This is a genomic window from Agrobacterium tumefaciens, assembly GCF_013318015.2.
GTDB classification, from domain to species: domain Bacteria; phylum Pseudomonadota; class Alphaproteobacteria; order Rhizobiales; family Rhizobiaceae; genus Agrobacterium; species Agrobacterium tumefaciens.
In genome coordinates this window covers 1,927,992-1,983,865 of sequence record NZ_CP115841.1, presented here as the reverse complement: position 1 = coordinate 1,983,865, position 55,874 = coordinate 1,927,992, and the positions used below count along the sequence as shown (strand labels likewise).

The 55,874-nt window shown below is 58.7% G+C and carries 56 protein-coding genes, 1 tRNA gene and 1 pseudogene (2 of these 58 cut by a window edge); 30 read left to right on the top strand and 28 right to left on the bottom strand.

All coding sequences use genetic code 11. The annotated features are described in order from the left end of the window. The 5 genes from G6L97_RS09850 to aidB all read left to right on the top strand — a co-directional run. Nucleotides 1–403 carry the 3' portion of a peroxiredoxin gene (locus tag G6L97_RS09850; RefSeq protein ID WP_013636710.1) on the top strand. It extends 134 nt beyond the left edge of the window, so the window shows 403 of its 537 coding nt (coding positions 135–537); its start codon lies beyond the left edge, outside the window; the stop codon is at nt 401–403. 150 nt (nt 404–553) lie between these two features. Then, nucleotides 554–1,042, top strand: coding sequence for an urease accessory protein UreE (ureE, locus tag G6L97_RS09845; RefSeq protein ID WP_162633806.1), 489 nt, complete (start codon nt 554–556; stop codon nt 1,040–1,042). Nucleotides 1,043–1,045: 3 nt separating this feature from the next. Further along, on the top strand, nt 1,046–1,717 hold the full coding sequence (locus tag G6L97_RS09840; protein WP_162686685.1) for an urease accessory protein UreF: 672 nt from the start codon (nt 1,046–1,048) through the stop codon (nt 1,715–1,717). Nucleotides 1,718–1,823: 106 nt separating this feature from the next. Continuing rightward, nucleotides 1,824–2,435: an urease accessory protein UreG gene (ureG, locus tag G6L97_RS09835; protein WP_013636707.1), complete on the top strand. Its 612-nt coding sequence runs from the start codon at nt 1,824–1,826 to the stop codon at nt 2,433–2,435. Nucleotides 2,436–2,438: 3 nt separating this feature from the next. After that, the gene (gene aidB / locus G6L97_RS09830) at nt 2,439–3,263 is read left to right on the top strand and encodes an AidB family quorum-quenching N-acyl homoserine lactonase (RefSeq protein WP_019565121.1); all 825 of its coding nucleotides are present in this window, start codon (nt 2,439–2,441) and stop codon (nt 3,261–3,263) included. A gap of 74 nt (nt 3,264–3,337) precedes the next feature. On the opposite strand, the gene G6L97_RS09825 is transcribed toward aidB, so the two are convergent. The 10 genes from G6L97_RS09825 to G6L97_RS09780 form a co-directional block, all read right to left on the bottom strand. After that, nucleotides 3,338–4,027 (bottom strand): Crp/Fnr family transcriptional regulator, encoded by a 690-nt coding sequence (locus G6L97_RS09825; protein ID WP_019565122.1) that lies wholly within the window; start codon nt 4,025–4,027, stop codon nt 3,338–3,340. Nucleotides 4,028–4,361: 334 nt separating this feature from the next. After that, nucleotides 4,362–7,682, bottom strand: a complete 3,321-nt coding sequence (locus tag G6L97_RS09820; protein WP_111784097.1) for an efflux RND transporter permease subunit — start codon at nt 7,680–7,682, stop codon at nt 4,362–4,364. A gap of 13 nt (nt 7,683–7,695) precedes the next feature. After that, entirely contained in the window at nt 7,696–8,889 is a 1,194-nt protein-coding gene (locus tag G6L97_RS09815) for an efflux RND transporter periplasmic adaptor subunit (RefSeq protein WP_111784096.1), read from the bottom strand. A 365-nt stretch (nt 8,890–9,254) separates the two neighbouring features. Further along, nucleotides 9,255–10,247: an ABC transporter substrate-binding protein gene (locus tag G6L97_RS09810; protein ID WP_003513879.1), complete on the bottom strand. Its 993-nt coding sequence runs from the start codon at nt 10,245–10,247 to the stop codon at nt 9,255–9,257. A gap of 21 nt (nt 10,248–10,268) precedes the next feature. Beyond that, entirely contained in the window at nt 10,269–11,141 is an 873-nt protein-coding gene (locus tag G6L97_RS09805) for an ABC transporter permease (RefSeq protein ID WP_065702623.1), read from the bottom strand. Then, nucleotides 11,138–12,013, bottom strand: coding sequence for an ABC transporter permease (locus G6L97_RS09800; protein ID WP_111784095.1), 876 nt, complete (start codon nt 12,011–12,013; stop codon nt 11,138–11,140). The genes G6L97_RS09805 and G6L97_RS09800 overlap by 4 nt, the downstream gene beginning before the upstream one ends. 42 nt (nt 12,014–12,055) lie before the next feature. Next, nucleotides 12,056–12,850: an ABC transporter ATP-binding protein gene (locus G6L97_RS09795; protein WP_003513873.1), complete on the bottom strand. Its 795-nt coding sequence runs from the start codon at nt 12,848–12,850 to the stop codon at nt 12,056–12,058. Further along, nucleotides 12,847–13,290, bottom strand: coding sequence for an NUDIX hydrolase (locus G6L97_RS09790; RefSeq protein ID WP_162632995.1), 444 nt, complete (start codon nt 13,288–13,290; stop codon nt 12,847–12,849). Before G6L97_RS09790 ends, G6L97_RS09795 begins: the two co-directional genes overlap by 4 nt. Continuing rightward, entirely contained in the window at nt 13,287–14,744 is a 1,458-nt protein-coding gene (hydA, locus tag G6L97_RS09785) for a dihydropyrimidinase (protein ID WP_111784094.1), read from the bottom strand. Before hydA ends, G6L97_RS09790 begins: the two co-directional genes overlap by 4 nt. Then, complete coding sequence (locus G6L97_RS09780; RefSeq protein ID WP_111784093.1) at nt 14,741–15,988, bottom strand: Zn-dependent hydrolase; 1,248 nt, start codon at nt 15,986–15,988, stop codon at nt 14,741–14,743. The genes hydA and G6L97_RS09780 overlap by 4 nt, the downstream gene beginning before the upstream one ends. 262 nt (nt 15,989–16,250) lie before the next feature. Here G6L97_RS09780 and G6L97_RS09775 point away from each other — a divergent pair, with 262 nt between their 5' ends. The 3 genes and pseudogenes from G6L97_RS09775 to G6L97_RS09765 all read left to right on the top strand — a co-directional run bounded on the left by G6L97_RS09775 (nt 16,251) and on the right by G6L97_RS09765 (nt 17,738). Beyond that, entirely contained in the window at nt 16,251–16,892 is a 642-nt protein-coding gene (locus tag G6L97_RS09775; RefSeq protein WP_003513869.1) for a TetR family transcriptional regulator C-terminal domain-containing protein, read from the top strand. Nucleotides 16,893–17,146: 254 nt separating this feature from the next. Next, nucleotides 17,147–17,470, top strand: a pseudogene (locus tag G6L97_RS09770) (DUF2325 domain-containing protein); the annotation flags it as partial. Then, on the top strand, nt 17,451–17,738 hold the full coding sequence (locus G6L97_RS09765; protein WP_003513867.1) for a hypothetical protein: 288 nt from the start codon (nt 17,451–17,453) through the stop codon (nt 17,736–17,738). The pseudogene G6L97_RS09770 and the gene G6L97_RS09765, both read left to right, overlap by 20 nt. Nucleotides 17,739–17,745: 7 nt before the next feature. On the opposite strand, the gene G6L97_RS09760 is transcribed toward G6L97_RS09765, so the two are convergent. From G6L97_RS09760 to uppO, 3 genes are all read right to left on the bottom strand, one after another. Next, a complete protein-coding gene (locus tag G6L97_RS09760) occupies nt 17,746–18,111 on the bottom strand; it encodes a DUF423 domain-containing protein (RefSeq protein WP_065658679.1) in 366 nt (121 codons plus the stop codon). Then, nucleotides 18,108–18,509: a group II truncated hemoglobin gene (locus tag G6L97_RS09755; RefSeq protein ID WP_013636696.1), complete on the bottom strand. Its 402-nt coding sequence runs from the start codon at nt 18,507–18,509 to the stop codon at nt 18,108–18,110. Before G6L97_RS09755 ends, G6L97_RS09760 begins: the two co-directional genes overlap by 4 nt. A 135-nt stretch (nt 18,510–18,644) precedes the next feature. Then, the gene (uppO, locus tag G6L97_RS09750) at nt 18,645–20,060 is read right to left on the bottom strand and encodes a polysaccharide biosynthesis phosphomannomutase UppO (protein WP_111784107.1); all 1,416 of its coding nucleotides are present in this window, start codon (nt 20,058–20,060) and stop codon (nt 18,645–18,647) included. A gap of 258 nt (nt 20,061–20,318) precedes the next feature. On the opposite strand from uppO, the gene uppM reads away from it, so the two are divergent. Then, on the top strand, nt 20,319–21,938 hold the full coding sequence (gene uppM, locus G6L97_RS09745; RefSeq protein ID WP_162686686.1) for a polysaccharide biosynthesis protein UppM: 1,620 nt from the start codon (nt 20,319–20,321) through the stop codon (nt 21,936–21,938). A gap of 16 nt (nt 21,939–21,954) precedes the next feature. Here the strand turns inward: uppM and G6L97_RS09740 are convergent, their stop codons facing one another. Beyond that, nucleotides 21,955–22,164 carry a hypothetical protein gene (locus G6L97_RS09740; protein WP_003513853.1) on the bottom strand — a complete coding sequence of 70 codons (210 nt, stop codon included), beginning with the start codon at nt 22,162–22,164 and terminating at the stop codon, nt 21,955–21,957. A 240-nt stretch (nt 22,165–22,404) separates the two neighbouring features. On the opposite strand from G6L97_RS09740, the gene uppL reads away from it, so the two are divergent. Together uppL and G6L97_RS09730 are read left to right on the top strand one after the other, a co-directional pair. Further along, complete coding sequence (gene uppL / locus G6L97_RS09735) at nt 22,405–23,220, top strand: polysaccharide biosynthesis UDP-hexose transferase UppL (RefSeq protein ID WP_034502051.1); 816 nt, start codon at nt 22,405–22,407, stop codon at nt 23,218–23,220. Between the two features lie 248 nt (nt 23,221–23,468). Next, the gene (locus G6L97_RS09730; RefSeq protein WP_003513848.1) at nt 23,469–23,717 is read left to right on the top strand and encodes a hypothetical protein; all 249 of its coding nucleotides are present in this window, start codon (nt 23,469–23,471) and stop codon (nt 23,715–23,717) included. Nucleotides 23,718–23,751: 34 nt separating this feature from the next. Here G6L97_RS09730 and uppJ read toward each other — a convergent pair whose 3' ends face one another. Continuing rightward, nucleotides 23,752–24,696, bottom strand: a complete 945-nt coding sequence (gene uppJ / locus G6L97_RS09725) for a polysaccharide biosynthesis UDP-hexose transferase UppJ (RefSeq protein ID WP_080797864.1) — start codon at nt 24,694–24,696, stop codon at nt 23,752–23,754. Between the two features lie 8 nt (nt 24,697–24,704). Continuing rightward, nucleotides 24,705–25,616 (bottom strand): polysaccharide biosynthesis endo-1,4-beta-xylanase UppH, encoded by a 912-nt coding sequence (uppH, locus tag G6L97_RS09720; RefSeq protein WP_174002877.1) that lies wholly within the window; start codon nt 25,614–25,616, stop codon nt 24,705–24,707. 280 nt (nt 25,617–25,896) lie between these two features. Here uppH and uppI point away from each other — a divergent pair, with 280 nt between their 5' ends. Then, the gene (uppI, locus tag G6L97_RS09715) at nt 25,897–26,967 is read left to right on the top strand and encodes a polysaccharide biosynthesis UDP-hexose transferase UppI (protein ID WP_065702627.1); all 1,071 of its coding nucleotides are present in this window, start codon (nt 25,897–25,899) and stop codon (nt 26,965–26,967) included. A 2-nt stretch (nt 26,968–26,969) separates the two neighbouring features. Beyond that, nucleotides 26,970–28,049: a polysaccharide biosynthesis glycosyltransferase UppG gene (gene uppG / locus G6L97_RS09710; protein ID WP_111784092.1), complete on the top strand. Its 1,080-nt coding sequence runs from the start codon at nt 26,970–26,972 to the stop codon at nt 28,047–28,049. Between the two features lie 37 nt (nt 28,050–28,086). Here uppG and G6L97_RS09705 read toward each other — a convergent pair whose 3' ends face one another. After that, the gene (locus G6L97_RS09705) at nt 28,087–29,157 is read right to left on the bottom strand and encodes a hypothetical protein (protein ID WP_026330759.1); all 1,071 of its coding nucleotides are present in this window, start codon (nt 29,155–29,157) and stop codon (nt 28,087–28,089) included. Nucleotides 29,158–29,657: 500 nt separating this feature from the next. Here G6L97_RS09705 and uppW point away from each other — a divergent pair, with 500 nt between their 5' ends. The 7 genes from uppW (at nt 29,658) to G6L97_RS09670 (ending at nt 37,585) form a co-directional block, all read left to right on the top strand. Then, nucleotides 29,658–31,073 carry a Wzy-type polysaccharide biosynthesis protein UppW gene (gene uppW / locus G6L97_RS09700; RefSeq protein WP_019565136.1) on the top strand — a complete coding sequence of 472 codons (1,416 nt, stop codon included), beginning with the start codon at nt 29,658–29,660 and terminating at the stop codon, nt 31,071–31,073. A 161-nt stretch (nt 31,074–31,234) separates the two neighbouring features. After that, nucleotides 31,235–32,011, top strand: a complete 777-nt coding sequence (locus G6L97_RS09695) for an ABC transporter ATP-binding protein (protein WP_111784090.1) — start codon at nt 31,235–31,237, stop codon at nt 32,009–32,011. Nucleotides 32,012–32,055: 44 nt separating this feature from the next. Beyond that, nucleotides 32,056–32,826, top strand: a complete 771-nt coding sequence (locus G6L97_RS09690; protein WP_003513835.1) for a transporter substrate-binding domain-containing protein — start codon at nt 32,056–32,058, stop codon at nt 32,824–32,826. A gap of 22 nt (nt 32,827–32,848) precedes the next feature. After that, nucleotides 32,849–33,571, top strand: coding sequence for an ABC transporter permease (locus G6L97_RS09685; protein ID WP_013636682.1), 723 nt, complete (start codon nt 32,849–32,851; stop codon nt 33,569–33,571). A gap of 12 nt (nt 33,572–33,583) precedes the next feature. Next, nucleotides 33,584–34,273: an ABC transporter permease gene (locus G6L97_RS09680; protein ID WP_013636681.1), complete on the top strand. Its 690-nt coding sequence runs from the start codon at nt 33,584–33,586 to the stop codon at nt 34,271–34,273. Nucleotides 34,274–34,293: 20 nt separating this feature from the next. After that, complete coding sequence (locus G6L97_RS09675; RefSeq protein WP_065662173.1) at nt 34,294–35,208, top strand: homocysteine S-methyltransferase family protein; 915 nt, start codon at nt 34,294–34,296, stop codon at nt 35,206–35,208. A 427-nt stretch (nt 35,209–35,635) separates the two neighbouring features. Then, nucleotides 35,636–37,585, top strand: a complete 1,950-nt coding sequence (locus tag G6L97_RS09670; protein ID WP_174068927.1) for a methyl-accepting chemotaxis protein — start codon at nt 35,636–35,638, stop codon at nt 37,583–37,585. A 153-nt stretch (nt 37,586–37,738) separates the two neighbouring features. Here G6L97_RS09670 and G6L97_RS09665 read toward each other — a convergent pair whose 3' ends face one another. Beyond that, nucleotides 37,739–37,978, bottom strand: coding sequence for a hypothetical protein (locus G6L97_RS09665; protein ID WP_025594288.1), 240 nt, complete (start codon nt 37,976–37,978; stop codon nt 37,739–37,741). A 287-nt stretch (nt 37,979–38,265) separates the two neighbouring features. Then, nucleotides 38,266–38,342 (bottom strand) — tRNA-Arg (locus G6L97_RS09660). Nucleotides 38,343–38,864: 522 nt separating this feature from the next. On the opposite strand from G6L97_RS09660, the gene G6L97_RS09655 reads away from it, so the two are divergent. Together G6L97_RS09655 and G6L97_RS09650 are read left to right on the top strand one after the other, a co-directional pair. Next, the gene (locus G6L97_RS09655) at nt 38,865–39,371 is read left to right on the top strand and encodes a MarR family winged helix-turn-helix transcriptional regulator (protein WP_003513721.1); all 507 of its coding nucleotides are present in this window, start codon (nt 38,865–38,867) and stop codon (nt 39,369–39,371) included. 194 nt (nt 39,372–39,565) lie between these two features. Continuing rightward, nucleotides 39,566–39,844 (top strand): hypothetical protein, encoded by a 279-nt coding sequence (locus G6L97_RS09650; protein WP_111783630.1) that lies wholly within the window; start codon nt 39,566–39,568, stop codon nt 39,842–39,844. 35 nt (nt 39,845–39,879) lie between these two features. Here G6L97_RS09650 and G6L97_RS09645 read toward each other — a convergent pair whose 3' ends face one another. Together G6L97_RS09645 and G6L97_RS09640 are read right to left on the bottom strand one after the other, a co-directional pair. Continuing rightward, nucleotides 39,880–40,356: a hypothetical protein gene (locus tag G6L97_RS09645; protein WP_065702267.1), complete on the bottom strand. Its 477-nt coding sequence runs from the start codon at nt 40,354–40,356 to the stop codon at nt 39,880–39,882. A 74-nt stretch (nt 40,357–40,430) separates the two neighbouring features. Continuing rightward, on the bottom strand, nt 40,431–41,435 hold the full coding sequence (locus tag G6L97_RS09640) for a LysR family transcriptional regulator (RefSeq protein WP_111783629.1): 1,005 nt from the start codon (nt 41,433–41,435) through the stop codon (nt 40,431–40,433). 254 nt (nt 41,436–41,689) lie between these two features. Between G6L97_RS09640 and chvE the strand changes: the two genes are divergently transcribed. From chvE to araD1, 4 genes are all read left to right on the top strand, one after another. Next, nucleotides 41,690–42,754 carry a sugar ABC transporter substrate-binding protein ChvE gene (chvE, locus tag G6L97_RS09635; protein ID WP_003513717.1) on the top strand — a complete coding sequence of 355 codons (1,065 nt, stop codon included), beginning with the start codon at nt 41,690–41,692 and terminating at the stop codon, nt 42,752–42,754. Nucleotides 42,755–42,844: 90 nt separating this feature from the next. Next, the gene (gguA, locus tag G6L97_RS09630; protein WP_003513716.1) at nt 42,845–44,383 is read left to right on the top strand and encodes a sugar ABC transporter ATP-binding protein GguA; all 1,539 of its coding nucleotides are present in this window, start codon (nt 42,845–42,847) and stop codon (nt 44,381–44,383) included. Beyond that, a complete protein-coding gene (gguB, locus tag G6L97_RS09625) occupies nt 44,380–45,576 on the top strand; it encodes a sugar ABC transporter permease GguB (RefSeq protein ID WP_003513714.1) in 1,197 nt (398 codons plus the stop codon). Before gguA ends, gguB begins: the two co-directional genes overlap by 4 nt. A 115-nt stretch (nt 45,577–45,691) precedes the next feature. Beyond that, complete coding sequence (gene araD1 / locus G6L97_RS09620) at nt 45,692–46,687, top strand: 2-keto-3-deoxy-L-arabinonate dehydratase AraD1 (RefSeq protein ID WP_111783628.1); 996 nt, start codon at nt 45,692–45,694, stop codon at nt 46,685–46,687. Between the two features lie 42 nt (nt 46,688–46,729). Here the strand turns inward: araD1 and G6L97_RS09615 are convergent, their stop codons facing one another. The 7 genes from G6L97_RS09615 to G6L97_RS09585 form a co-directional block, all read right to left on the bottom strand. Further along, a complete protein-coding gene (locus tag G6L97_RS09615; RefSeq protein WP_111783627.1) occupies nt 46,730–47,383 on the bottom strand; it encodes a histidine phosphatase family protein in 654 nt (217 codons plus the stop codon). A gap of 24 nt (nt 47,384–47,407) precedes the next feature. Continuing rightward, the gene (locus tag G6L97_RS09610) at nt 47,408–47,818 is read right to left on the bottom strand and encodes a VOC family protein (RefSeq protein ID WP_097100731.1); all 411 of its coding nucleotides are present in this window, start codon (nt 47,816–47,818) and stop codon (nt 47,408–47,410) included. A gap of 40 nt (nt 47,819–47,858) precedes the next feature. Next, a complete protein-coding gene (locus G6L97_RS09605; RefSeq protein ID WP_025594245.1) occupies nt 47,859–48,323 on the bottom strand; it encodes a GNAT family N-acetyltransferase in 465 nt (154 codons plus the stop codon). Between the two features lie 82 nt (nt 48,324–48,405). Further along, on the bottom strand, nt 48,406–49,002 hold the full coding sequence (locus G6L97_RS09600; protein WP_111783626.1) for a class I SAM-dependent methyltransferase: 597 nt from the start codon (nt 49,000–49,002) through the stop codon (nt 48,406–48,408). A gap of 4 nt (nt 49,003–49,006) precedes the next feature. Further along, nucleotides 49,007–49,822 (bottom strand): transglutaminase family protein, encoded by an 816-nt coding sequence (locus G6L97_RS09595; protein ID WP_003513702.1) that lies wholly within the window; start codon nt 49,820–49,822, stop codon nt 49,007–49,009. A gap of 21 nt (nt 49,823–49,843) precedes the next feature. Further along, nucleotides 49,844–50,785 (bottom strand): alpha-E domain-containing protein, encoded by a 942-nt coding sequence (locus tag G6L97_RS09590; RefSeq protein ID WP_003513700.1) that lies wholly within the window; start codon nt 50,783–50,785, stop codon nt 49,844–49,846. A 3-nt stretch (nt 50,786–50,788) separates the two neighbouring features. After that, nucleotides 50,789–52,198, bottom strand: a complete 1,410-nt coding sequence (locus tag G6L97_RS09585) for a circularly permuted type 2 ATP-grasp protein (RefSeq protein ID WP_003513699.1) — start codon at nt 52,196–52,198, stop codon at nt 50,789–50,791. 482 nt (nt 52,199–52,680) lie between these two features. Here G6L97_RS09585 and G6L97_RS09580 point away from each other — a divergent pair, with 482 nt between their 5' ends. The 4 genes from G6L97_RS09580 to G6L97_RS09565 form a co-directional block, all read left to right on the top strand. Beyond that, the gene (locus G6L97_RS09580) at nt 52,681–53,577 is read left to right on the top strand and encodes a DMT family transporter (protein WP_003513697.1); all 897 of its coding nucleotides are present in this window, start codon (nt 52,681–52,683) and stop codon (nt 53,575–53,577) included. Nucleotides 53,578–53,655: 78 nt separating this feature from the next. Further along, nucleotides 53,656–54,273 (top strand): L,D-transpeptidase, encoded by a 618-nt coding sequence (locus G6L97_RS09575; protein ID WP_003513696.1) that lies wholly within the window; start codon nt 53,656–53,658, stop codon nt 54,271–54,273. Between the two features lie 235 nt (nt 54,274–54,508). Further along, the gene (locus G6L97_RS09570; RefSeq protein WP_019565150.1) at nt 54,509–54,904 is read left to right on the top strand and encodes a DoxX family protein; all 396 of its coding nucleotides are present in this window, start codon (nt 54,509–54,511) and stop codon (nt 54,902–54,904) included. A 163-nt stretch (nt 54,905–55,067) separates the two neighbouring features. Further along, nucleotides 55,068–55,874 carry the 5' portion of a DMT family transporter gene (locus tag G6L97_RS09565; RefSeq protein WP_013636669.1) on the top strand. 102 nt of this gene lie beyond the right edge of the window, so 807 of the gene's 909 nt are visible here — the first part of the coding sequence; it begins with the start codon at nt 55,068–55,070; the stop codon falls past the right edge of the window.

Genomic DNA, 55,874 nt, shown 5'->3' with positions numbered 1-55,874 from the left:
CTCGTTGCCCGGCGCTTTCACGCCGACTTGCTCGACCTACCAGCTTCCCGATTTCGAAAAGCTCGCGGGCGAATTCCGCGCGCTCGGCGTCGATGAAATCTATTGCCTGTCGGTCAACGATGCCTTCGTGATGAACGCCTGGGCAAAAGGCCAGAACCTCGAAAACGTCAAGGTCATTCCTGACGGTTCGGGCGAGTTCACCCGCAAGATGGGCATGCTGGTCGCCAAGGACAATCTCGGTTTCGGCATGCGCTCCTGGCGTTACGCCGCCGTCATCAACGACGGTCTGGTGGAGCAGTGGTTCGAGGAAGAGGGCTATTGCGACAATAGCGATACCGACCCTTACGGCGTTTCCTCGCCGCAGAACATTCTGGAAAACCTGAAGAGCCGCGCTGCGGCCTGATTGCGGTTTGCTTTTTTTGACAAGGCCCGGCAGCGATGCCGGGCTTTTTCGTTTTCCGAGACGCGTTCCACCTGAAAACACGCCTTGAAATCGGCCGGGCTATCCGTCAACAATCGGAACCCCAAGACTGTTTCTGAAATGGATCATCCCATGCTGCGCGTCACGTCCTATCACCCCGCCGGAACTCCAGCCGACGAACCTTCCGGTTATGTCACTCTCGCGCATGACCAGCGGCATCTGCGCCGAAAACTTCTGCATTTGCAGAATGACGAGATGGTGATGTTGGATTTGAAGGAAGCTGTGCTGTTTGCCCATGGCGACCTGCTGGTGGTGGAGAACGGTGATCTGGTGGAGGTTCGCGCTGCGGACGAAAAGCTGTTCGAAATCAAGGCGAAGGATCGTCTTCACCTGATCGAGCTTGCCTGGCATCTGGGCAACCGGCACCTTTCGGCGCAGATCGAGGAGGAGCGTATTCTCATCCTGCGTGACCACGTGATCCGCGCGATGCTGGAAGGCCTTGGCGCAACAGTGCGTGATGTGGAAGAACCTTTCCAGCCGGCGCGCGGTGCTTACCACGCCCATGGCGGCCATTCCCACGGTCACGGGCATGACCATGGTCACCATCACGACCATGGCTGAGGCATGAGCGAAGATCGCGGCGTTGCCGCGCTGCTGCGGCTCATGGCCTGGATGTCGCCGGCCTTTCCTGTCGGCGGCTTTTCCTATTCTGGCGGACTTGAAAAGGCGGTGGAGGACCGGCGCGTCAGTGATGCCGCCGGCCTTTACGGCTGGGTGGAGGTGCTTCTGCGTTCCGGCAGTCTGTGGAACGATGCGGTATTTCTGGCTGATGCCTGGCGCAATGGAACGGACGCCGTCGCCCTGAGTGAAGCGGCGGATCTGGCTCGCGCGCTCGCCGGTTCTGCGGAGCGCTACCGCGAGACGGTGCTCCTCGGCGATGCCTTCGTTGCCGCCGCCGGCGCCTGGCCGAACGCGGTTCTTGAGCTGTTGCCGAAAGAGGTTCCTTATCCTGTTGCCATAGGTGCGGTGGCGGCAGGGCATGGCGTGCCGCTTCTGGAAACGGTTGCCGCATTCCTGCATGCCGGTGTCTCGCAGATCGTCTCCGCCGGTATCCGCCTCGGCGTCGCGGGGCAGAAGGACGGCGTTGCCATTCTCGCCGAAAGCGAGGCGTCGATCGGCGAAATGGCGGCACGGGCCGTGCAATCCACGCTCGACGATCTCGGCAGCGCCACTGTTATCGCCGACACCGCGACCATGCGGCACGAGATGCAGGGAACGCGGCTTTTCCGCTCCTGAATATCTCGCCGCGATGCAGCATTGCCGCCCTTGAAGCGGTCGTGCGAAGCGTTATGGTGGGACAACATCAAAGCATATTGAAGGGAACATGGTTGTGACATCGGGCATGAAATCGGGCAACGGTCCGCTGCGCGTCGGCATTGGCGGGCCGGTCGGTTCCGGCAAGACTGCGCTGACGGAAAAGCTTTGCAAGGCGATGAGCGCCGATTACTCCGTCGCCGTCGTTACCAACGATATCTACACCAAGGAGGATGCGGAAGCGCTGGTGCGCATGCAGGCGCTGCCGTCCGAGCGTATCGTTGGAGTGGAGACGGGCGGATGTCCGCATACTGCCATCCGTGAGGATGCGACGATCAATCTGCAGGCGATTGCCGGTCTCAATGCGCGCTTTCCCGATCTCGATGTTGTCTTCATCGAATCCGGTGGCGACAATCTTGCGGCGACTTTCTCGCCTGATCTTGCCGATATCACCATCTATGTGATCTCCGTCTGTCAGGGCGAGGAAATTCCGCGCAAGGGCGGGCCGGGCATCACCCGCTCGGACCTGCTGGTCATCAACAAGAAAGACCTTGCCCCTTACGTCGGCGCTGATCTGACGGTGATGGACAGTGATGCCACCCGCATGCGCAATGCCATGCCTTTCGTCTTTACCGACATGAAGCGCGGCGAGGGTGTCGATCGCATCGTCGGTTTCCTGAAAGAGCAGGGCGGTCTCTGAGACATGACCACGCCCCTCCGTTTTGGTCCCTATGACGTTTCCCGTTTTGTCGATGGTGTCTACAAGGCGCCTGTTGGCCACCTCATCCACCGACAGGGCGCGGATGCGCTGGCGGCGGCGCTTGCCGGGCATGAGGGCGAAACGGTGGATATGGACGTCAACTGTTTTGTGCTGTCAGGGCCTGATGGTATTTCGCTGATAGACACCGGTTGCGGCACGGCCTGGGGGCCGACCTACGGCCATGCCCGTGCGGGGATGATTGCCGCTGGGATCCAGCCTGATGATGTCAGCCGAGTTATCCTCACCCATATTCACGGCGACCATGCGCTGGGACTTATCGAAGGCGACCGGCCTTATTTTCCCAATGCGGACATATGGGTGCCCGAGGCCGATCTTGCCTTTTTCACCAGCGAGGATGCGCGCAAGACATTGCCGGCAGCGAGGCAGGGCGCCTTCGATATTGCCGCCCGGCTGCTCGACATTTGTGGGGCCATGCTGCGGCCAATCCCAACTGGCAGGATTGCCGAGGGTATGGAAGCCATCGCCATGCCCGGCCATACGCCTGGCCATACCGGCTATCTCATCGGTAATGGCGATGACCGGCTGTTATTGTGGGGCGATGTGCTGCATGTTAGCGCGTTGCAGGCGGACGATCCGGGTATCGGTTTCGTCTATGATATCGATTCCGAAACTGCATACTCGACACGTCTCGATGCGCTGGCCCAGGTTGCCGATCACGGCTGGCTGGTTTCCGGCGGCCATCTTGGTGGGTTTTTCCGCGTCGAGCGAAAGGGCGATCGCTTCCGCTTCGTGCCGCAGCCGGTCTGATATCCTGCTCGACAAAAAATTAGAGGACGGCATACCCGTAGGCGTCCCGTCCTCTTCCTCTCCCCGGTACTTCTTCAAATCTGCTTCAGCGCCGCGACATCATTGACCTGCACGATGCGGCCGCGAACGGTGACGCCCGCCTTTTTCAGTGCGGAGAAAGCGCGCGACAGCGCTTCCGGCGCAAGGCCGAGCTTGCCGGCGAGCAGGCTTTTCTGGAACGGCAGACGCAGCGAAAAGGACGTAGCGTCGCGCGGTCCCTGATTGATCAGGTAATGGGCAACGCGTTGCGGCGCGGTTTGCAGCCGGTCGTTGGCAATGCAATCCATGGTGCCGAGCAGGCTGTTGGAGAGGCAGCGCATCACGGCCTTGGCGATTGCCGGTTCCTGATCCACAAGGCTGCGGATTCTTGCCAGCTCGAAACGCGCCACGGTGCAGCTTTCCGCCGCCTGCGCGCTGTAACGATAGCTGTCGCTGCCGAAGATCAGGCATTCGTTGAAGGTATCGCCCGGACCGCTGACACGCACATCCGCCTCGCGCCCGTGCCTGTCCAGCCGGTAAAGGCGGACATAGCCCGACAGCACGCAGTAGAAATATTGCGCTGCCTCGCCCTCCTTGAAGAGCACATGGCGGGCATTGAGATTGGTGACGGTCGCCGCCTCCATCAGTTTCAACGCCGCCGCTTCATCCGCAATCCCTATCAGGGGCACGCGCAGCAGAATGTTCCTGTCCCTGTTGCTCAGCTTTACGGTCTTGTTCACGTCCATCCGGCTCCCGCTCAAACCTTTTGCCGGGTTGTCCGAAGCGATACGAAACCGGGGATGTTCCTTTTCCCTCACGCCTATCTGAAAAGAGCTCATCGCATTATCCTTCGACCGGCAATTCCCGATGCGAGGGAGATTAGCAGTTCACCTGAAAAGCGAATTGATTTCGATCAAATGGGTTTGGCGTTGGTGTGCGGGGAGCAGGGAAATGTGGAGCGAGCGGGTGCGGCCTATCTCTTCTCCCCGGCGTGGAGAAGAAGCCAGCCGCAACGCAGTCGCGACCAAGCAAACTCACCACAAAAGGAAACGCCGGGCACTGGACCCGGCGTTTTAACTTTCACTCGGCAGCGAGCGGCGGCAACCGCAATATGTTGCTGCCTTTGTCACCGGATTTTTCACCGGAGCCTTTTTCCATGCCGGCAACGCGCGCTTCCAGCGAGGAGAGCGCCAGGCTGTTTTCGCGGGCGATCTCCGAGAGTTTTTCGTTGGAGAGCGACTCTTCCTCCTCTTCCTTCTTGCCGACAAAGCGGCCGAAGAGGTGGGCGAGCAGGCGCGACAGGTCATCCATGATCAGGAAGAAGGCGGGGACCACGATCAGGGACAGCACCGTGGAGACGATGATACCACCGATCACCGCAATCGCCATCGGCGCGCGGAAGGAGCCGCCTTCGCCGACGCCAAGTGCCGAGGGCAACATGCCCGCCGACATGGCGATGGAGGTCATGATGATCGGGCGGGCGCGCTTGCGGCCGGCCTCGACCATGGCATGCACCCGTTCCATGCCGTGCCGGCGCATTTCAATGGCGAAGTCCACCAGAAGGATGGCGTTTTTCGTCACGATACCCATCAGCATCAGAATGCCGATGAGAACGGGCATGGAAAGCGCGTTCTGCGTGATGATGAGCGCCACAGCCACGCCGCCAATGGCGAGCGGCAGTGAGAACAGGATGGTGAAGGGCTGGATGATATCCTTGAACAGAAGGATAAGCACCACCAGCACCAGAAGCAGGCCGAGCAGCATGGCGTTGACGAAGCCCTGTTGCATTTCGCCCTGCACCTTGGCATCGCCGCTTTCGGCAAGGCGAACGCTTACCGGCAGTTCGGTTTCCGAAACGATCCGCTTGAACTCCGCCGTAGACGTATCGAGCGCTGTGCCGAACGGTACATCGGAGCCGATGGAGACGACGCGGTTGCGGTCGTTGCGCTTGATCGAGCTTGGACCTTCCGAATAGTCGATATCGGCAACACTGTAGAGCGGCACCAGCGAACCGGATGCGGTCTTGACCTTCAGCGCGCGGATGGTGGCGAGGTCACGGCGGGTATCGATGGATGCCTGCACGCGGATCGGGATCTGCCGGTCGTCCAGCGAGATTTTCGTCAACTGTGCGTCGATGTCACCGATGGTGGCGACACGCACCGTCTGCGAAATCTGCTGCGGCGTGATTCCAAGGCGGGCGATCTCGTCCTTGCGCGGGCGGATTTGCAGTTCAGGACGGGGAAGCGCTCCCTCCGAGCTGACATTGGCAAGGATGGGCGAGGCGCGCAGGCGGCTTTCGAGAATGCCGACGGCGTCGTTCAGATCCTTCTCGTTGGACGAGAGGAAGTTGAAGCTCAGTTCGCGTTCCGCGCGGTCGTTCAGCTTGATGATGCGTACATCCGGAATGCTGTGGACCTTGGCGAAGATATCCCGCTCAACATCCCACTGCGGACGGACACGGCCCTTTTCCTCGATCTTCGGAAGATATTGGCCGACAAGCGGAAGCGAGCCGAGACCCTTGTTGACAAGGGTTTTCAGCAGCGAATGGTCGATATGCTGGAGAATGACGTTGACGGTGGCGCGGCGAAGCTCCAGATCGCCCTTGGGCGAGGCGCCGCCGAGGATGAAGACGCTTTCCACACCGTTGATATCGCGGATGGCGTGGAAGATTTCGGTCGTCGTCCGGTCTGTCTCGTCCAGCGTTGCATTCGGCGGCAGTTCCACCGAAAGCGTTACGCGCGAGGCGTCGTCCGGCGGCAGGAAGCTGCCCGGCACCTGGCTAAGAAGCATGACGGAAGCAATGAGGAAGCCGATGGCGCCGACCAGCGTCAGGTAACGCGCCCACCATTTGGAGGTGGTGGCGGAAACCATGCGCGTATAGGCTTTCATCAGCCAGCCGTCATTGTCGGCATGGTCGTCCATCGCGTCTTCGGCGCGCATCAGATAGGCGGCCATCAAGGGCGTGATGAGACGGGCGACCGCCAGCGAGAAGAACACCGAGAAGGCGACCGTCAGACCGAACTGGATGAAGTACTGGCCGGGAATGCCTGGCATGAACGACACGGGTACGAAGACGGCGATGATGGTGAAGCTGGTGGCGATGACGGCAAGGCCGATTTCGTCTGCGGCTTCCAGCGAGGCGCGATACGGCGTCTTGCCCATCTTGATGTGGCGGGCGATGTTCTCGATTTCCACGATGGCGTCGTCCACGAGAATACCCGTGGCGAGCGTCAATGCGAGGAAGCTGACGAGGTTGAGCGAGAAGCCCATGATGTCCATGATCCAGAATGTCGGGATCGCGGAGAGCGGCAGGGCCACGGCGGCAATCAGGGTAGCGCGCCAGTTCCTGAGGAACAGCAGAACCACGATGACGGCGAGGACCGCGCCTTCGATCAGCGTATCGAGCGCTGCCGTATAGTTGCCATAGGTGAAGTAGACGGCGTCATCGACCATCTGGATCGCGACGTCGGGATGGTCCTTGCGGACCTGATCGAGGCTTTCGGCCACGGTTTTGGCGACCGAAACCTCGCTGGCGCCCTTGGAGCGGAACACCGCAAAGGTGACGGCGGGGTTGCCGTTGAAGCGCGAGAAGGACTTCTGCTCCTCATAGGTGTCCGTGACGGTGCCGAGTTCGGCGAGCTTTACGAAACGGCCATTGGAGAGCGCGATGGTGGTGTTGGCAAGCTGGGTAACGTCGCGGGTGTCGCCGAGCGTGCGGATCGTCTGTTCGTTGCCGCCAACCTGGCCGCGGCCGGAGCCGAGGTCGATATTGGTGCCGCGCAGCTGGCCGTTCACTTCGCTTGCGGTGATGCCGTAGGCGTCGAGCTTTTCGGGGCTGAGCGAAACGCGCACTTCGCGGTCGGCGCCGCCATAACGGTCGACCTTGCCGATGCCGGACTTGCCCTGCAGCGAACGCTTGATGGTGTCATCCACGAACCAGGACAGTTCTTCCAGCGTCATGTTCGGCGAGGAGACGGCAAAGGTCTGGATTGCCTGGCCTTCCACGTCGATCTTGCTGACAACAGGCACTTCGATATCAGATGGCAGATCGCTGCGGATCTTGTCGATAGCGTCCTTGACGTCCTGAACCGCCTCTTCCGTCGGCTTTTCGATGCGGAAGACAACGGTTGTCAGGGATTGTCCGTCGGTGACGGTCGACTGGATTTCGTCGACGCCGCTAATGGCGGCGACAGCGTCTTCGATCTCCTTCGTCACCTGCATTTCCAGCTCGGACGGCGAAGCGCCGCTCTGGGTCACGGTGACGGCAACGACGGGAACGTCGATATTCGGAAAACGGGTGATCGGCAGGGCGTTGAAGGCCTGGATGCCGAGGAACATCAAAAGCGCGAAGCCGAGAAGCGGCGCAATCGGGTTGCGGATTGACCATGCGGAGAAGTTCATTTCATTCCCTCAGTCAGTTGGACGCAGCCGTCTGGGCTTCCACCGGTCTTATCCGGTCACCATCACGCACGAATGCTCCAGCTTTCTCGACAACCTTGTCACCAGCGGCAAGTCCGCTGACAATCTCGATGAAACCGCTGTCTTCAATGCCGGTCTCGATCTTCACCTGCTTGACGATGTCGCCTTCCACCTTGCGGGTGGTCGAGCCTTCACGCCCGGAGGTGACGGCCGAAAGCGGCAGGGCAAGCGCGTTCGTCTCTTTTACGATGATCTCAGCGCTGGCATACATGCCCGACCGTGCCGGGCTGTCCGTCGGCAGCACCACATGCACGGAACCAAGGCGCGTTGCCGGATCGACGGTCGGCGAAACGAGACGCACCTTGCCCTCAATTTTTTTGGCTCCGCCGGCAACCGTCAAGAAAGCTTTCTGGCCGGCCTTCACCCGCTGGATGTCGGTCTCGGAAAGATCGGCGACGAGCTCGATCGCGCCGTCCTTGATGATCGTGAAAAGCGGGTTTCCCGCACCGCTGGCGATGGCGCCGACCTTGGCATTCTTGGCGGAAACGATGCCGGTGACGGGGGTCTTCACACCCGTGCGCGTCAGTTTCAGATTGATGTCGTCAATCTGCGCGTCCACGACCTTGATGTCTGCCTCTCCGGCGGAAACGGTCTGTTTGGCGGCATCAAGGCGTGCCTGCGCAACCTGGGCAGCGGCCTCGGTTTTTTCCGTCTCGGAGACGGAACCGGAACCGCTCTGGCCGAGCTTGGCGGCGCGGTCGCGCTGGCGAAGGGCATCCGCCTTGTTGGCCTCAGCCTCCAGAACCTGCGCCTTGGATTGCGCAACGGCGGCCTGCGCCTTGGCCCTGTTGGCCTCAAGCTGGCTTTTTTGCAGGAGAAGACTGTCCGAGGAAAGCACGGCCAGAACCGCATTGGCCTCAACCCTGTCGCCGATATCGACGTTCAGTTCGTCGATCGACAGGCCGTCGACCAGCGGCTGTACATAAATTTCGTCCACGGGCCTGATGGTACCGGTGGCGATGATGCGGTCCACGAGATCGCGTGTTGCGGCGTGTGCGACGATGATGGAAGGCAGGTTCTGCTGTTTGACCGGTTCCGGCACTTCTCCCTCGGCCACGGCCGAAAATGGCAGGGCCGTTGCGGAAAGAAGAAGGAAAACAAAGCGGTTAAACTTGACTTTATGCTGCATGTGTCTTGGCTCGCGCAATATTCGATCGCATGTCCTTCAGCCTGAAGGCGTGTTTTAAAAGGTCATGCGGCAACGAATGTGAAACAAGGGATCACAATACTTCCTTCTCGATCCTCCCGATTCAAACGCCCCTCAACGCGAATCTTAAGCACCTTTGCCTCGTGCTTTTTTACAAGATCAAATTCGGCAGTCTTGTTGGCGGGGACTCTAATTGCTGTTGCTATACAAATCAATCCGCATAGCCCCGAGGGTTGATATACATTTTTGTATATGGCCGAGTGTTGTAATTCATCAAACGGGTCACCAGCGCGCAAAAAAACGCGCGGCGATGGCCGCGCGTTTCCATGTTTTCGGCTTCGACGTGGCTATTTCAGCGCCGCATCGGTGATTTCAGTGGTGTAGGCGCCTGTCGGCTCCTTGGTGATGACGGGATCGGAACCGCCGCCGAGCAGCGTCTTGACGGTGCGCTCGTAATCCGCCTTGTCCAGCGCGCCCTTCGAGCCTGCGGTCAGCTTGGCGACTTCGCCCATCATGCGCTTCTGGTGCTTTTCGGTCTGGGCGCCGGAGGCGTCATTTTCAAGAACGATACCTGCTGCATCGTCAGGGTGTTCTTCCGCCCACTTCCAGCCTTTCATGGAAGCGCGGACGAATTTGACCATGTCTTGTTTGAACTTGGCGTCCTTCAGCTTGTCTTCGAGAACGTAGAGCCCGTCCTCCAGCGTTGCCACGCCCTCGTCCTCATATTTGAAGGTGACGAGTTCCTCCGGCTTGATGCCGGCATCAATGACCTGCCAGTATTCATTATAGGTCATGGTGGAAATGCAGGCGGCCTGCTTTTGCAGCAGCGGATCGACGTTGAAACCCTGCTTGAGGACGGTGACGCCATCCGCGCCGCCGGTGGTCGGGATTTTCAGGTGCGCCATCCACGAGAGGAACGGATATTCATTGCCGAAGAACCAGACGCCGAGCGTCTTGCCCTTGAAATCTTCCGGCTTGGTAATGCCGGTTTCCTTGAGGCAGGTCAGCATCATGCCTGACGTTTTGAACGGCTGGGCGATGTTGACGAGCGGCACGCCCTTTTCGCGGGTGGCGAGTGCCGATGGCATCCAGTCGACGATCACATCCGCGCCACCGCCGGCCAGAACCTGCGCAGGCGCAATATCCGGTCCGCCCGGCTTGATATCGACATCGAGGCCTTCGGCTTCATAAAAGCCCTTGTCCTTGGCGACGTAATAACCGGCGAACTGCGCCTGGGTGACCCATTTCAGCTGCAGGGTGATCTTGTCGGCCGCCTGAGCCTCAAATGCGCTCAGAAGTGACGCGCCGGCAAGAAGCATAGAGGCAAGTTTCATTTTCATCGCTGTTCCCTTTTTCGTTATTTACGTTCGTCCCCCACGGACGGACGGATGCCAGAAGGTGACGGCGCGCTCGATGAGCGCCACCAGACCATAAAATCCTGAGCCTGCGAGCGCCGCCACGGCAATTTCTGCCCAGACCATATCGACATTGCTGCGGCCCATTTCCGCCGAGATGCGAAAACCCATGCCGACGATGGGCGTGCCGAAGAATTCCGCGACAATGGCGCCGATCAGCGCCAATGTGGAATTGATCTTCAGGGCGTTGAAGATGAAGGGCCAGGCGGCGGGCAGGCGCAGCTTCAGCAATGTCTGCCCCCAGCCTGCAGCATAGGTGCGCATCAGGTCGCGTTCCATGTGGCTGGAGGCGGCAAGCCCTTGAACCGTATTCACCAGCATCGGGAAAAACGTCATGATGACGACGACAGCCACTTTCGACTGCCAGTCGAAACCGAACCACATGACCATGATGGGAGCAATGCCGACGACAGGCAGGGCGGAGACGAAATTGCCGATGGGCAGAAGCCCGCGTTGCAGGAAAGGCGAGCGGTCGATGAGGATGGCGACGATGAAACCTAGGCCGCAGCCGAGCACATAACCCGTCAGCACCGATTTGAGGAAGGTCTGGCGGAAATCCGCCCAGAGGATCGGTAGCGATCCGAGAAGGCGGGCGAGGATGGCGCTCGGGGCAGGCAACAGGATGGGTGGGACGGAGAAGCCGCGCACCACACCTTCCCAAAGCGCGAGAATGGCCAGCCCGAAGAGAAGCGGTACGGCCATGCGGCTCATTCGCTTTGCCGACTGTGATGCGAAGGTGTGGCGCACCAGCCATTCGTTGCAGGCCCAGGCGGCAAGCCAGAACAGGATTGCGCCAATAAACCAGACGGGATTTGTCATGGCCGCGCTCCCATTCTCTTGAGGACGGCTGCGTGGGCGATGCCGATGATCGAGACCAGAATGGCGGCCACACCGGCGGCCATGAACAGCGCTGCCCATATCTGCACCGTCTGGCCGTAATAGGAGCCGGAGAGCAGACGCGCACCGAGGCCTGCGACGGCGCCCGTCGGCAATTCGCCGACGATGGCCCCGACCAGCGCAATCGCGATGGCGATCTTCAGCGAGGTGAAGAGATAGGGCAGGGCAGACGGCCAGCGCAGCTTCCAGAAGATTTGTGCGGGCGAGGCATTATAGGTGTGCATCAGGTCCAGCTGGATGGTTTCGGGGCTTCTGAGGCCCTTCACCATGCCGACGACAATCGGGAAGAACGAGAGATAGGTGGAAATCAGCGCCTTTGGCAAAAGCCCGGAAATGCCGATGGAATTCAGGACGACGATGATCATCGGCGCGACAGCAAGGATGGGGATGGTCTGGCTGGCGATGATCCACGGCATGACCGAGCGGTCCATGGCGCGATTGTGGATGATGGCGACGGCAAGCAGGATGCCGAGCACCGCGCCAATGGCGAAACCGAGGAGCGTGGCCGAAAGCGTGACGCCCGCGTGATAAACGAGGCTGCGCTTGGAGGTGATCGCCTTGTTGACGGTGGTGTCCCACAGTTCCGCGATGATCTGGTGCGGGGCGGGGAGAACCGGGCGCTCCTGCGTGAAGGTTTGCGGCAGAAGCTCGATGAAGCTCGGCGTCTGGCCGGCGCGGTTTGCCTGATCGCGGACGAAGGGCATGTTGAGGTAGATGACGCAAAGGTGCCAGACGATGAGGATGGCGAGGAGGACGGTGAGGATGGGGAGGACGCGGTGGCGGAGGAGGGTCATAGGGTTGCCCTCGGTTGATGGGGGGTAATGCTGGCGATGACGTCACCCCTCATAGCTATGCCCCGCCTTCAGCCCCTCACGCACGCGATGCGCAATTGCCAGAAATTCCGGAGTCTCCCTGATCTCAAGCGGTCTTTCCCTTGGCAACGTGGATTCTATGATATCCGTCACCCGGCCGGGCCGTGGTGACATCACGACGATCTTGGTCGAGAGATAAACGGCTTCCGGGATGGAGTGGGTGACGAAGCAGATGGTCTTGCCGGTCGTATCCCACAGTTTCAGCAGCTGTTCGTTCAGATGGTCGCGGACGATCTCGTCCAGCGCGCCGAAGGGTTCGTCCATCAACAGCAGGTCGGCATCGAAGGCGAGCGCGCGGGCGATGGAGGCGCGCTGCTGCATGCCGCCGGAAAGCTGCCATGGGTATTTCTTGCTGAAACCGCTGAGATTGACGAGATCGAGCGTGCGGTCGATGCGCTCCCTCTGTTCGGCCTTCGTATAGCCCATGATTTCGAGCGGCAGTGCAATGTTCTTTTCGATGGTCCGCCAGGGATAGAGTGCGGCGGCCTGAAAGACATAGCCGTAGGACCGGTCCTTGCGGGCGTTTTCCGGCGTGGTGCCATTGACGGTGATATCGCCGGATGTGTGCTTTTCGAGATCGGCAATCACCCGCAGGAACGTGGTCTTACCGCAGCCGGAAGGGCCGATGAAGGAGACGAACTCGCCCTTGCCCACTTCCAGATCGACATTGGAAAGCGCGTGCACCGGGCCATCGCCGGTTTCGAAGGTGAGGCCGAGATTTCTGGCGGAAACGACGGAATAGGACGAGGCTTGGTTCATCGTGGCTTGTTTCCACTTTCCGTCAGGGCTGCGCGTGCCAGCGGCAGCATACGTGTTTCCGTGAGTTTGGCGATCGGCAGATTGGAGGCCGCATCCAGATCGAGCCAGCGCACCTCCTCTATCTCGGCCTGTGGGGTAACTTCGATATTCAGTTGGGCGACGAAGGCATGGGCCACGACCTCCGCCCCTGTCTCATTGGCGGCCTCCTCCCGAAAGATGCCCTCATATCGCGCGGCATTTTCAGGAAGCGTGAGGCCGATTTCCTCGGCAAGTTCACGGTGAAGCGCCTGCTCAGGCGTTTCACCCGGATCGATCTTGCCGCCCGGCTGCATGAATTGCGTGGTGCCGCGCTTGCGCACGACAAGCATTTGCCGCCGCGCATTCAGGAGAACGGCGGCAGCGATGACGATTTCGCGTTTCGGATCGGTGCTCAAGGTCATACACCCGATGCCGGTATACCGCTGCGTTCCACCTTGCGTGGCGCGACGAGCTCTTTCCATGTGGACAGCGCCTTGCTGACGGCGGGATAGGGATCCCGGGCGACGAACGTGCCGTGACCTTCCTGCGTCTTGACCGTGCTTTCCTCGATGCTGACGATGCCGCGCGACAGGGTGAAGCGCGGCAGGCCCTTGACCTTCTGTCCTTCGAACACGTTGTAATCTATGGCCGATTGCTGGTTTTCCGCGCGGATGGTCTTTTCCCGCGCCGGGTCCCAGACGACGAGATCGGCATCGCTGCCGATGAGGATCGCGCCCTTTTTCGGATAGATGTTGAGGATTTTCGCAATGTTGGTGGAGGTGACGGCGACGAATTCGTTTATCGTCAGCCGGCCGGTCGCCACGCCATGGGTCCAGAGCAGCGGCAGGCGATCTTCCAGCCCGCCGGTGCCATTGGGGATCTTGCGGAAGTCACCGAGGCCGAAGCGCTTCTGGTCGGTGGTGAAGGCGCAATGGTCGGTCGCCACGCATTGTAGCGAGCCGGAGGCGAGACCCGCCCAGAGGCTATCCTGATGCTGGCGGTTGCGGAAGGGTGGCGACATGACCCGGCGGGCAGCATGGTCCCAGTCGGCATTGGCGTATTCGCTTTCATCGAGGATCAGGTGCTGGATCAGCGGTTCGCCATAAACGCGCATGCCGTTCTGACGCGCACGGCGGATGGCTTCATGTGCCTGCTCGCAGGATGTATGAACGACATAAAGCGGCGCACCGGCCATATCGGCGATGATGATGGCGCGGTTGGTCGCTTCGCCTTCGACGGAGGGCGGCCGGGAATAGGCATGCGCTTCCGGACCGACATTGCCTTCCGCCATCAGCTTTTCCTGCATCTGCGCGACGATATCGCCGTTTTCCGCATGAACGAAGGGAATGGCGCCAAGCTCGGCGCAGTGCGAGAAGGAGGCGAACATCTCGTCGTCATTCACCATCAACGCGCCCTTGTAGGCCATGAAGTGCTTGAACGAATTGATGCCCTTTTCCTGAACCACAGTCTTCATCTCGTTGAAGACCTGCTCGCCCCACCAGGTAACGGCCATGTGGAAGGAATAATCGCAGTTGGCTCGCGTTGCCTTGTTGTCCCATCTTTGCAGGGCATCGAGCAGCGACTGGCCGGGATCGGGCAGACAAAAATCCACCACCATGGTCGTGCCGCCGGCAAGGGCGGCACGCGTGCCACTCTCGAAATCATCGGCGGAATATGTGCCCATGAAGGGCATTTCCAGATGCACATGCGGATCGATGCCGCCGGGCATGACGTAACATCCCGTGGCATCGAGCACTGTGCCGCCGGTCAGATCGGGTCCGATCTCTGTGATCTTGCCGCCTTCGATTTTAACATCGGCCTTGTAGGTCAGGTCGGCGGTGACGATGGTGCCGTTCTTGATAATGGTGGCGGTCATTGCACGATCTCCGCAGTTTCCAGCACCGCATGCAGCAGCACGTCGCAGCCCGCGGCGGCCCATTCGGAGGAGATGTCTTCGGCTTCATTGTGGGAAAGACCGTCCACGCAGGGGCAGAAGATCATGGTGGAGGGGGCAACCCTTGCCGTCCAGCAAGCATCATGGCCAGCGCCGGAAATGATGTCCATATGGCTGTAGCCCAGCTTTTCGGCAGCAGCGCGCACGCGGCCCACCAGCACCGGATCGAAGGTGACGGGATCGAAATGGCCGATGGCCTCGATTGAGCAGCCGACGCCGAGTTCTTCGGCGATAACGGGCACCTCGCGTTCGAAAATGGCGCGCATGTTGTCGAGTTTCGCCTGCGAGGGGGTTCTGAGGTCGATGGTGAAAACCACCTTGCCGGGCAGCACATTGCGGGAATTGGGCGTGAAGATCATCTGGCCGACGCCGGCGACGGCGCCCGGCTGGTGGGCCATCGCCACTTCCTGCACCTTTTCGAGGATGCGGGCGGCGGCGAGGCCAGCATTGACGCGCATGGCCATCGGCGTCGAGCCGGTATGCGCCTCCTTGCCTGTCAGCGTCACTTCCAGCCACCACAGGCCCTGACCATGGGTAACGACGCCGATCTGCTTGCCTTCCGCCTCGAGGATAGGCCCCTGTTCGATATGATATTCGAAATAGGCGTGCATCTTGCGGGCGCCCACCTCTTCCTCACCCAGCCAGCCGATGCGCTTCAGCTCGTCGCCATAGGTCTTGCCGTCGGTATCGGTGCGGCTATAGGCGTAATCGAGATCGTGAATGCCGGCGAAGACGCCGGAAGCCAGCATGGCCGGGGCAAAGCGCGCGCCTTCCTCATTGGACCAGTTGGTGACAACAACGGGGTGTTTCGTCTTTATGTTGAGATCGTTCAGGCTTCGCACGACTTCCAGTCCAGCCAGCACACCGAGAACGCCATCGAACTTGCCGCCGGTTGGCTGGGTGTCGAGATGGCTGCCGATATAGACCGGCAGTGCATCCGGGTCCTCGCCGGGGCGTGTGGCGAACATCGTGCCCATCTTGTCGACGCCCATCGTGAGGCCGGCCGCTTCGCACCAGCGCTTGAACAGGCTGCGGCCTTCAGCATCTTCATCCGTCAGCGTGCGGCGATTATTGCCGCCGGCAATGCCGGGGCCGATTTTCGCCATGTCCATCAGACTGTCCCACAGACGGTCGCCATTGACCGTCAAGTTCTTACCCGCTGCCATGAAGTGTCGTCCTCACCTGTTTTGTTTTTATCGAAGCAAAGCTTGTGCCGTTCCCGTTTTTGCCGGTTAAGATAACAGCCATTGCCTTGTGATGGCGATGGTGGATAAATTGACCGGCTGGTAAACATTGCAAATTCGCCATGACGTCAGCAAGGGATTTTCGTGACGAATCGCACTAATTTTGCCTAAACTGTACGCGGCGATTATTTTTTAAGCATACTGTAGCGGCAATTGCATCGAAAAGAAACACAGAGAGCAGAGTATGGCCATACCGCGCGCAGCGAAAACACAGAAGCGGACCCGCATTCAGGAAGAAAAGCAGGAAGCGATTCTTGAGGCCGCGCTGAGTGTGTTTTCCACCAACGGCTTTCGCGGTTCAACCATCGACCAGATTGCCGAGGCGGCCGGCATGTCGAAACCGAACGTACTTTATTATTTCCGCACCAAGGAGGCGATGCATCGCGCGTTGATCGAGCGGGTGCTGGATACCTGGCTGGATCCGCTCAGGGCTTTCGATGCCGAGGGCAATCCTGAAAGCGAAATCCGCTCCTATATTCGCCGCAAACTGGAAATGTCGCGCGATTTTCCGCGCGAGAGCCGCCTGTTTGCCAATGAAATTCTGCAGGGCGCGCCCCATATCGAGGATGAGCTGAAGGGTCCGCTGAAGCAACTGGTGGATGAAAAGGCGGAGGTAATCCGCGTCTGGATCAAGGCCGGAAGGATGGCGAAATGCGATCCCTATCACCTGATTTTCTCGATCTGGTCGACCACGCAGCACTATGCGGATTTCGACGTGCAGGTGCGGGCCGTGCTGGGCGACAAGAACGGTGGCGAAGGCCGGTTTGAGGATGCAGCCCGGCACCTGGAGCAGCTTTTCATGGGCGGATTGAAGATCAACAACTGATCTGGTGAGGTTATCGCGAATATGTGATCGATTCTTTATGTCAAAACATGAGGAAAATTATCACCTTTATACTTTACTCCAAAACTCATCTTTATTATGGTGCCGGCATCCCGAACGTCGGGGCATGAAAAAATCAACCGGCAGGTGAGGGAATGGCACGCAAGGAAAAGAAGAAAGCCGAACGCGGCGGCAAGCAGGGCAAGGGCGCGCCTCAACCTGAAAAGGATGTGGCCGAACAGCAGCTTTCCGGTCCGAAGAGCTTTCTTTATGTTGGCGGCCGTGACTGTCAGGTTGCCCATCTTCGCCAGATCGCCAGCAATTTCGGCGCCGAGCTTATCCATCACGATGGCGGATTGCGTGAGGCGGTCTCGCGTATCGACACTGTTCTTCCCTCCGTCGACTGCGTTTTCTGCCCGATCGACTGTATCAGCCACGATGCGTGTCTGCGGGTGAAGTCCGGTTGCAAGAAATTCGGCAAGACGTTCATTCCGCTGCGCAATGGCAGCAAATCCAGTCTGGAGCGAGCGCTGCAGACGATGAATGAACGGACCTTAAACGATGAGCGACGAGCGCAATAATTTTAAGGATGCAGAGCAGGCGGTGGCTGAGGCCTGCCGCGTGGAGTTGCACAAGATGGCCGACCAGGGCGCCGATCCGGCCCTGACGGAGATGTATGAAGTCGTCGGCGAACGCGAGCGGCGCAACCGCGCCGCAGCTGACGGCGGCAATGTGCTGGCTTTTCCCTATCTGCGCACCCGCCAGCCGGGCGAAAAGCCGTTCTTCGAGATCGGTGACGCGGCTCAACGTGGCGGCAACATCCTGTCGTTTCGCTGGAAACGGCGTTGATGCCGATTTAGCCCCTCGGCTTCAAAAATGCACCGGCGCAGAGCACCAGCCATCCCGCGATCATGCCGAGGCCACCCAAGGGGGCCGCGTAGGGAAACAGGCTGTGACCGGAAAAATGTCTGGTGACGAGATCACCAACAAAAACCGCCGTGCCGAAGCCAAGAATCAGCCCTGCCGGAATGGAGGTTCTGATGCGGTCCGCGCCGATATGCAGTGCCACAAGCACTGGCGCATGGGCGAGCGCCATGGTCGAGGCGTTGCCAAGCATATAGGTTTCGCCGGTATGGGTGGCGGCGGCGGCAAGCATGACGCCGGCAGCACCCAAAAGGCTGCCCAGCAGCAAAATCAAGGCGCGCAATCTTTCCGTCGTCATGGGTTATTCGCTTCCTGATTTTGCATGTGAAAGGCCAGCCGCTCCACGGGTCCCCAGATGATGTCCCGGAGCTTTGCGTTCTCGATGGTCTCGTCCATCGCGCGGCGAAAGCAGAGCAGCCATTCGTCCCGCTCGGCGGGTCCGATAGGGGCCACGAAATGACGCCTGCGCAACATCGGGTGGCCGTGTTTTTCGACATAGACCGGCGGTCCGCCAAGATATCCGGTCAGATAATCGTAGAACTTGCTTTCGCTGCCGGAAAGATCGGCTGGATGGATGGCGCGGCAATGCGCCGCCTCTGGCAGGGTGTCCATCAATTCGTAGAAGCGCCGGGTCAGTGCTCTGACTGTGGCATCGCCGCCGATCGCTTCATAAAGGGTAATGGTCTCGCCGCTCACATCCCGCCTCCTTGAACCCTGCGGCCCTTATCGCTTTCCGGAGCGAGAAGAGCAACAGGCAAAGACGGGATGCGACATTTGCGACACTGGGACATTCATGGTGACCGTCCGCTTCAAGCGTTCAGCGCCATCCACTCATCCAAAGTTGCGGATGAGATCGAGGCCCTTGCTGAGCAACGTTTCGGCTTCGTCCTGATTGGCGGCCTCGACGTAGCAGCGCATTTCCGGAGCATTGCCGGAAGGGCGGAAATGGATGGTGCTGCCGTCTGTTAGCGCCACGCGCAGGCCGTCAATGTCGCTCAGCGCCTTGACCGTGCCCACGGGGGCGAGGAAGGTTTCGAGATTATTCCGCGAGGCGCGCAGATGCGTCATCAGGGCAGCGCTTTTTTCCTGTGCGAAGTTTTCCAGACGATCCGCAGCCGCGACCGGCAGGTTATAGGCGGCGGCAATCTGCGATAGCGGCTTTTTCTGCTCGGCGGAGAGAAGCAATACGGCGAGGATGGGCAGGAAGCTGTCCCGCGTCGGCAGGGGCGATAGCGGTTTGCCGTTCAATGTGAAGGTCGAGGCTGTCAGAAGGCCGCCATTGGCCTCGAAACCCATGACGCCGTTGTTTCCTTCGGCAAGGGCCTGTGCCATGCCGGCGATCACGAAAGGCGAACCGACCCTGGTGCGGATGACCTTGAACGAACCGCTCGCCTCAATGCCGGAATTGGAGGTGACGGGGGTGACGACCACGCCGGCATCGAGAAAATTCGCCGTAATCAATCCGATCAGGTCGCCGCGCAGCGGCACGCCGTTTTCATCGGCAAGCAGGGGCCGGTCGCCGTCACCATCGGCGGAAACGATGGCATCGAGGCCGTGTTCCGGCGCCCATTTTTTGAGAAGCTCCAGCGTTTCAGGGGAGACCGCCTCGGTATCGACCGGAATGAAGGTCTCGGAACGGCCGAGCGACACAACTTCGGCGCCATAGTGGGCGAGAACGTCGACGAAGAGATCGCGCGCCACCGTGCTGTGCTGGTAAACGCCGATCTTCAGGCCCGACAGCGCCTTTGCCGGCAGGAGTGCGGCATTGCGCTCATAAAAGAGCGCGGCTGCAATTGCGGAATGGTCGTCCGCCGTTGCGGCCTCGTCGTTAATCCCTTCAGCCTCGACTTCGGCTGCGAGTGCGGCGATCGCCGTTTCGTCCTGTTTATCGATTTCGCCGTCCGGGCGGTAGAACTTGATGCCGTTGCGGTCGGCCGGAATATGCGAACCCGTTATCATCAGCGCGCCGGCCTTGAGGGAAAGTCCATAAAGCGCCAGTGCCGGTGTCGGGACCGTGCCGCAATCGAGCGGCGTGAGGCCGGCCTTTTTCAGCGCGGCGATACAGGTTGCGGAAACATCCGGGCTCGAATCGCGGAAATCGCGGGCCACGAGAATGGGGTCGCCCGCCTTTGCCTGACCCGATGTGAGAAGGTGCCTTGCAAATGCCGTTGCGTAGACGGCCGAGGCCTTTCCTTTCAGATCGACAGACAGGCCGCGAAGGCCGCTCGTTCCAAATTTCAGGCTCATGCCAAACTCCGTTTCGATAAAATCTTTGAGGTTCAAATGGATAATACAAAAATATAACGCCAGAAAGAACCGTATCGATCCATTCAAGTCAATCATCTCTTTCATGGACGCGGCGAATAGGTGATGATGGCGGGGATGATGCGGGTAACCTAAAATTCACCCGTTATATCTAGACTTGCCGGTTAATAGTGGTTCTGGCGACGATGAAAACCATCTGTTGCAGGCCTTTTTTGTGGTTCGTTCAAGTTGGATTGGCTGATGTACAGGCTTCAAAAGGCGGGACATAAGCAGGCACGTCCGCTGGATGAAAAAGCGGCGCCCGCCGCCAGACCCCACGGTTCCCTGCTGGACGATCTGGTGGATGAGGATGAGGTTTTCGAGCGCACGGTGCTGAAAGAGCATCTTGAGTCGAAGCCGGCGGCTGCCGTTGCCGAACCCGCTCCGGCTGAAAAGCCCACAAGGCCGGCCTCGCCAAGCAACAGTTTCGCGGCCACGCTGCCGGGCCTGAAATATATCGACCGGATCGGTGTGGACGAGGTACTCGGCTGGCTGCGTGCCGGGATCGTCTGGATTGTGCTTGCGATCATTCTCTGCGTCGCCGCTGCACTCGCCTATGCCTATATGACGCCGCCGCGTTACACCGCCTATACGGATATCGTCGTCAATCCCTCCAACCTGAATGTCGTCAATGACGGGGTGTTTTCGCCCAACCAGCAGCGCGACACCCAGATTCTCGAAGTGGAGAGCAAGCTGCGCACCGTCACGTCGCGCAACGTGCTGGCGCGTGTGGTGGACGAGCTGAAACTGGATGAGGACCCGGAATTCATATCCCCACCGCCTCTTGCGCGGCTGAAAGCATTTTTTTCACCCAAGCCGGAAGATGGTGACAACAAGGTCGGCGCGCTTCGTTCGCTGGGCGAACGGGTTGCGGCGGAACGGGATCCGCGTTCCTTCGTGGTGACGCTTGCGGTCTGGACCAATGATCCGGACAAATCCGTGACAGTCTCGAAGGCGATGGTGAAGGCTTTCGAAAGCGAGTTGTTCCAGACGACCTCCGACAGCAGCCTGCGTATCGTCGATGATCTAAAGAAGCGGCTTGAGGAAATGCGCCAGAACGTGACGGTTGCCGAAAAGCGCGTCGCCGATTTCCGCCGCGAAAACGGCCTGCAGGAGAATAACGGCCAGCTGGTCAGCAATCTGGCATCAGGAGAGCTGAATGCGCAGGTTCTTGCCGCGCAGCAGCGCGTCATTCAGGAGGAGTCGCGCCTCAAGCAGATGCAGGCGGCGATTGCCCAGAACCGCACCCAGAGCGACGCGATCTTCGACAGCCAGACCATGAACACCATCCGTGCGCAATACAGCACCTTGCAGCAGCAGATCGGGGCGATGACGCTGACCTATGGCGCCCGCCATCCGCGTCTGGCGACGGCGGGGGCGGAACGCGACATGCTGGAACGCGGCATTGCGGATGAGGCGCAGCGGATTTTGCTGGCGGCCAAGACCAATGTCGCCGAGGCCCGCTCCTCGCTTGATGCCCTGCGGCTGAAGGCGGTTGCGGAACGCGCCAACGTCTTCACCGACAATGAGGCGCAGGTGCGGCTGCGCGATCTGGAGCGAGACGCCAACTCAGCTGCCGCGATCTACGAGACCTATCTCAACCGATCACGCCAGATCGCCGAGCAGCAGACAATCGATTCCACCAATGTGCGGGTGATTTCGCAGCCGGTAGCGCCCAATTCCAGAAGCTGGCCGCCCGGCAAGCTGATCTTCCTGATCGCCGGTGGCGTGGGCGGTCTGTTCCTTGGTCTCGGAATTGCCATCGCACTTGGGCTTTTGGGTTTTCTGCGCCGGACAGATCACGCGGAACGCTACGCCTGAGGGCTGCGACCGCCGATTACTCCTCGGACATCAGGCCGTCATAGACTTCGAGCAGGGCGGCGGCGATGGCGGCACCCAGCGCATTACCCGCATCGCGAATGCCTGTCTCGTCGCCGTCACGGACCGAAACGGCAAGATCGGACGCCTCATTGGCGACGATTTCTTTTGCCCGTTCGATGGCCCAAAGGCCGAAATCGCCGCGGTTGTCGATCGATATGGTTTCCATGGCCGGGACCTTTTCTATGGTGTGGTTTCGTCGTCCCTTAACCCATCAACCGCAAAACCGGAATAGGGTGAGGAGAGGTTGGGGTGGTCACTCAACCCCCGGGCGTATAATTGTTTGATTCAAGCGTCAGATTTATAAGAATATTAATGATAGTTATTCGTAGTGTTTGAAGCCTTATACCTTAATCCTATGCGTGAATATAACAGTGAAACGATGCCTATCTTGGACACCGGACAGAATATGACAGGGAGAGATGTCCCGCATGCGGAAGGGCCTGGCACACACTGGCCGGTTGTTCCGCTTGCGGCTTTGCCCATCACCGATGCGACCATCGAAGAGACGGCGCAGGATTTTATCCTGCGGGCGGAACGTGAACGCGCGGCCGGCGCAAAGCCGTTCTATTCGACATCGGCGAACGGTCAGGTCATCGCACTCTGTCACCAAGACAAGGAATTCGAAGCCCTGCTGCGGCAGGCGGACCAGATTCATGCCGACGGCATGTCGCTGGTGATCTTTTCCCGCCAGTTCTGCGTAAGGGCGCTGCGGGAACGTGTGGCGACGACGGACCTCGTTCATGCGGTGGCCCGGAGGGCTGAGGCGACCGGCACGCGGTTCTATTTCCTCGGCGGTTCCGAAGAGGTGAACCGCGCGGCAGTCGAGGAAATGCAAAAGCTCTATCCGCGGCTTGTTTTTGCCGGTCGGCGCAATGGTTATTTCAGACCCGGCGACGAGGAGGCGATCCTTGCCGATATCGTCGCATCGCAGACCGATATTCTCTGGGTGGGCTTCGGCATACCGCTGGAGCAACGTTTCGTCGCGCGCAATCTCGACAGGCTTTCCGACATTGCGGTGATCAAGACCTGCGGCGGTCTGTTCGATTTTCTCGCGGGCAAGAACAGCAGGGCGCCACAATGGATGCAGGATATGGGGCTCGAATGGCTCTACAGGGCCATGCTTGAGCCGAGGCGTCTCGGCAAGCGCTACCTGCTGACCAATCCCATCGCCATATATTCGCTGCTGAAGCACCGCTACGGGTTCGGGGCCGGCAAGGTCTGAAATCTGCGCATTCTCGTTAATTTTTTACCGAATTTCCCCTGACCGTCTGACCGGTTCAGGATCGATATCATGTGAGCGGCATCTGCCGGCGCATGCAATCATCATATGGAGTCGCGCTATATGAGGTCGCTCTAACGTATCGGGGTGGAGGTGTCTTTCCGCGGAAAATCGTTGCAAGTGGGCGTAACGGCGGTACACTGAGCGGATATTACATATTTATTCGAATCAGAAATATATTGAGGACAGCGATGGTAATTACGTCCATTTCTCTTTTCGTATATGGGATTGGCACCGTTACTTCTCTTGCCATGACCTATATAGAAGGCGCCCGCCGCGACAAGGATTGGGACTTTTACCGGGTGACCGGTATCATCCTTTGTTTCTTCTGGCCGGTTCTTGTGCCGCTTCTCATTCTTGCAGCCGTTTTTTCGTCATTCGCTTCCCAGAAACGGCATGTGAATGGGATCTCTTTGCGCAGGGAAAAAACCCTGAGCTGAAAAGCTGATATTAACTGCCGGAACGAGCCCGTGTTCAGGCCTTTTTCGCCGGCGCCTTATAGGGCGTGAGCGTAATACCGAGGCTCGCCATGACGCGGCCGATGGACATCAGCGGTGGATGCGTGGCGGGCAGCAGCGCACCGGTTTTCAGGAATGCGGAAACGGCGCGGACCAGTGACAGGCACAGGCTGACAACGTTTTTGGCGGCAAGTAGCAGCCCGCCCTTCAGGCCGGGGCGTCGGGCGCGGTCGATGCTGTAATTGATGATGCCGGTTCGGAGCGAGCGCTCCATGATCCAGCGCGGCGCCATGCGGTTTTCCGGCACATATTCGATGATGAGGGCTTGAGCGTTCCAGGCGAATTTGAAACCCGCCTTTCGGCAACGGGTGAAGAAATCCATGTCGCCGCCGCCGAGGAAGTTGAACCGTACATCGAATTCCGGCTTTTCCAGCGTTTCGAAAACCCGCCTCGAGATCAGGCAATTGCCAGACCCATGGATTTGATCGACTACGCCGGTGGGTGCCTCGATGGAGCCGAACAGCGGGTGTGCCAGAACCGCCTTGGGTGCGGGGGCATCGAATTCGCGGTCGACCGGCCCGCCGACGATATCGACGCCGAAGGATTTTGCGGCAGAGACCATTTCACCGAGCCAGCCGGGCGAGGCCGCTTCGTCGTCATCGATCATCAGAAACCACTGCGCGGATGGATAGTTCTGCCGCGCCGTGCGGAACGCCGTGTTGATGGCGTAACAATTGCCCTGCGTCGGCTCGACCAGCGTCTGGCCCATCATTCCGCTCTCGGAGAAAAACGCACGCGCGACCGCCAGCCCCGCCTGGCCCACCCCGTCATTATCGACGACGACGATGGCGAAGGGGAAATCGACCTTCTGGGCTGCCAGCGAGTTCAGCGTCTTCTGCAAACCTTCCGGCCTGCGGAAACTCGGAATGCACACCACCGCTTCCGGCATGATTTCGGACATGGACACTCCTAAATTCCGGCAAGGGCTGCGGCGGAAAACACGACGGCGCGCAGGCTTTGGCGCGGGCGATTGACAAATGTATCGGCAAGCGCCGAAAAGGCCTCGCGATAGCGCCGGGCGCGAAAGGCCTGCGCCACGGTATAGGCATTCATGTGATTTTCGAATTTTTGGCGAAGCCGGCGCAATTCCTGCGGCGCAATGGCGGCGACGATGGCGGGATCGGAAAACACCGCTTCGATCGCCGGTTCGCAATCCCGGAAGGTCAGAAGGCGGTTCATCATCACGCTTGTCCGGTGCACACGGTAATCCAGCACGTGGCGGCCGGGCAGATAGGCGAAACGGCCGGAGGCAGCCAGCCGGCACCAGCCATACCAGTCTTCCGCATAACGCAATGTCTCGTCGAAACCGCCAAAATCCTGAAAGATGCGGGTTTTAACCAGCATGATGCCGCCATTGACGATGAAGTTTCCGCCCAAAAGCGGCTGGAGGATGAAACCATCAGGTTTTTCCCGCCGTCTGATGAGGTTGCGCCGTCCGATCTTGGCGCCATTCTCGTCAATGCGCTCATAATCGCCGTAGACAGCAACGACATCCGGTCCGGAGATGCCGGCGCATAGGGCGGCGATCGCGCCCGGCTTCACGCGGTCGTCGGCATCGAGAAACATCGTCCATTCACCGCGCGCCTGCGACAGGCCGAAATTGCGCACGGCGGAAACGCCCTGCCGTCCCTGCGGCCGGGCCAGCAGTTTTACGCGGGGATCGGCGAAACTTTGCACCTTTTGCGCCGTTGTGTCGGTGGAGCCGTCATCGACGACGAGCACTTCGCAAACGGTTTTCCCCTGAGACAACACGCTTTCGATCGCTTCCACGATGTAACGCTCGCCGTTGCGAACGGGAATGACAATCGAAACGGAAACCAATATTTTTACTCCATCAGGGGCGGGTCAATAATTCTCACACTGAAGTTACTACCGGATTAAGCCGGCTTGCGCCAATTGTGACGTGGTATAGCGTCAGTTAACCTTGCAAATCTTTAATATCCTTTTGGCATGATCAAGATGTTATGTTTTGAGAATTAGAGCGCCGTGCGGCCATTGGGACGCATCAGCGACGTTCTGACAGTTGTGATATGCGCATCGTCCCTTTCGAAAATCGCTTTCGATTTTCAGGCCGATGCGCCGGGGTTGTGGAGGCGGGCGAATGCAGATCGGGCGGCGGAATTTTCTGGGTGGTGCTGCAAGCGCGGGCCTGTTGCATGCCATGGCCGGGCAAGGCGTTGCCGCGACCAGGAAAACGTCGACAAAGATTGCCCCTTACGGTGCGGCCATCTATCTGCCGGACCTTACCGCCGATAGCCGCATCGGCGAAGCGGTGGTCAAATATTGCTCTCGCATCACACCCGTTACTGAAATGAAATGGGAGGTGATGCGGCCTTCGGCAGAGGTGTTCGATTTTGCCGCTGCCGATGCGCTTGCGAACTTCGCGCGCCAGAACAAACTCACCATGCATGGTCATCCGCTTATCTGGTACGCTTCCAACGCGCCCTGGCTTGCCAGCATCGGCAGCGGCGCGAAGGTCGAGAAGTTGATGGAAACCCACATCGTCAAGGTGATGGAACGGTACAAGGACGTGATACACAGCTGGGATGTGGTCAATGAGCCTATCCCCGACGTGCCCGGCAATGTGCGCTCGCGCCGCGACGCCTGGTATTATGGCGCAGGCCCGGACGCCATCAAAAAGGCCTTTGACATCGCCCATTCCGTCGATCCGAAGGCCCAGCTCGTCCTCAACGAATATGATGTGGAATTTGCGGTCGAGAAATCGCCGGCCAAGCGCGCGGCCTTCCGCAATCTCATTCTCGAGCTGCTAGAGAAAGGCGCTCCGATCAACGCTATCGGCCTGCAGGGGCATCTGCGCGGTGGCTGGCCCATTGCGAAAGACGAGCTTGCCGCCTTTACCAAGGAAATGCGCAGTTATGGTCTTGCCGTTCTGGTGACGGAACTGGATGCGATGGACCAGACGCTTCCCGCGCCGGAAGCCGAGCGCGACATGCTGATAAACGGTCAGGTCCGCGATTTTCTCGAAGCGGCGTGCGAAGGCGGCCCGCTTTCCTCCATCACCACATGGGGCATTTCGGACCAATATACCTGGATTCGCTGGGCCTATCCCCGCCGGGATGGCACCGCGAACCGGCCGCTGCCGCTCGACTGGAGCTTCAACGAAAAACCCATGATGGCCGTCATCAATGAATTCCGGAACCGTGGTGCGTAATTATGACTGCTGAAATGCCGCTTCCTCCCGTACATAAGGCGCTGCAAATCAATCTGCATCCCTTCGACGCACCGCATGCGGCCCTGACCGTTCCGCATCAGCTGCGGGTCTGGGGCGGGCAGGTGGACCGCATTCTCCTGACGGTGGATACCGGCCAGGTTGGAGCCGGCCGCTACAAGGGCAACGGTTTCGAGGCCGCCAGCAAACGCCTGTTTGACATGCTGGAGGAAATGCAGGCCAACTATCCGCATCTGCATGTGGATATTGCCGACTATAGCGATGCGGCGCGCAGTGCGGTGGCGGAGACGTTCTTTTCGCGCTCGCCGGTTCCTTATCCCGCCAAGGCTTTCGACGGCGGGCCTTTCCATGTTTATTTCCACGGGTTGAAACGTGCCAACGCCCGTTATGTGCTGCATATGGACAGCGACATGATGTTTGGCGGCGGCAGCCAGAGCTGGTTCAACGAAGCCATTGCGCTGCAGAAGGCCAACCCGGACGCGCTCTGCATCACGCCGTTTTCCGGGCCGCCCACCGTGCGCGGCGATCTCGATATCTCCCGCCATGTCGGCATGCCGGGGGTGAAGAACATTCCCGAACCGCGCAAGCTGCCGAGCCGCGTTCCCACATGGCGGTTCGCGACCGTTTCTACCCGCCTGTTCATGATCGACATGGACCGTTTCGCCAAGCGTATCGGCTCGCTCGAACTGCTGAGACCCGACGTCAAACGGCGCATCCGCTCCTATGCCTATAATCAGCAACCGGTCTCAATGCCTGCCGAAGAGGTGCTGAGCGACAATATGATGCGCATCGGCGTATACCGGCTTGATTTTCTCGGCACTGGCAACGGCATGTATTCGCTGCATCCGCCCTATCGCTCGCCCGAGTTTTACGCGGCGCTGGGCTCCATCGTCGAGCGTATCGAAAAGGGTGACGTTCCCGAGGGCCAGCTCGGAGATTTCGATATCAACGGATCGATGGTGGACTGGTCGAGCGCCCTTGCGGCCAAGACGCGCTCCAAACGTTACGCGAAGGCGCTGCGTCACCTGATTTCAGCGAATGTCCAGCGCTTCACTGGGGCATAGAAGGCTCGGCACTTTCTTCAAAACCGGCGCAAGTGCCTTAGAAATCTGTGATGAGCTTGCTCCAGCTTTCCGAGCTTAGCCCGCCAATATATATATCGCCGGCAAGCGCCCGATCCCGGAGGGCTTCATCCCGGGTGGCCATGCAGAAATAACCGCGATGATGGAAGGTCACGTGGTTCTGACGGTAGAGCGCGTTCATGAGAAACGGTTGCGACATGCCGGTGACATGGGCATAGTTTTCATCATCGAAATGGCGGAACAGCGCACCGAGCACGTCGTTTTCGCGACCGGCATCGCAGACGAGGTTCAGCACATAGGCGGTCCGTCCCGCCTGTCCGAAAAACAGGGCAGCGCCGATGATGCGGCCTTCGGCATTTTCGATCGCCAGGCTACTCAATTCACCAAGGGTGCCGTTGGTTTTACTCATTTCGATCAGCCAGTGGAATTCCTCGTGGGACCATTCCGGGCGGACGGAAAAACGCTCGATCATTGTCAGCGCGTTGCGTCGGAACGTTTCGAAATCCACCGGTCTGACCGTGGTGCCGGCAACTTCATTGGGCCTTATGCCCTTTTTCCACGATCGCAGGATACGGTCCACAAATCCAAGCGCCATAAGTCCGGGCCTGGATTTGACTACTTGCGAACGGCGCGGCATGCGCAGGGCAATCGCGCTGAAAGGCTTGAGCGCCTTGTGCCATTGGAGGCTTTCCATCGGCAACATGCTGCCGCCGATCGCAAGCCAATGATCGGCGCTGACGGGGGAGGCCGTGTCCGAAAACAGCATATCGTGTTTCGTCGCGCGCATGCCGCGGGAGAGGCGCGCGGCGCCGAGTGCGCCGAGTTTTCCTTTCGACGCGAAAGCACATAACAACCTTGCGGTAATGGGTTTTCCGTTCGCGACAAACCGCATGGGGACGGCAAGGATAACGCTTGTAACCCCGCTCTCTCCAGCATCGTAGACAACGCTACCGTATTCGGGATCAAACACAGGACTGCTGAAAAACAATGTTTCGACGTAAGCGCCGAAGTCGAAGTTTCTATCAAGCCCGGTCTTTTTGAACGCGCTGTTGAGCACAACCTCGACAGCCGGAAGATCGTCCCTGCGCATGGGTCGAACGCCGGGCGCAGCTGGCTGAACCGGGCGTTGTGTCGCCCCTTCGTTGTTGCTATCGTCCATATTGGTGTGTATCGGAACGTCCACCGTCGGTTTCCAGCTATTTACGCGTTTATGAAATCAACAAGCCAAAGATATATCCAGAGTTGTTAATATACGTTAAACAGAATTTCGGATCATCACCCCAGTATATTCTTAACGTAGCGAAATATCTCTGTCTTAAAATAGATATAAGCAACCTTAACAAGGGCGTATGTCTAGCCAATAATAGGGAAATCAGCAACTTAAATTTGACAGATGAAGTTTGATATGGTCAAGATTCTACCCTTATCCATATGTTGACTTCGAAAATCAGGTTCCGTTTCATTTTTCCGGGTTTCATTCCTATATGATGGAATTACTATTCCTCCGTGTATTATGGATAACTAAAAAATAGGGTTTTGACGGGATATTCATGTTACCGAGACGAAGCATCGGGTACGATGTGAGAACGTATGGAAAAAGGTAGAGAAAATTACCTGATGGATGCAGCGCATGATGAGCAGGCGAGTGTCGCCTGGCGGAATGCACTGTTTTATGTGACGTTCTTTTATTTCACGGTCGGCTTCTCGCCCTATATCTCGCTTTCCTCGACCTATCTGGGGTCCGCCATGGCGGCCGGGTCCAACCTCCTCAACCAGCTCACCGCGATCATCCTGCTCATCAGTTTCGTGGCGTTCATGGCAAAGGAGCGGTCGTCTTCCATCGTCTTTACGCCGCGTTTGCTGATGCTCGCGATCTTCGGCTGGTATATTTTTACCTCGGTGGTGGGCGGCGCGCCGGTGTTTTCGCTGCGGCGGCTTGCCATGTGCGCCATCATCTGCGTGCTCGCCAGCTGCTTCCTGCAATTGCCGCGCACCGAGCGGCATTTCACCACGCTGCTTGCCACATGCGTGCTGATCATCCTGTTCCTCTGTTATTTCGGCGTTGCTGTCCTGCCGTCGCGGTCGATCCATCAGGCAAGCGATGCGCTGGAGCCGCTCCTCGCAGGCAACTGGCGTGGGGTCTTCCGCCACAAGAACGAGGCAGCCTCGATCATGGCGGTGCTGATGATCGTCGGGATTTATCTGTGCAAGCGCTGGTCCCTTATCGGCGGCCTGGCGGTGCTGTTGCTGTCGTTGATCTTTCTCGTCAAGTCGGGTGGCAAGACCGCGCTCGGCCTGATGCCGATCATCATCGCCACGGGCTGGTTCATCGTGGGCTGGCCCAGATGGCGTTACGCTGTTGTGACCGTGCTTCTGGGAACCTTCGCCGTGGTGATCGTCGGCACGACCGTTGATCCGGTCTTTTCACAGATGCTGACGAAACTGGGGATCGACGCCAGTTTCACCGGCAGAACCGATATCTGGACCGTCTCGATAGATTATATCCGCCAAAGCCCGATCGTCGGATACGGCTACCAGGCCTTCTGGCGCAGCGACACCCTGATGACGAGCTTCACCGAGAACAATACCTGGGCAACGACGGCGCCGGATTCCCACAATGGCTATTTCGACCTTGTGCTTGGCGGCGGCGTGCCAGGTCTTATTCTGGTGCTGACGTGGATTTGTCTGATGCCGCTTCGCGATCTCGGCAAGATGGATGAGGCCACGCGCAAAAGCCCGCTGACGAAGCTCTATGTCGGCGTCTGGCTTTATGTCCTGCTCTACGGCTTTCTGGAAACGATGTTCTTCCTCAGTACCGGTTTCGTCTGGTTTTTCCTCGTCGTTGCCGTGATGGGCCTGCGTTTGCAAGCGAATGCCAGCCTTGTCGAGGATGAGGCGCAGGCGGAGCCGCAATTGGCCCTGACTGGCAGTAACGCGGCCAGCGTGGCGAGGCGCATCAGGGGCAAATCGCGCAGATCGTTGCTCGCAGATGATATTTTGAAATGATTTTTCGTTTCAAATGTGTAAAAGAGCCTGATATTGCGCGCGTTTGCAGCAGGTTTCGCTAAACATGCGTGGCTTAAGTCTTTGTTGTTATGCATGTCCTGTCGCAAAACCGCTCCGCATTTTGCTCGACACGCAATGAACCGGATCGGCAAGGTCAATAAATGGCAGATACAGGCGCCTGTGCGCTCGAAGCGGATGACATCCACAAGAGCTTCGGCACACACGAAGTTTTGAAGGGCGTTTCGCTGAAGGCCCACAAAGGCGATGTGATATCGATCATCGGCTCGTCCGGTTCCGGCAAGAGTACCTTCCTGCGCTGCATCAACTTTCTCGAAACGCCGGATCGCGGCCGGGTCATCGTCAATGGCGAGGAGATCGCCATGAAGATTGGCAGGGACGGCAAGGCTGTGCCGAAAAGCTGGCGGCAAGTGGAAAAGCTGCGTACAGGGCTTGGCATGGTGTTCCAGAATTTCAATCTCTGGGCCCACCGCACCGTTCTGGAAAATGTCATCGAAGCGCCTGTTCACGTTCTCGGCGTCAAGCGGCAGGAGGCGGTGGAAAAGGCCGAAGCCCTGCTGAACAAGGTTGGCCTTTACGACAAGAAAAATGCCTATCCGGCGTTCCTCTCCGGCGGGCAGCAGCAGCGCGCCGCGATTGCGCGCGCGCTCTGCGTGGAGCCGGCGGTGATGCTGTTCGACGAACCCACCTCGGCGCTCGATCCGGAACTTGTGGGCGAGGTGCTGAAGGTCATCCGCGATCTGGCCGAGGAAGGCCGCACCATGCTGCTCGTTACTCACGAGATGCGCTTTGCGCGCGATGTTTCCACCGAGGTGATGTTTCTGCATCAGGGCCGGGTGGAGGAAGCGGGGCCACCGGCGCAGGTGTTCGGCAATCCCGCAAGCGCCCGTTGCAGGGAATTTACGGGCGCGCTGGCGTGATGGCCGTTTCGCTTCGCCGTTTGTTTTAACAGGAGAGACTTTAAATGAAATTCTTCGCCACGCTGCTTGCCGGAACGGCATTTGCGGTTTCCGCCTTCACCGCCAGCGCCGATGTCCGCTTCGGCATCATGAACGAATCCTACCCACCCTTCTTCGCCAAGGATGCCAGCGGAAAGTGGCAGGGCTGGGAAATCGATCTCATGGACGCCGTCTGCGCGGAAATGAAGGAAAAATGCTCGATCGTCGAGCTTTCCTGGGATGGCCTCATCCCGGCTCTGCAGACGAAGAAGTTCGATGTTATCTGGTCGTCCATGTCCAACACGGAAGAACGCGAGAAGGTCATCGATTTCACCAACAAATATTACAACACGCCGAGCAAGCTGATCGGCGCCAAGGATGGCAAGCCGGGTGCGGCGCCGGAAGACGTCAAGGGCAAGACCATCGGTATTCAGGTCGCGACCATCCAGTCCGAATATTACAAGAAATATTTCGCTGCTGTCGCAGACGAAAAGACCTATCAGACGCTGGACGAGGCGTTTCAGGATCTCGCAGCCGGCCGTATCGACTACGTGTTCGGCGACTCGCTCGTTCTCGATGCCTTCGTGAAGAGCGATGCCGGCAAGGATTGCTGCGCCGACATGGGCAACGTTGCGGATGACAAGGAAATCCTCGGCCTTGGCGTTTCCGGCGGCCTGCGCAAGGACGACACCGAACTCAAGAACAAGCTGAACGCTGCTCTCGCTGCCGTTCGCGCCAGCGGGAAGTATGACGAGATCACCAAGAAATACTTCAGCTTCGATATCTACGGTAAGTAATTTCTCCTGACCGGTCACATAAATGGCAAGCCTTGAAACCACGCTGCAACTGCTGTCACCCTATCCTCCGGGATGGGGCGGCACCCTTTTGAAGGGTGCGGCGTCGACGCTTGCCATTTCCGCCGGTGCCTATCTGATCGGCATCGTCATCGGGCTTGCCGGTGCACTTGGCAAGCTCTCCGGCAACAGGCCGCTTGGCCTTCTGCTCAATCTCTACACGACGGCAATCCGCGCCGTTCCCGAACTGATCCTCATCGTCGGGCTTTATTACGCCGGCACTGATGGCCTGAACCGGCTGCTACAACTGGCAGGCCTGCCGCCTTTGGAAGTGAACGGTTTCGTTGCCGCTGTTGCGGTTCTGGGTTTCGTGCAGGGTGCCTATATGACCGAGGTGCTGCGCGGTGCGATCCTTGCCATTCCGAACGGGCAGATCGAGGCGGCGCGCGCCTTCGGCATGTCGCCGGCCTTGCGTTTCCGCCGTGTGGTCTTGCCGGCACTGTTGCCGAACGCCCTGCCGGGCCTTGCCAATCTCTGGCTTGCGGTAACGAAGGATAGCGCGCTGGTGGCGGTTGTCGGTTATCAGGAGCTGGCGCTTGCGACACGGCTGGCGGGCGCCAGCACCAAGCAATATTTCCTGTTCTTTCTTGCCGCAGCCCTGCTTTACCTTGCCATTACGCTGGTTTCCAACCTCGTCTTTTCGCTCCTGGAGCGCCGTGTGCGGCGCGGCCAGCCGGCGTTGGCATAAAGGGGAAGCGGCATGGATTTTTCATGGATCGCAAAATATTGGCCGCTGCTTCTGTCCGGTGCCTGGCAAACGCTGGCGCTGCTCGTGATCTCCGTCAGCATTGGTTTTCTTCTCGCTATCGGGCTTGCCTTCGCGCAGGTCAGCGGCGGGCGGGTGACAAAAATTCTGGCGCGCGCCTATTGCACCTTCTTTCGCGGCACACCGCTTCTGATCCAGCTCTGGCTACTCTATTATGGCGTCGGCTCGTTTCTGCCGATGATCCCCGGCTTACGTCAGAGTTTCATGTGGCCGGTGCTGCGCGAGGGCTTCTTTTTCGCCGCCGTCAGCTTCACACTGAATTACGCGGCCTATGAGGCCGAGGTTCTGCGCGGCGCGTTGCTGGCTGTGCCAAAGGGTGAGCTGGAGGCGGGCCGGGCTTTCGGCATGGGCCGTTTCACCCTTATTCGCCGCATCTGGCTGCCGCGCGCCATCCGCATCGCGCTGCCGACAATTGCGGGCGAGGTGGTGATGCAGCTCAAAGCCACGCCGCTTGCCTTTACCGTGACGGTGATGGACCTCTATGCCGTGGCCTACAAGGTGCGGCAGGACACGCTGCTCGTTTATGAGCCGCTGATCGTCGTCACCGTCTTCTATCTCATTCTCACCGCCATCATCGCCCGCTGTTTCGGTCTCATCGAACAGCAGGTGCCGGTCCGGCGGTAAACCGTTCAAGGAGCATGAACATGGGCACTATCCGTATTCTCGACGGCGGCATGAGCCGCGAATTGCAGCGGCTCGGCGCCGAGCTGAAACAGCCGGAATGGTCGGCGCTGGCGCTCATCAATTCACCTGATATCGTGCGGCAGGTGCATCAGGAATTCATCGAGGCCGGTGCCGATGTCGTCACCACCAATTCCTATGCGCTGGTGCCGTTCCATATCGGCGAGGAGCGTTTCCAGAAGGATGGCGCATCGCTGATCGCCCTTTCCGGCAGGCTGGCACGTGAGGCTGCGGATGCCTCCGGCCGCGACGTGCTGGTGGCCGGTTCGCTGCCGCCGATCTTCGGCTCCTATGAGCCGCAGAATTTCGATGCCACGAGGGTGCAGGACTATCTGAAGGTGCTGGTCGACAATCTCGCGCCCTTCGTCGATGTCTGGCTGGGTGAGACGCTGAGCCTGATCGCCGAAGGCGAAGCGGTGCGGGAAGCCGTGGCCGCAACCGGCAAACCGTTCTGGATTTCCTTCACGTTGAACGACGATGCGGCTGCGACAGGCGGTGGCGAGCCTGCGCTGCGCTCTGGTGAAACGGTAAAGGCGGCGGCCGAATGGGCGGCGCAATCTGGTGCTGCCGCCCTTCTGTTCAATTGCAGCAAGCCGGAAATCATGAAAGCCGCCGTGGAAACGGCATCCGCTGTCTTTGCGGAAAAGGGCGTTTCGCTTGAGATCGGCGTTTATGCCAATGCCTTCGAAGGTGAACAGGGCGATTCCGCCGCCAATGAAGGTCTGCACGGCACGCGCACCGACCTGACCGACGATGTCTATTCGCGGTTCGCCTGCTCCTGGGCGGATGCCGGCGCAACCATGATCGGCGGCTGCTGCGGCATTGGCGCTGCCCATATCCACACGGTTGCAACGGCATTGCGGCGCGCGGCCGCCTGACGCTACCGCGAGCGCTCCCAACGCCACTATCGGGAATGCATGCGGCAGGCTGAAAGGCCTGCCGTTTTTTTGTCCCGTGCAAATTCGAAGCAGATCATGCGGCATAAAGGAATTTTAAAGTTTTAAAGTATAATTGTTGTATTTATAAGTAAATAAAAGAATATTATAAAGTACTGTCCCTTGATCTTCTTCCTGTTGCGGCCAGTCTTTTCCGTCTGTCGCGTAGCCGCCGGATTCCCGGAACAGGTGCTTGCATAAATTTCAGGGCAGGCATCCCCCTGCGGGCCAGATGCATGATGCAGTTTGCGACAAGGGCCGATGATCCGGCTGATGGGGCCTTGATGATCAAGGCTTTAGACGTGCAATGTCATTTTTGCCGAACACCTCCGGCACGGGAAAGGAGCGGCATCCATTTCAGGAGCTTCCCGTGTCCTTTCTTCAAAATGCCCGTATCCGCACCAAAATCCTGTCACTCATTTTGCCACTCTGCATCGTCGGTCTCGGGGCCACCGCGTTCATGGCAACGCGTTACAAGGAAGCCGACACGCTTTATTCCGAATTCATCGCCAGCGATAATGCTGCGCTGGTGGAGCTTGCGCGGGCAAACCGTAATCTCGTCGCCCTGGCATATGGCGCCTATCAGGTCATGGCTTACGATGCGAATGCTGCGGAAATCAACGTTGCCAAGCAGGCTTATATTGACAGCAAACGCGAGCTTCTGGAGCGGCTGGGCAATGTCAAGACAGTGTTTCCGGAAGAGAGCGCTGCTGTCGATACCTTGATCGCGCAATCCCAGTCCATCGCGCAAATTACCGACAAGGCTGTCGAGTTTGGAATGGCGAACAGAAATGCGGAATCCGCCGTGCAACTCGCCCACGCAGACGTCTCCATCCAACGAACGTCAGCCATCATAACGGCATTGCTGGACAAGCTTGCCAAGGGTGTTGCGACAGGCAGCGACGATCTGAGTGACCAGACGAATTCCACGATCCTGACCTCGCTTGTTGTGGTTGGCATCAGCTTTGCAGCCGGCATCATTCTCGCGCTGTTCGTGGCCTCGCGTGGCATCACAACGCCGATCGCCCGCCTGCGGGAGCGTATGGTGTCGCTGGCAGGCGGCGATACGGCAGCCGAGATCGATGGCATGGACCGCAAGGACGAAGTCGGCCAGATGGCGGTTGCCGTTCAGGTGTTCCGCGAGAGTGCGATCGAGCGCATCCGCCTTGAACAGGAAACAGAAGCCAATCGCAGCCTTTCGGAAAAGGAACGCATCGCGCGCGAGCAGCAGAAGGCCAAGGAAGCTGCCGACGTCAAATTTGCCGTCGACAATCTTGCAACCGGTCTTTCGAAGCTTTCGGATGGCGATGTGTCCTACCGCATCGGCCAGCCGTTCACGGCGACACTCGACGGCGTTCGTAACGACTTCAACATGTCCGCCGAAAAGCTGCAATCGGCATTGACCCGCGTTGCGCAGAATGCCGGTGGCATCGGCGCGGGCGCAAACGAGATCAAATCGGCCGCCGACGATCTGGCCAAGCGTACCGAACAGCAGGCCGCAGCCGTGGAAGAAACCGCTGCCGCTCTGGAAGAGATCACCACGACTGTGAAGGATTCCACCAAGCGCGCGCAGGAGGCCGGCCTGATCGTCAGCCGCGCCAAGGCAGGTGCCGAACAATCCGGCGAGGTGGTACGTCGCGCCGTGGTCGCCATGGAGCAGATCTCCAAATCCGCCAACGAGATCAGCAACATCATCGGCGTGATCGACGAAATCGCCTTCCAGACCAACCTTCTGGCGCTCAATGCCGGCGTGGAAGCTGCGCGTGCGGGCGAGGCGGGCAAGGGCTTTGCCGTTGTCGCGCAGGAAGTGCGCGAACTGGCGCAACGCTCCGCCAATGCGGCCAAGGAAATCAAGGCGCTGATCACCACCTCGAACGATCAGGTGCAGCAGGGCGTTCAGCTGGTGGGCGACACCGGCAAGGCACTGGCGACGATCGTATCGGAAGTGCAGGAAATCAACCGGCACGTCGTCTCCATCGTGGAATCCGCGCAGGAGCAATCCTCCGGCCTCCAGCAGATCAATACCGCGGTCAACCAGATGGACCAGGACACGCAGAAAAATGCTGCCATGGTAGAAGAGACCAACGCCGCCAGCCACAATCTGGCCAAGGAGGTAGCTTCGCTCAACCAGCTTCTCGCGCAGTTCAAGCTCGCCGATACCGCCTATCAGCAGAAGAGCCAGCCCGCTCCGGTTCGCAATGCCGGCGGCAACGACAGATACGTGGCATCCCCCGTACGCGCGCTTGGCCGCAAGATTGCATCCGCATTCTCCGGTAACGCTGCTGTCGATACGTCAAAGGACGACTGGCAGGAGTTTTGATCGCCATACGATTGGCATCATGCCGATCCACGCCCGGAGATGACGCAAGGCTTGCGGGCCTGACATCCGGGCCGTGATTTAAAAACATGCCGCGCAGGGTCCGATTGCTTGCGCGGCATGGCTGAAGGAGGCGCGTGCCGCCGCGTCGGTAAATCAGTCTGGCATCAAATCGGAAATCTGCCCATGTGAGACCAGCAGGCGCGGGTTTGTCATGCTGCCGCTTTCCTCGTCGACGGTAACAGCATAAGCCGCAACGCCGATGTGGCGCGATGCCATGGCGCTCGCTATCTTTTCGGCGGACGCCGCATTGGAAGCCTGCCGCATTTCGCCCGGCACAATGCCCCCGCGTCCCTTTTTGAACTGCACTACAATAATCTTTTCAGCGTCTGACATATCTCGTGCACTCTCGTTTGTTCTTTAAATGTTCTAGTTATATAAGAGATTCAACATGGTGTTACGCCCCGTTTTTGGGGCCGCCAAAGTTCTACAGTACTATTGGAAGCATTGGGTGAATTTCGACGCGAACGGGAGAGTTTTACGCGTAACAGGTTTAAGTCGTTACGATGGGCCGAGCTTCCCAATTACATGCTTACGAACTCAACATTTTCTAACGCTGAGCGTCCGTTATATTCGCCTCAGTGTTTTCGAGGTCGTTCTTTATTCCGTACTCTGCAATAAAATGGCGCACCCGACAGGATTCGAACCTGTGACCTTTGGAATCGGAATCCAACACTCTATCCAGCTGAGCTACGGGTGCAGCGGTCACGCTTGAATCGCGTGCAGCGGTTGGTTCATACCCCAGCTTTCTTTCCGCATCAATGTCTAAAAATCAAAGATTTACGAAATGGGGCCTGTTTTCCGGTGTGGGGGAGAGCGTGGGTTGCTGCGAGGGCTGCTGTCTGCATGTTTGCGATAGCAGGGCGGTGTGTTGTTAGCGGTATTGCGTTTCTTCCTGATAAGACGTTTCCCTTTTAAGTAGTATTTTACGTCTGCATCCAGCGGCTGTCCTGGCACTTTTGTACACAGGCGGGTTGATTGTCGTATTGCCTTTCAAACTAGGCGGGGGAGGCGGTTTCTGACCCTAAAAATCGGTGGGTAAATAATCATACTTTTCTTTTGCGCCCGATGGTGATTACGAGACAGGGGTTGTCGCAATGGGTATTAACTGTCAAATTATTATACAATATTAGTATCATCTACATTTATTTGGGATACAGTTTAGTCCTGTTGTCGGTTATCATTCCGGCAGGGTTAAGGAACGAATCAGGCGGGGGATCGGATGGCTTTGCAATTGGCACATAGCAACGGGCCACGGGCGGAAAAGGCCGAAAGCGGCGGCACGCAGGCGGAACATTTAAACGCTATCGACTATGGATTGTTGACGACCGCGATCGGTTATCATTTGAGGCACTCGCAACTTGCCGTGGCAAACGGCTTTTCCGACGTGCTGGCGGAGATGGGATTGCGGCCGGCCGATTTTTCCGTTCTCGTCATCGTCGGCGGCAATCCGGGCCTCAAGCAGAGCGATGTGGCCGAGGCGCTTGGCATACAGCGTGCCAATTTCGTCGCGATCGTCGATAGCATGGAAAGCAAGGGATTGCTTGTCCGCCGCAGGTCGGAAGAGGACAGGCGCGTTCATTTCCTCGACATGACGGATGAGGGCAGCAGCCTTCTTGAGCGCCTTTCCGATGCATGGCGTGACCGCGAGGAAAAGCTGATCGACCGGATCGGCGGCAAAAAAGCCCGTGACCAGCTGCTGGCCCTGCTTGGACGCCTGCGGGACTGAGCGGTAGCGGTATCGGTCAAGCCGGTCGGTAATCCCCCCGCCTCTCCCTTTCACGAGGGTCTGATTGGTAGCGGGTCGATTTGCGTTGCAATTTTCATGCGAAACGGCCAAGACGCCTTGGACGTGCCAACGCCTTTCGCGCGCGTCATGCCGCAACTGCGCAATGTTCTGGAGAGGCCCGAAACGGGAACGCCATGCTGATTATCGATACGAGCCATCCGCTTTATCGCCGCTTGTGGGTCAGATTGCTCATCGTCGGCTTTTGCGCCGCCTGGTCCGTCATCGAATTCGTCAATCGCGAATTTTTCTGGGGAACGGTTGTCGGCGGCGTTGCGGTCTATGCGGCCTATGAGTTGTTGCTGAAGTTCAAGCCCGCCAGCGAGGAGAACGCTGCAGGCAAGGCTGACGCGGCCAGGGACGATTCAGACGAACCAGTGGAAAGTGCACCCACGGATAGAAACGACGCCGGCTGAGGCGAGCTTTCCGGGTGTAAAACCGCTACCTGCCTCTATTGGAAATGTTCACGAGTTCGCAGCATCCGGATCGCCTGGTCAATCAGGAGATTTGCCGCTGTCATGCGCAGCGTCGCATTGTGCCGGAATTCCGGTCTCACTCCGTCGGGATGATTGAGCCTTGCGAAGGCGCGGCGCTTTTCCGCAAGCGTTACGGCGGTGTCGGTTTCATGGATGGCCAGTTCTGCTGAAACATCCGCGAGCGAGGTCTTTTCGAGATGGGCCGGCATAGGTTCGGGTTGGGGTTCCGGCTGGGGCTCGGCAAGCGCAACGGGCTCCGGCAGAAAGGCCAGATAGGCGTCGAGACTGGCGTTTCCCGGTTGCGGTGCATCCGGATAGGTATCCACGACGAAGCCAGAGCTAAAACCAACAATACGATGACCGGTGGGCGGCGTCGGCTCCGCGCTCTCGTCTTCTTTTTCCTGTCTCAGTCTTTCAACGACCGACTCGAAGACGGATTGTCCGAAAAGCATGCGGCTATTCCCTGGGCAAGTCCCGATAAATCCGGCCTCTATATACAACGAAGTTGGCGTCTGGCTTGCCTTCCTCAAAAGCCCGTCAGTTTGCGGCTTTCATCCAGAACCAGATCGTAGAGAAGCCGGGCGCTGGGCGGCAAAACGCGGCCTTTGGTGGTGATGATGCTGTAGGGCTTGACGACAAGCTCGAAATCCGTCGGCAGGATGCGGGTGCGGCCGACATCGGCCTGCTGACCGGCCACGAACTCGGCCATGTCCTGCGCGATTGGCGCAATTGCATCCGTGTTGCAGATAAGGGCAAGCGTCAGCACCACGGATGGCGTGTTGATGACGTTGCGCGGCATGGCGACGCCGTGAGTGAGGAACACGTCTTCCATCGTTCTGCGCAAAAGCGCGCCGGGCGGCTGGAAGACCCAGTCGTAACCGGACAGATCCTGCAATGTCACGGGCTCGCCGTGGAGCAGGGGGTGGCCCTCGCGAACCACCAGGCAGGCGCGCTCGATGCCAATTTCATGGATGGAGAACAGGCCGGGGTCGAAATCATCGGGGATGCGGCCGATGATGAAATCGTGACGTGCGGCCAGAAGTTCCCGCGCCAGCACGTTGCTACTTTCCACCTGCACGTTGATCTCGATACCGGGATAGGTGTCCATCGCCCGTCTTATGGCGGGCACGACCAGGCTGATGGCCGGTGCGGTGACGGCGCCGATATAAACCGATCCGCCGCTGCCGGATTTCATCTGGTTGAGTTCGCGGCTCGCCTCACGCAGCTCCAGCAATATGGTGCGGGCGCGCCGCGCCAGCGCCTCGCCGAACTTGGTCAGCACCACACCACGCGACGCTCTCTGACAGAGCGGGCTTTTGACGATTGCTTCCATTTCCGAGAGCATGCGCGATGCCGCCGGCTGCGTCATGTTCATGGCGGCGGCGGCAGCGCTGACCTGCCCGTGCTCCTCGATCATGACCAGCATGCGCAGGTGGCTCATCTTCAAGCCGGCGCGCAGCAAAGGGTTGTCTTCGAAGACGAAGAGCGCATCCGCTGTTTGCGTCTGCTCATACACTTTTTGGTTGCTCATTCGCCGGTTTATACCCCTCAATGGTTATTGTATCGATTTAATATATCATAATTGATATACGTAAACTGATTTATTCTATTTGACAGTTATATGGATTCAGAACAATTTGCGGAATGCCGGGGAGGAGCGGCATCTGTTCCATTTCGCAGTTGCGAGATCGGAACGGGCGCAATGCGGCTTCTTCCTCTGATGGCATGAATTTTATGGTGCAACGCAACAAGCGGGTACCAAAGAGGGTTCAAGGGAGAGAGTTAATGAAGTCCATTATTTCGCTGATGGCGGCTTGTGCCATCGGTGCTGCTTCCTTTGCAGCGCCGGCTTTCGCGCAGGACAAGGGTTCTGTCGGTATCGCCATGCCGACAAAGTCTTCCGCGCGCTGGATCGATGACGGCAACAATATCGTCAAGCAGTTGCAGGAAGCCGGTTACACGACCGATCTGCAATACGCCGACGACGATATTCCGAATCAGCTTTCCCAGATCGAAAACATGGTCACCAAGGGCGTTAAGGTCCTCGTGATTGCTTCGATCGACGGCACGACCCTGTCGGACGTTCTGAAGCAGGCTGGTCAGCAGGGCATCAAGGTCATCGCTTATGACCGTCTCATCCGCAACAGCGGCGACGTCAGCTACTACGCCACTTTCGACAACTTCCAGGTTGGCGTTCTGCAGGCAACTTCGATCGTCGACAAGCTTGGCCTGAAGGACGGCAAGGGTCCGTTCAACATCGAGCTGTTCGGCGGTTCTCCTGACGACAATAACGCCTTCTTCTTCTACGATGGCGCGATGTCGGTTCTGAAGCCTTACATCGACAGCGGCAAGCTGGTCGTAAAGTCGGGCCAGATGGGCATGGACAAGGTCGGTACGCTGCGTTGGGATCCGGCAACGGCCCAGGCTCGCATGGATAACCTCCTGTCGGCTTATTACACGGACGCAAAGGTTGACGCTGTTCTGTCGCCCTATGACGGTCTGTCCATCGGCATCATCTCCTCGCTGAAGGGCGTTGGTTATGGCACGAAGGACCAGCCGCTGCCGGTCGTTTCCGGTCAGGACGCTGAAGTTCCGTCGGTCAAGTCGATCATTGCTGGCGAACAGTATTCGACCATCTTCAAGGACACTCGCGAACTCGCGAAGGTTACTGTTGGCATGGTCAACGCCGTTCTGCAGGGCAAGGAGCCTGAGGTGAACGACACCAAGACCTATGAAAATGGCGTCAAGGTTGTTCCGTCCTACCTGCTCAAGCCGGTTGCCGTGACCAAGGACAACTACAAGCAGGTTCTCGTCGACGGTGGTTACTACACCGCAGACCAGCTGAAATAAGCCTGCAACACATGCGGGGATGGCTTGGCGCCGTCCCCGTTTTTCCATAAAAATAAAAACGCCTGAATTAATCGGGCGCTGGATTGCGATATGGCCAATACCATTCTCGAAATGCGGAACATCACCAAGACGTTTCCGGGCGTAAAAGCGCTTGAGAACGTCAACCTTAAGGTAAAGGAAGGTGAGATCCACGCGCTCGTTGGCGAGAACGGCGCTGGAAAGTCGACCTTGATGAAGGTCCTTTCCGGTGTTTATCCCGCTGGCACCTATGAGGGCGAGATCCACTATGAAGGTGCTGTGCGAAATTTTCGCGCCATCAACGACAGCGAAGATATTGGTATCATCATCATTCACCAGGAGCTTGCGCTTGTGCCGCTCCTGTCGATTGCCGAAAATATTTTCCTTGGCAACGAGGTCGCTTCGGGCGGCGTGATCAACTGGCAGCAGACCTTCAACCGTACCCGCGAACTTCTGAAGAAGGTGGGCCTGAAGGAATCGCCAGAGACGCTGATTACGGATATCGGCGTCGGCAAGCAGCAGCTGGTCGAAATCGCCAAGGCGTTGTCGAAGAGCGTGAAGCTTCTCATCCTTGATGAGCCGACCGCCTCGCTCAACGAGAGCGATTCCGAGGCTCTGCTCAACCTTTTGATCGAGTTCCGCAAGCAGGGCATGACGTCGATCATCATCACCCACAAGCTCAACGAAGTGCGCAAGGTGGCCGACCAGATCACCGTGCTGCGCGACGGCATGACGGTGAAGACGCTCGACTGTCATCAGGAAGAAATCAGCGAGGACGTCATCATTCGCAACATGGTGGGACGCGATCTAGAAGATCGTTATCCGCCGCGCGACGTGCCGATCGGCGAGACCATTCTCGAAGTGAAGAACTGGAACGCCTATCACCAGCAGCACCGCGACCGTAAGGTCCTGCACGACATCAACGTCACCGTGCGCAAGGGCGAAGTCGTCGGCATTGCCGGGCTGATGGGGGCAGGGCGCACGGAATTCGCCATGAGCGTGTTCGGCAAGTCCTACGGTCACAAGATCACCGGCGACGTGCTGATCGACGGCAAGCCCGTGGATGTCAGCACCGTGCGCAAGGCAATCGATGCCGGCCTTGCCTATGTGACCGAAGACCGCAAACATCTCGGTCTGGTGCTCAACGACAACATTCTGCACAACACCACGCTTGCCAATCTGGCCGGCGTGTCGAAGGCCAGCGTCATCGACGACATCAAGGAAATGAAGGTGGCGAGCGATTTCCGCACACGCCTTCGCATCCGCTCTTCAGGCATCTTTCAGGAAACGGTCAATCTTTCGGGCGGCAACCAGCAGAAGGTCGTGCTTTCCAAGTGGCTCTTCTCCAATCCTGATGTCCTGATCCTAGACGAGCCGACACGCGGTATCGACGTTGGCGCGAAATACGAAATCTACACCATCATCAACCAGCTCGCTGCCGACGGCAAAGGCGTTCTGATGATCTCATCGGAAATGCCTGAATTGCTCGGCAATTGCGACCGCATCTACGTCATGAACGAAGGCCGCATCGTCGCTGAATTGCCGAAGGGAGAGGCGAGCCAGGAAAGCATCATGCGCGCTATCATGCGCTCAGGGGAGAAGAACTCATGAGTTCGGCAAACACCACAAACGAAGAAAGCAACGTCATCTCGGTCGGGTCGTATATTCGCTCCAATATCCGCGAATACGGCATGCTGATCGCGCTCGTCGCTATCATGGTTTTCTTCCAGTTCTATACCGGCGGCATTCTGTTCCGGCCCGTGAACCTGACCAACCTCATCCTGCAGAACTCGTTCATCGTCATCATGGCGCTTGGCATGCTGCTGGTCATCGTGGCCGGACATATCGACCTTTCGGTCGGTTCCATCGTCGCCTTCGTCGGCGCGATTGCGGCCATATTGACCGTGCAGTGGGGCATGAACCCGTTTCTCGCGGCGCTGATTTGTCTTGTCATCGGCGGCATCATCGGTGCTGCCCAGGGTTACTGGATCGCCTATCATCGCATCCCGTCGTTCATCGTGACGCTGGCGGGTATGCTTGTGTTCCGCGGCCTCACGCTTTTTGTGCTCGGCGGCAAGAACATCGGCCCGTTCCCGACGGATTTCCAGATCATCAGCACCGGCTTCCTGCCTGATATCGGTGGCATCGAAGGTCTGAACACGACGTCGATGATCCTGACATTGGTGATTACGGTCGTGCTGTTCTATCTGGCGTGGCGCCGTCGCGTGGTGAACGTGAAGCACGGCATCGACGTGGAGCCGTTCGGTTTCTTCATTGTGCAGAACCTGCTCATCTCAGGCGCTATTCTGTTCCTTGGCTACCAGCTGTCCACCTATCGTGGCCTGCCGAACGTCCTGATCGTGATGCTGGTTCTGATTGCGCTTTACAGCTTCGTGACGCGCCGCACGACCATTGGCCGCCGCGTTTACGCCATGGGCGGCAACGAGAAGGCGACCAAGCTTTCCGGTATCAACACCGAACGCCTGAGCTTCCTAACCTTCGTCAACATGGGTGTACTGGCCGGTCTGGCCGGCATGATCATCGCGACACGCCTCAACTCGGCAACGCCGAAGGCAGGCGTTGGCTTCGAGCTTGATGTGATCGCGGCCTGCTTCATTGGCGGTGCTTCGGCCTCCGGCGGCGTTGGCAAGATCACCGGTGCTGTTATCGGTGCCTTCATCATGGGCGTCATGAACAACGGCATGTCGATCGTCGGCCTCGGCATCGACTTCCAGCAGATGGTCAAGGGCCTCGTGCTGCTCGCTGCCGTGTTCTTCGACGTCTACAACAAGAACAAGGGCTGATTGCCCAGCCAATATAGCAAGTCAAAAAAGTGGCCGGTTTCCGGCCACTTTCATAAGGTGAAGGCGCAACGCGCCGAAGAAGATAAGGCGCGTTGCGCCGCAGGAAGGAAATCCCGTGCTCATTTCACAGATCAAGGATGCCAGTGGCAAAATCACCGTCGCCGTTCGCGAAGAAGGCGGACAGGCGCACGCCGTCAACGGCGCTCAATCGGTTTACGCGCTGGCCATGGAAGCTGCCAATAGTGGCAAGAGCCTTGCCGATGTTGTGTCCGCCCATGGTCTCGGCGATGCCGTCGATCTGGAGAAGGCTTACGCTGAAGGTCGCTTTCTGCCACCGATCACCCATCCCGATCCGGCGCATCTGCATCTGACAGGCACGGGCCTGACCCATCTCGGCTCTGCTGCTACCCGCGACAGCATGCACAAGAAGACCACGGAAGCCGCCGAGGAAAGCCTGACGGATTCCATGAAGATGTTCCGCATGGGTCTGGAAAATGGCAAGCCGAAGGCTGGCGAAAAGGGCGTTCAACCCGAGTGGTTCTACAAGGGCAACGGCTATGTCGCAGCGGCACCCGGTGCTGCTCTCACCTCTCCGTCCTTTGCGCTTGATGGCGGCGAAGAGCCGGAAATGGCCGGCATCTACGTGATCTCCGACAAGGGCGAACCCGTGCGCATCGGCTTTGCCGTGTCGAACGAATTTTCCGACCACGTCACCGAGCGGATCAACTATCTCTACCTTGCCCATTCCAAGTTGCGCCCGGCAAGCTTCGGCCCGGAAATCCGCGTCGGCGTTGCGCCGTCGGATATTCGCGGCACCTCGCGCATCCGTCGTGGCGACAAGGTCATTTTCGAAAAGCCGTTTGTTTCGGGTGAGGACAACATGTCCCACACCTTCGCGAACCTCGAATATCACCACTTCAAATACGGCCTGTTCCGCGCACCTGGTGACGTCCATGTGCACATGTTCGGCACCGCGACGCTCTCTTTTGCGGAGGGCATCAAGCCGGAAGCGGGTGACGTGTTCGAGATCGAGGCCGCCGGTTTCGGCCTGCCGCTGAGGAACCCGCTTGCGGTTAATGCGGAAGAAGAAATCACGGTTCGGCAGATCTGATCTACCTGGGCTGCACGTTAAACGGTTGAGGGAGGGGGTCGCTCAGTGTCCCCCTCTCGACGTCATCCCCGGGTTTGTCTTCAGGTGGGACACATCCGCCAAAGCGATAACGCCGCGGTTTTGCCAGTAATCGTCTTGTCTTAGGTGCGTAATGCTGCCGGAAGACGCCGGAAAGCTGACATAACCGACGCTGTCGATCGGCATTTTGATCCATGCCGCGATGACGAAGGTAAGAGCGAAGCCATGGGTAACGATGATCTGCGTGGGGCAAGGACGCGATATAATCGTGTCCACGGCGCGGTACACTCTTTCGGCCAACTCTCGTCTCGTTTCGCCATCAGCAATTCCGCCACGATGATCCATCCGGTCGTGATGGGGGGCCGGTATCTGACGGGCGTCGAGCCATTCCTGCGGCATACCACCCGCCGAACCGTAGCTGATTTCCCGCAGGCCATCCGTGGTTTCAAAAGGGGACTTGAGGTGTTCAGCAATGATTGCCGCAGTCTGGGAGGCCCGCAGAAGATCGGAACTGAAGATTTCGACTGATGCGTTGCCGATCAAGGCCACAAGTTTCTCGGCCGTCGCCTGCGCATCGGCTTTTCCCTTGGGTGTCAGTTCGGTATCATACCAGCCACCAACCTTGTTCTCGACATGATGGACGGACTGGGTGTGCGTGACGACAAAGATGTTCTTCATAGTGTTCTTCCGGGTATATGGGGCTTACTCGAACCCCCACAGCCTGCCTTCGCCCACCTCCACGGAATTGCCGGCCGGGTCGCGGATGTAGACGGAATAGCTATCATTCGGCCAGCGGTGATAGTGTTCGATGGGAATTCCAAGCTCCTCGAAGCGTGCTTTCCAGTCGTCCACTTCCGACTTGTCTTTCGCATAAAAACAGAAATGGCCTTGTCCGGTGGCGCCGTGGCGCGGGATCGGATTGTCGGGGGTGGCCGTGCGCGATTGTTGCGGATCGAAGACCAGCAGCATCTGCCGGCCACATTTGAAGAACACGAACTGGCCCGGCAGCCTGCGCACCACCTCCAGCCCGAAGACATCGCGATAAAAGGCCTCGGCGGCGTCGAGATCGTCGGCGTAGATCGCCGTTTCCATAAGGGCGGCTGGCGGTTTCATGGTTCCTCCCCGATGTCTGGCAACGGATATAGCGGACAGTCTATGTTTTCGTGCTGTAGGTCAGCACCGTCAGGTCGTGCTTGCCAACACCACGTTCCAGAACGGTCCAGCCGCAGTTCGTATAATAGGTTTCGAGACGGCGCCGGCAGCACAGGTAGCTGGTGTCGTGACCAAGTTCGGCGGCCCGTTGTGTTGCGGCCTGCATGAGCGCCCGGGCGACACCTGAGCGTCTGCTGTTTTCCTCCACCCAGAGTGCGGCAACCCATGGCAGATATTGTGGCCGCTCCTCCAGATCGCAATGGATAAGAAAGGCGGAGCCGACGTAACCCTTGTCGTCATGGGCGACGAAGCCGGTCGGCAGGGCATGGGGGTTCACCATATCCTTCAGATGTTCAGCCACATCGCCGACCTGGAGGCCACTATCCTGCCACCATGCCGTCCAGACCCGTTCCGCAATGATGGGTCCATGGGACTGGCAGTCGCGATAGTCGGAAATACTGTACAAAAAGCCCTCTCCCTGATCGGTTGCTGCGGCGATTTAACCGGTCACGGCGGGCTTTCGCAACCCACAGGTTGTTGAAAGCGGATCAGGGTTTCGTTGCCATCACATGCAGCCAGTCGGTTGGCAGCTTGTCGTAACCGCTGCCGTGCCGTGCTTCTATTTCCACCCCTGCCCAGGCGAAATGCCCGTACAGGTCCTCAAGCCAGGTTTTCGAAGGATAGTTGTAATAGCGGCCGAACGTGTCGCGGCCTTCCGCTTCCCCGGCCTTGAAGCTGGCGTAAAAAACACCGGCATGTTTCAGCGCCGTATGGATGCGGCGGATGATGCCGGAAAGGGCAGGGCGCGGCACATGCAACAGGCAGGCATTGGCCCACACGCCGCCATAGGTCTCCACGTCGCCGATATCTTCGAACAGCAATGTTGCGACGGGAATGCCGAGCCGAGTTTCGGCCGCCTTGGCGATTTCGGGTGTGCCGTCCGTCGGGCGCACGTCGAAGCCTGCAGCGAGCATGAATTCACTGTCCTGCCCGCCACCGCACCCCAGTTCGAGGATGGTCGCGCCTTTGGGCAGGCGCGACAGGAATTTTTCCAGATGGGGAAGGTCCGCCGTTTGCCCTCTCGACGTATAGGCTCCGGCATTATCCGTATAAAAGCCGATCGTTTCGTCGTCTCTGCCGGCCATTGTCTCAGCTTTGCGATTGGCTCTGCGATTGCTGCACGGTCACCGAAACGTTCAGCGTTTCGCCGGCCGGGCCGATCCGCATGCCCGATATCGGCGCGCAGTCGCGGTAGCAGAGGCCAAGGGCAATGCGCACGTAGCGATCGTCAGGGCAGATATTGTTGGCGGCGTCAAAGCCAACCCAGCCGAGGCCCTGCAGATGCACCTCGGCCCAGGCATGGGTTGCCGTCTGCTCCGCCACGTCTTCCATCATCAGATAACCGGAAACATAGCGGGCGGGCAGGCCCATCAGCCGGGCGGCGGAAATGAGGATATGGGCATGGTCCTGGCAGACGCCCTTGCCGGCTTCGAGTGCCAGTTCGGCGGTGGTTTCGGTGTCGGTCGAACCCGGCACATATTCCACCTTGCTGTTGATCTTCTCCATCAGGTCGTGCAGGCGCTCGAGCTCGCTGTTGCCGGTGCTGGCCTTCGCCAGTTCGCGCACGAGTTTGCCGGGCTTCGTCAGCGGCGTCTCGCGCAGGAAGAGCCATAGCGGCGCACTGCCGGTGTGGGGGCCGACCATGCCGGCCCTGTCTTCGGTTATGACGAGGCCACCGGCCACGACCTTGACCCTGCGTTGCGGGCCTTCGGTCTCGACTAGTGCGACACGGTTGCCGAAATGGTCGTCATAGCTCACTTCGACGGTGGCGCCGTCGACCGATACATCCCAGTCCTCCACCGTCTGGCACGGGCCGGTCTGTGGCGTCAGGCGCAGCCGCTGCAATGCATAGGGCATCGGCTCGTCATAGACATATTCGGTTGTATGGGTGATTTTCAGACGCATAAGCTGTCCCCGTCCACGCGCTTACAGATAAAAGCGGTAGCCTTCCATGATTTCCTGCCCCAGCTGCCCGTTCCGGTTGACAAATCTCTCCAGAAACTCGTGCAGGCCTTCATCCATGACGCGATCGATCGTTGTCTTGCGCAGACTGTCGCGAATGCTTTCCGCCGTTTCATGCGCCTTGTGCTTTTCACCGTAATCCTCAGCTATGTAATTGAGGTTGCTGGTGATCTTCTCGTAGCAATAGGCGAGCGAGCGCGGCATGCGGCCGTTGAGAATGAGGAAGTCGGCGATGTTGGCGGGCTTGTATTCCGCATCGTAGACCCAGCCATAGGAGCGGTGCGCCGAGACCGAGCGCAGGATGGATTCCCATTGGGCATTGTCCAGCGAGGAGCCGACATGCGCCACGGCCGGCAGCAGCACGTAATATTTTACGTCGAGAATGCGGGCGGTGTTGTCGGCGCGCTCGATGAAGGTGCCGATGCGGGAGAAATTATAGAGATCGTTGCGCAGCATCGAGCCGTGGAAGGCGCCGCGCACCAGACCGGCGCGATGCTTGATGACATCGATGGTCTGCGGCAGTTCGGCATGGCTGAGTTTGCGGCCGAGGATGTTCTTCAGCTCGATCCAGAATTCATTGGTGGCTTCCCATGTCTCGCGCGTCAGCGCGGTGCGCACCATGCGGGCATTGTTGCGGCCTGCCTCGATGCAGGACATGACGCTCGAAGGGTTTGCCTTGTCCCGCAGGAGATAATCGATCGCATTGGCCGCCGTCACCTTCTCGCGCGTTTCGAGAAAGGCTTCGTGCACGCCGGCACTCTGCAACACGCCGTCCCAGTCCTCATCGCCGCTGCCGCTGCGCGTCAGGGAAACGCGCAGGCCCGCATCGATAAGCCGGGCGATGTTTTCAGCGCGCTCAATATACCGGAACATCCAGTAGAGCCCGTTTGCCGTTCTGCCCAGCATGGCTTAGTCCTCCAGTACCCATGTATCCTTGGTGCCGCCGCCCTGGCTGGAATTGACCACCAGCGAGCCCTGCTTGAGGGCAACACGGGTCAGTCCGCCGGGAATGATCTTCACCTTGTCTGAAACCAGCACATAAGGACGCAGATCGACATGGCGCGGCGCGATGCCGTTTTTCACCATGATCGGCACGGTGGAAAGCGACAGCGTGGGCTGCGCGATGTAATTGGAGGGGCGGGCTTTCAGCTTTTCGGCAAAAAGCGCCCGTTCCTTTTTCGACGCGGTGGGGCCGACCAGCATGCCGTAACCGCCCGAACCGTGAACTTCCTTGACGACCAGTTCGGCAAGGTTGTCGAGAACGTATTTCAGGCTGTCCGGCTCCGAACAGCGCCATGTCGGCACGTTTTCCAGAAGCGGCTTGCGGCCGGTGTAGAACTCGACGATCTCGGGCATGTAGGAATAGATTGCCTTGTCGTCGGAAATGCCGGTGCCCGGCGCATTGGCGATGGTGATGTTGCCGGCGCGGTAGACATCCATGATGCCGGGTACGCCGAGCGCCGAATCCGGCCGGAAGGTGAGCGGATCAAGGAAGTCGTCGTCGACGCGGCGGTAAAGCACGTCGATGGCCTCGTAGCCACGGGTAGTGCGCATCTTGACCTTGCCGTCCATGACGCGCAGGTCGGACCCTTCCACCAGCTCCACACCCATCATGTCGGCCAGGAATGAATGTTCGTAATAGGCGGAATTGTAGATGCCGGGGGTCAGCACCGCGACGCGCGGCTTGCCGGTGCAGCCGGGGGGTGCAAGCGAGGCGAGCGATTGGCGCAGCTGATAGGGGTAGTCCTCCACCCGCTGTACCCGGTTTTCATGGAAGAGTTCCGGGAACATCTGCATCATCGTTTCACGGTTTTCCAGCATGTAGCTGACACCTGAAGGCGTGCGGGCGTTGTCTTCCAGAACATAGAACTGATCTTCGCCGGTGCGGACGATATCCGTGCCGACAATGTGGGTATAAACGCCGCCGGGTGGCGTGAAACCGATCATTTCCGGGAGGAATGCGACGTTCTTCTCAATGATTTCGCGGGGAATTCGCCCGGCGCGAATGATTTCCTGCTTGTGGTAGATATCGTCGAGGAAAGCGTTGAGAGCGAGAACCCGCTGTTCGATACCCTGGGCCAGTTTGCGCCACTCGCGCCCGGAAATGATGCGCGGAATGATATCGAAGGGGATCAGTTTTTCTGAACTGTCGGCGTGGCCGTAGACTGCGAAAGTAATACCGGTTTTTCGAAAGATGTTTTCCGCGTCTTTAGACTTCTGGATCAGGTGTGCCCTGTCCTGCCGGCTGTACCACTCGTTATAGTTTTCATATGGGCTTCGCGGCGCGTTGTCCGCATTTATCATTTCGTCAAATGCCAACTTCGATGTCCCCTTTTTTGCCATATGAATACAACGACAAATGCAATGCAAGAACTATGCGGAGGCCTCCGTGAAGATTTTTTACCGCCCTAGAGTTTTAAAAAAGAAGCGTTTTTTCGCTTTCAGCCTATAAATGCGGCATTGGCAAATTGGTTGCAGGGCAAGGTGGGGTGGAACGGGGTGGTGGCACTGTGTGCGCCGTGGGCGAATGCACAAATTTTGTTCGTTCGCTTTCGGTTGATGGGTTTTGGGTGTGGCATCAGAAAATCTGAAAGATGCGATCACCAAAACACTTTTGACCTTTTGCGGGGATGGGGATACCGGCTAGCTTGGACGGCTGTGTTTCGCCAAGGGGTGCGCGCCGAGATCCGGCCGGGTAGTTCACCGGTTGCTTCAAGTCGTAAAAATGTCAATTCGCCGCATGCCTTATGTCCCGGGCCCATGTCCGGTTGCGGGGCATCACGCGGCACAGGGGAATTCCCATGTCGCTCGACCGTCTGGCTCCGGCCATCTTCGTCTTTCTCTGGTCGACCGGCTGGGTCACCGCGAAATATGCCGTTTATTATACTGGTCCGCTGACCTTCCTCTGTCTGCGTTACCTGTTGGCGGGTGCGATATTGTGGGCGATCTGCCGGTTTTCCTCCATTCAATGGCCTGAACGGCGCATCGATGTTTTCCGGGCAATCTTGTCCGGCGTGTTCCTGCACGGCCTTTACCTTGGCATGATCTGGTGGGCGATAGGGCAGGGCGTGCCGGCGGCGATCGGCGGCATTATTGCCGGTTTGCAGCCATTGATGACGGCGGTTGCCGCCCGTTACATGATCGGCGAAAAGATCTCTCCGGTGCAGCGTGCCGGCTTGCTTCTCGGCTTTGTCGGCATTGCCATCGCCGTGCTGCCGAAGGTCATGGCGTCAGGCGCGCTCGGCCTTTCCGTGCCGCTTTATGCCGTGGCGGTGAATGTGCTGGGCATGACGTCGGTGACCTATGGCACCCTTTACCAGAAGAAATACGTCCATGGCGGAAACATCATGGCGGTCGCCACGCTGCAATATGTCGGCGCCCTCATCGTCACCGTTCCCTTCGCGCTGTTGCTGGAGGATGGTCATGTGGACTGGAGCCTCGGGCTTGCCGCCACGCTCGTCTGGTCGGTGGGCGCGATCTCCATCGGTGCGGTGGCTCTGCTGCTCTATCTCATCCGGCGCGGGCAGGTCTCGCGCGCTGCCTCGCTGATCTATCTCGTGCCGCCGCTTGCCGCCGTGGAAGCGGCCCTGCTTTTCGGCGAAACGCTGACGCCGGCCATGATTGCCGGCACGGTCCTGGCGGTAACGGGGGTGTATCTGGCCAACCGCCGGCCCGCAGCGCCGGTTGAGGCACGTTAATTCCTACAACCTCATATTAGAGATTTGTTAACCATAAAATTATACCTCTCGTTAATCTAGAGATTTGGCGGGGGTTACATGTCTATTTCACGTCGTGGTGTTCTGTTCGGATTGCCGCTGTTGCTGGCCGGCTGCGCAAGTTCCGGCATCGGGCAGCAAAGGCTTAATTATGCGGCGAAGCCGGACGAGAAGTTTCCGCTTCCGGAAATGCATCTCGACAAGGTGAAGCCCGAGCTGCGCCGGCAGGAAGTGGCATACGATACCGCGCATCCGGCTGGAACGGTGATTGTGGATACGCCCGCGCGGCGTCTTTACTACGTACTGGGCGATGGACGGGCAATGCGTTACGGCGTCGGCGTCGGTCGCCAGGGGCTTGCGCTGAAGGGCGACGCCTATATCGGCCGGAAGTCGGAATGGCCTTCCTGGACGCCGACCGCAAACATGATGCGCCGTGATCCGCGCAATCTGAAATACGCCGGCGGCATGGAGGGGGGCCCGAACAACCCGCTCGGCGCACGGGCGCTCTACCTCTATCGCGGCGGCAACGACACCATGTTCCGTCTGCACGGCACCAACCAGCCGCAATCCATCGGCCACGCCATGTCAAGCGGCTGTATCCGGATGCTGAACCACGACATCATCGATCTTTACAGCCGCGTGCCGGTTGGCTCCAGGGTCGTGGTGCTACAGGCCTGACGTAGAGGCGGATTTTTCCGCCTTTGCCACTCGAAAAAATGCCTGTATCCTTGGGTTGATTTTTTCCACATGAGCGCAGTTTTATGGTGGAAAATCAACCATGTCTAGAATGACTCCCTTTATGTATTTAAGGGAGTTCTGCTATATCGGAAATGTGATTTTCGGTGTTCGAGACGTGTATCCATAAAGGCATGATTGCGCTGTATCGAGCGTCGCACCACTTCAACGGGGACACATGAACATGGCAATTTTAGACAATCTCTCCCGCTATCGCCCGCAGGCACTCGGGGCGCTGCGCATCATGACGGCGCTGCTTTTCATTTCGCATGGAACGCAGAAGCTGTTCGGTTTCCCGGCATCGCAGATGGACGGCTCCCTGCCGACGATGCTGCTGGTGGCGGCGCTTCTGGAAGCCGTTGGCGGCATTCTCGTGCTGGTCGGCCTTTTCACGCGTCCGGTTGCCTTCATCCTGTCCGGCCAGATGGCTGTTGCCTATTTCATTGCGCACGGGCCTAAGAGCTTCTTCCCCGCTCTCAATGGGGGCGACGCCGCGATCCTGTTCTGCTTCATCTTCCTTTATCTCGTGTTTGCCGGTCCGGGCGCTTTCTCGGTGGATGAACGCCGGGCCTGATCGGCCGCTGCAATCACCGGTCTGTCATTGAAGCCCCGCATGGCTGGTACCGTGCGGGGCTTCATGCTTTGGAAGCGGTGGAAACTTCGGCCGTCACCGAAGCATAGATGCTTGTTTTCGGGTTAGGAACGGTTCATCCTGAACGCAGTTGGAAAATTGATCCGTGACCAGTCAAAACCCTATCGCCCGCGAATTGCTGCTGCTTGCCCTGTTGTCCACTCTGTGGGCCGCATCCTACACTTTCATCAAGATCGGGGTGGAAACCATACCACCGCTGACCTTCATTGCCGCAAGAACCCTGATTGCCGGTCTGTTGCTGCTGGCGGTCATTCGCCTGCGCGGGCTGCGGTTGCCGCGGGATTTCGCCACATGGCGGCTCTTCTTCGTTCAGGCCTGCATCAACAGCGTGTTGCCTTTCACGCTGATCGCGTGGGCGGAGCAGAGCATCGATGCCGGTCTCGCCGTCATCCTCAATGCGACGACGCCGATCTTCACCTTTCTTCTCACCGCGCTGATCATCCGGCATGAGCAGGTCAGCGGGCGCAAGCTGTTCGGCACTGTTGCGGGCATGACAGGTGTCTGTCTCATCATCGGTCTGGATGCGTTGAACGGGGCGGGTGAGGCGCTGTGGAGCCAGATTGCCGTGCTGACTGCGGCCTTTTCCTACGCCTGTGCCGCCATCTTCAGCAAAAACTTCAGAGGTCTCGATCCCGTTATGCCTGCCGCCGGCTCGCTGATCTGCGGCGCCGTGCTTCTGTTGCCGGTGAGCGTGATCGTTGACCGGCCCTGGACATTGTCGCCATCTCCGGCGTCGCTCACCGCACTTGTGTGCCTCAGCGTCTTTTCAACCGCGCTCGCCTTCATGGTCTATTTCCGGCTGATGCAGACGCTCGGTTCGGTCGGTACCACGTCGCAGGCGTATCTGCGGGTTCCGATCGGTGTCGCCATTGGCATGGTGTTTCTTGGAGAA

What these genes read in the sequence shown, in the direction of transcription:
- gguB (WP_003513714.1), top strand. Translation starts at nt 44,380, where the DNA reads ATGAGTTCGGCAAACACCACAAACGAAGAAAGCAACGTCATCTCGGTC.
- uppJ (WP_080797864.1), bottom strand. Translation starts at nt 24,696, where the DNA reads ATGTCCGAAATCATGCCGGAAGCGGTGGTGTGCATTCCGAGTTTCCGC.
- uppO (WP_111784107.1), bottom strand. Translation starts at nt 20,060, where the DNA reads ATGAGCCTGAAATTTGGAACGAGCGGCCTTCGCGGCCTGTCTGTCGAT.
- hydA (WP_111784094.1), bottom strand. Translation starts at nt 14,744, where the DNA reads ATGACCGCCACCATTATCAAGAACGGCACCATCGTCACCGCCGACCTG.
- G6L97_RS09780 (WP_111784093.1), bottom strand. Translation starts at nt 15,988, where the DNA reads ATGGCAGCGGGTAAGAACTTGACGGTCAATGGCGACCGTCTGTGGGAC.
- G6L97_RS09740 (WP_003513853.1), bottom strand. Translation starts at nt 22,164, where the DNA reads ATGGAAACCATATCGATCGACAACCGCGGCGATTTCGGCCTTTGGGCC.
- G6L97_RS09590 (WP_003513700.1), bottom strand. Translation starts at nt 50,785, where the DNA reads ATGCTGGGCAGAACGGCAAACGGGCTCTACTGGATGTTCCGGTATATT.
- G6L97_RS09800 (WP_111784095.1), bottom strand. Translation starts at nt 12,013, where the DNA reads ATGACCCTCCTCCGCCACCGCGTCCTCCCCATCCTCACCGTCCTCCTC.
- G6L97_RS09730 (WP_003513848.1), top strand. Translation starts at nt 23,469, where the DNA reads ATGGTAATTACGTCCATTTCTCTTTTCGTATATGGGATTGGCACCGTT.
- uppG (WP_111784092.1), top strand. Translation starts at nt 26,970, where the DNA reads ATGACTGCTGAAATGCCGCTTCCTCCCGTACATAAGGCGCTGCAAATC.
- G6L97_RS09825 (WP_019565122.1), bottom strand. Translation starts at nt 4,027, where the DNA reads ATGGACGTGAACAAGACCGTAAAGCTGAGCAACAGGGACAGGAACATT.
- G6L97_RS09600 (WP_111783626.1), bottom strand. Translation starts at nt 49,002, where the DNA reads ATGGCCGGCAGAGACGACGAAACGATCGGCTTTTATACGGATAATGCC.
- uppI (WP_065702627.1), top strand. Translation starts at nt 25,897, where the DNA reads ATGCAGATCGGGCGGCGGAATTTTCTGGGTGGTGCTGCAAGCGCGGGC.
- ureG (WP_013636707.1), top strand. Translation starts at nt 1,824, where the DNA reads ATGAAATCGGGCAACGGTCCGCTGCGCGTCGGCATTGGCGGGCCGGTC.
- G6L97_RS09675 (WP_065662173.1), top strand. Translation starts at nt 34,294, where the DNA reads ATGGGCACTATCCGTATTCTCGACGGCGGCATGAGCCGCGAATTGCAG.
- G6L97_RS09815 (WP_111784096.1), bottom strand. Translation starts at nt 8,889, where the DNA reads ATGCAGCATAAAGTCAAGTTTAACCGCTTTGTTTTCCTTCTTCTTTCC.
- G6L97_RS09695 (WP_111784090.1), top strand. Translation starts at nt 31,235, where the DNA reads ATGGCAGATACAGGCGCCTGTGCGCTCGAAGCGGATGACATCCACAAG.
- G6L97_RS09595 (WP_003513702.1), bottom strand. Translation starts at nt 49,822, where the DNA reads ATGCGTCTGAAAATCACCCATACAACCGAATATGTCTATGACGAGCCG.
- chvE (WP_003513717.1), top strand. Translation starts at nt 41,690, where the DNA reads ATGAAGTCCATTATTTCGCTGATGGCGGCTTGTGCCATCGGTGCTGCT.
- G6L97_RS09840 (WP_162686685.1), top strand. Translation starts at nt 1,046, where the DNA reads ATGAGCGAAGATCGCGGCGTTGCCGCGCTGCTGCGGCTCATGGCCTGG.
- G6L97_RS09775 (WP_003513869.1), top strand. Translation starts at nt 16,251, where the DNA reads ATGGCCATACCGCGCGCAGCGAAAACACAGAAGCGGACCCGCATTCAG.
- G6L97_RS09765 (WP_003513867.1), top strand. Translation starts at nt 17,451, where the DNA reads ATGAGCGACGAGCGCAATAATTTTAAGGATGCAGAGCAGGCGGTGGCT.
- aidB (WP_019565121.1), top strand. Translation starts at nt 2,439, where the DNA reads ATGACCACGCCCCTCCGTTTTGGTCCCTATGACGTTTCCCGTTTTGTC.
- G6L97_RS09640 (WP_111783629.1), bottom strand. Translation starts at nt 41,435, where the DNA reads ATGAGCAACCAAAAAGTGTATGAGCAGACGCAAACAGCGGATGCGCTC.
- G6L97_RS09795 (WP_003513873.1), bottom strand. Translation starts at nt 12,850, where the DNA reads ATGAACCAAGCCTCGTCCTATTCCGTCGTTTCCGCCAGAAATCTCGGC.
- G6L97_RS09580 (WP_003513697.1), top strand. Translation starts at nt 52,681, where the DNA reads ATGTCGCTCGACCGTCTGGCTCCGGCCATCTTCGTCTTTCTCTGGTCG.
- uppW (WP_019565136.1), top strand. Translation starts at nt 29,658, where the DNA reads ATGGAAAAAGGTAGAGAAAATTACCTGATGGATGCAGCGCATGATGAG.
- G6L97_RS09820 (WP_111784097.1), bottom strand. Translation starts at nt 7,682, where the DNA reads ATGAACTTCTCCGCATGGTCAATCCGCAACCCGATTGCGCCGCTTCTC.
- gguA (WP_003513716.1), top strand. Translation starts at nt 42,845, where the DNA reads ATGGCCAATACCATTCTCGAAATGCGGAACATCACCAAGACGTTTCCG.
- G6L97_RS09690 (WP_003513835.1), top strand. Translation starts at nt 32,056, where the DNA reads ATGAAATTCTTCGCCACGCTGCTTGCCGGAACGGCATTTGCGGTTTCC.
- uppM (WP_162686686.1), top strand. Translation starts at nt 20,319, where the DNA reads ATGTACAGGCTTCAAAAGGCGGGACATAAGCAGGCACGTCCGCTGGAT.
- G6L97_RS09805 (WP_065702623.1), bottom strand. Translation starts at nt 11,141, where the DNA reads ATGACAAATCCCGTCTGGTTTATTGGCGCAATCCTGTTCTGGCTTGCC.
- G6L97_RS09645 (WP_065702267.1), bottom strand. Translation starts at nt 40,356, where the DNA reads ATGCTTTTCGGACAATCCGTCTTCGAGTCGGTCGTTGAAAGACTGAGA.
- uppL (WP_034502051.1), top strand. Translation starts at nt 22,405, where the DNA reads ATGACAGGGAGAGATGTCCCGCATGCGGAAGGGCCTGGCACACACTGG.
- G6L97_RS09790 (WP_162632995.1), bottom strand. Translation starts at nt 13,290, where the DNA reads ATGACCTTGAGCACCGATCCGAAACGCGAAATCGTCATCGCTGCCGCC.
- G6L97_RS09610 (WP_097100731.1), bottom strand. Translation starts at nt 47,818, where the DNA reads ATGAAACCGCCAGCCGCCCTTATGGAAACGGCGATCTACGCCGACGAT.
- G6L97_RS09655 (WP_003513721.1), top strand. Translation starts at nt 38,865, where the DNA reads ATGGCTTTGCAATTGGCACATAGCAACGGGCCACGGGCGGAAAAGGCC.
- G6L97_RS09680 (WP_013636681.1), top strand. Translation starts at nt 33,584, where the DNA reads ATGGATTTTTCATGGATCGCAAAATATTGGCCGCTGCTTCTGTCCGGT.
- ureE (WP_162633806.1), top strand. Translation starts at nt 554, where the DNA reads ATGCTGCGCGTCACGTCCTATCACCCCGCCGGAACTCCAGCCGACGAA.
- G6L97_RS09685 (WP_013636682.1), top strand. Translation starts at nt 32,849, where the DNA reads ATGGCAAGCCTTGAAACCACGCTGCAACTGCTGTCACCCTATCCTCCG.
- G6L97_RS09665 (WP_025594288.1), bottom strand. Translation starts at nt 37,978, where the DNA reads ATGTCAGACGCTGAAAAGATTATTGTAGTGCAGTTCAAAAAGGGACGC.
- G6L97_RS09760 (WP_065658679.1), bottom strand. Translation starts at nt 18,111, where the DNA reads ATGACGACGGAAAGATTGCGCGCCTTGATTTTGCTGCTGGGCAGCCTT.
- G6L97_RS09705 (WP_026330759.1), bottom strand. Translation starts at nt 29,157, where the DNA reads ATGCGCAGGGACGATCTTCCGGCTGTCGAGGTTGTGCTCAACAGCGCG.
- G6L97_RS09810 (WP_003513879.1), bottom strand. Translation starts at nt 10,247, where the DNA reads ATGAAAATGAAACTTGCCTCTATGCTTCTTGCCGGCGCGTCACTTCTG.
- G6L97_RS09650 (WP_111783630.1), top strand. Translation starts at nt 39,566, where the DNA reads ATGCTGATTATCGATACGAGCCATCCGCTTTATCGCCGCTTGTGGGTC.
- G6L97_RS09575 (WP_003513696.1), top strand. Translation starts at nt 53,656, where the DNA reads ATGTCTATTTCACGTCGTGGTGTTCTGTTCGGATTGCCGCTGTTGCTG.
- G6L97_RS09615 (WP_111783627.1), bottom strand. Translation starts at nt 47,383, where the DNA reads ATGAAGAACATCTTTGTCGTCACGCACACCCAGTCCGTCCATCATGTC.
- G6L97_RS09570 (WP_019565150.1), top strand. Translation starts at nt 54,509, where the DNA reads ATGAACATGGCAATTTTAGACAATCTCTCCCGCTATCGCCCGCAGGCA.